Here is a 40766-nt window from a genome sequence, read left to right on the forward strand (position 1 = left end):
GGCCTGACGATAGGTGGGTGGGGGAGGAATGGTGCCGGCGTCCACCGGGTCCTCGGACGCTTGTGTGTGCCGCTCGGCCGGGTCAGATACTCGTCGGCGAACTCGGCGGCGTCGAAATCGCCTTCTTCGGTGCGGCAGCCGAAGTACCCGGTGCCGCTCTCCCAAACGAGGTCACCTCCGGACGGAGTGATACCAGGACAGCCCACCCTCACCCGGGTCCTGGGCGAAACCCCCGGCCGCCGCACCTCCGTCGAGCGCGAGGGCAGCGTTGGCCGACAGCGAGCCGAAGTTCATCGCCGACGCGTTCAGCAACTCCATGTCGTATGCACAGCTGCACTCGGCGCCGCCGATCCGCAGGCGCTGGGGGGGATTCACCCACATGTGTACACCACCTGCCGTCGGCGCATCCTTCTCCGGCAAGCGGACAGACTCCAGGCGCCGAAGCGCGGCAGCCGCCTCCTCCCGAGGAACGCCGCACGACTTGACTGATCCGCTCCCGTCTCGTGGCCGCCAGAAAGGAAAGCAGCCGTCCCCATGACCTTCGAAGATCTGCCTGAGGCCAACAGGGCCGGTGATCCGTCGGCGGGCGCCCCTGTGACCGAACTGCTCGACTCCGGCCGGATCCCTCACGTCAACGGCATCTTCCGCTCCATCGGTACGCTCGCCACGCTGCACCCCCAACTGCCGCCCCGGCTTGAGGAGTTCCTGCGCGAAGCTGCGGCAGCGCCGGACTGGGCGGCCGAGGACGTTTGCAGGGCGGACCCGCGCATCTCACACCACCACGGCACCGTCTCGATGATGCAGGCCACAGTCGGTCTGATGAGCTGCTGCCGCTACCCGGCCGAGGTCTTCACGTTGGGTTCCACCGGGAGCCTGGGCGGCAGGGGAGGCCCCGGGCGGCGCTTGTCGCAGTCCTCCCGGCTCTTCATGGGCATAGGCAGTAAGCACGCTCTTGACCGACTGCACCTTGGCGGCTACCGCGACCGAGGTGCGCCTCGTGCACGCCTGCGTCCGGGAACTGCACATGCCCTCCGGGCAGTGGGACCACGACACATAGGGCGAACCGGTCTCTAAGAAGTACATCGTCTCCGCCGCCTACTCATCGACGGACGGTGACGATGGTCGCGCGGGGATCTCGGCACTCAACCGTCCTTCGCCCTGAGAAGAATGACCGAGGAAAATGAAAATGACCGAAGAATTCCAGAAGAGGACGCTTATGCGTGGTACCGGGACCTTTCTGCTCGCTGTGACCTGTGCGCTCCTCGCGGGGACCGCAGCCCCCGGTACAGCCGCGGCGGCGGAACCCGGCGAGGTCGTGGTGTTCCGGACGGAGCTGGCGCCGCTGACCGTTTATCCGGAACCTCACGGCTGTCACAAGCTTCCGGCGGACGCGCACGTGCTGACGAATCGCACCGACCGGCCGGTCACGGTGTACGGCGACCCCTTCTGTCTGACGCCCGGCCTCACCGTGCAGCCGGGCTTCGGGGCGCACGTGGCGCCCGGCAGCGGCAGCTTCTCGGCCTGAACCACCGCTTCCCGCGCTCTGCCCCCCCACACCCAGGAGTACTCCTTCACATGACCGTCGACCTTGTCGTCATGGGGCTTGGCCATGTCGGGTTACCGCTCGCCCGAGCCGCGGTCTCGGCCGGCCTGGCCACCGCCGGGTACGACGTGTCCGGCACCGTGTTGTCCGGTCTCGCCGAGGGCCGCTCGCACGTCGGTGGTGTCTGCGACGCCGAGGTCACGGCCATGCTGGACGCAGGCTTCCGCGCCACGGCCGACCCCGCGGTCCTCGACAGCGCACAGACCGTGGTGATCTGTGTTCCGACCGGGCTCACACCGGAGGGCTTACCCGACTTGTCCGCGGTGGAGGACGCCTCCAAGGTCGTCGCTGCCCGGCTGCGCACCGGCATGCTCGTCATCCTCGAGTCCACCAGCTACCCGGGCACCACAGAGGATGTCGTGAGACCGCTGCTGGAGCGCGGCAGTGGACTGCGGGCGGGTGAGGACTTCCATCTCGCGTACTCTCCGCAGCGCATCGACCCCGGCAACGAGATCTGGGACGTCCGCAACACCCCGAAGGTCGTGAGCGGTTGCACCGCTCTGTGCGCGAAGTACGCCACCGCGTTCTACGGGCGGTTCGTGGACCGCCTCGTCCTCGCCCGAGGCACGCGGGAGGCGGAGATGGCCAAACTCCTCGAGAACACCTACCGCTACGTCAATATCGCCCTGGTCGACGAGGTGGCGCTGTTCTGCCACCAGGCCGGCATCGACGTCTGGGACGTTCTGCACTGCGCGGCGTCGAAGCCGTTCGGCTTCACCCCTTTCAGTCCCGGTCCCGGCGTCGGCGGGCACTGCATCCCCGTCGACCCCCGCTATCTGGCTGCGCGGGCCGAGTCCCAGGGGTTCCCCTTCCGCATGCTGGCAGCCGCACACGAGGTCCTCACCGACATGCCGAGGCATGTCGTGGACCGGGCCCTGTCGCTGCTCACCGAGACCCGCGGCCGGCCCGAGGGCGCACGTGCCCTCCTCCTGGGCGTCACCTACAAGGCCGACGTCACCGACATACGTGAGTCACCGGCGCGCCCCGTGGCCGCGGGGCTGCTTGACACCGGGGTCGACGTCTTTTACCACGACCCGTACGCAGTCGGCTTCAGCGTGGACGATCGGCCCCTGCCGCGCGCCACGGATCTGCGGGAAGCCCTGGCTGAGGCGGATGTGGCGATCCTGCTGCAGGACCACGCCTGCTACGCGAGAGAGACTCTGGGCAGGGCCCGTTGCGCCGTGCTGGACACCCGCGGCAAGGCCGTGGGCAGCAGGGTGACGCTTCTCTGACAGCCCCCGTCCCGTCTCCGGCACTGGCCGCGCCCCCTTCGCCGCGTCAGCCAACGCCTCCGTCACGCCGACTCCGGTCTGCGCCTTCCTGCCGGTGTCCCGCCGGCCCACAGACCCGCGCAGTGGCAGCGCCCTGCGCGGTTGCGGCCCGGACCAGGGGCCGCAGTCCGTCATCTCTACGAGACGAACCGAGAAGGAGAACACATGAGTACTGCTGTCGCCAACGACCGTCTGGTGAAGCGTTTCGAGAAGTGGGACACCGACGGCAACGGTGTGCTGGAACCCGGCGACTTCCAGGGCGAGGCAGCCCGGATCGCCCAGAACCTGGGGCGGAAGGCCGACTCTGCGGAGGTGCAGGGACTCCTGACCGCGTTCCAGGGACTCTACGAGAACCTGGCCCAGAAGGCCGGAGTCCCCGCCGGGAGCGGCATCAGCCGGGAGCAGTTCCTCAACGCCACGGGGGACATGCTGTTCAAGGAGGGCGAGGCGAGCTTCAACCGCGCCCTCTCCCCCATCGTAAAGGCGCTGATCCGCCTGTGCGACGACAACCACGACGGCGAGATCGACGAGCGCGAGTTCCAGTCCTGGCTGACCGCCGTCGGCGTGCCGGCCTCCCTGGCCGGTGACACGTTCGGGCAGATCGACGCGAACGGCGACGGCCGTCTGTCCGAGGAGGAACTGCTGCGGGCGCTCCGCGACTTCCACTTCGGCCAGCTGGACGTCGAGCTTCTCGGCTGACCTGCCGAACCGGCCCCGGTGCCCCCCCTGGGTATCCGCTCAGGGGGGGTCACCCCATGAGGGGTCTGCGGCGAAGGCGTCAGTCCTTCGGACCCAGGGCCCCTTCATCCGGGCCCTGGACGAAGGTGACACGGGCCTCGGGCCGCAGCCGCAGGTCCCGGCCACTGACCGGACGGAGGGTGTGGATCAGGATGTTGTAGTGGTTCGGAAGGTGGCAGGCGTCGAAGCCGAGGACCGTGCCGACCGGCACGTCCCCGATGCTCACCAGGTCACCGCGGTCGATCACGCCGCCACACACCAGTTCCGCGAAGCCGAGGAAGCCCACCCGGTCGATCCGGGCGCCGGGGCGCGGGTCCCATTGGTCGGTGCTGACGAGTTCGTGCACCTCGCCGCGGCGTACGCAGCGCGCCGCGTGTTCCTCAACCCGCATTCCGCGCTCCGTGCGGTGGTGCGTCAGCACCTTGACCAGGCTTGCGCGCACCACACGTTTCGGGCCGTCCTCCGCCGGGTTCACCGGTCGACCTCCGCTGTCGCCGCATCCGACGCGGGCCGGGCGCGGCGGTAGGCAGCCTCGACCAACTCCAGTGCGGGCAGGCCGCCGTGCGCTCCCGGGACGGCCGGGGCGCGCCGGCCGGCGAGGGCGGCGAACTCCGTGAGGATCGCCTCGTACTCGTGCCACAGCGACGCCTTGAAGCCGGGGTGGTCGGCCAGCATGTCGGCGTGCAGGACCTCCCCGTCGGCCAGTTCGGCCTCGATGTCCTTGAGTTCTCCCGGATACGACCAGTCCAGTTCCACCGACGCGGTGGCTCCGGTTGGGCTGTTGAGGCGGATCACGGCCTGCCGGTCGACGCCCGAGCCGTCGCGGTGGATCTCGCAGCCGGTGACCGTGACATCGCCCAGCAGCAGCCGCACCAGATCGAGGGCGTTCGGGCCGTTGTCGGCCACACAGCCGCCGCCGCAGCGGGCGGGGTCGAGGTACCAGTCCTCGCCTCCCAGATGTTCCTCGATGCGCTCCAAGTACCGCACGCGGACCGCGACGATCTTCCGGTCGGCCGCCCGGTGCGCCAGCGCGCGGACAGCCGCGTTGTAGCGGCGGTGGAACCCCGTCATCAGAGGGACACCGCAGCGTCGCGCGTGATCCACCAGCAGGCGCCCCTCGGCGGCGGTGAGGGCGAGGGGTTTCTCGACGCACACGGGAACACCGGCGGTCAGTGCCTCTCGGCAGACCGGGAGGTGCACGTGGTTCGGGACGGCCACGACCAGGGCGTCCGGCCGTGCCTGGGTCAGCAGTGTCCGGTGGTCGCGGAAGCGGGCCGCCCGGCCCCGGTACTGCTCCAGGGCCTGGTCGCGCGTGTCGCACACGGCCGACAGCTCCCAGCCGGGCAGTCGTTCGGCGGCGGCCAGGTAGTAAGGGGAGATGGCGCCGAGGCCGACGACGCCCAGCCGCAGGGACCGGGTCATCGCGGGTCCCCGGAGCCGGGACCGCCGAAGAGGCCCAGGTCGGCCAGTTCCCGGTACAGGTGCTCCGGCAGCGGGATGCCGTCGCGGCGGCGCTCGGCGGCGAGTTCGGCCTCCCGCCACCCCGGGTAACGCACCGGTTCGCCGCCGGGCACCGGCGGGCAGTCGGTGAGCGCGCCGAACAGGGACCGGGTCGTGCCGGCGACGTCCGTGCCCGGACGCAGCACGTCCGGGGCGATCGCGAGGAGGAAGAAGCCGATGCCGTCGTCCCGTCCGTGCGGCCGGCCGTCCCCTTCCAGGGCGGCGGGCGAGGGCCCCACGGCCGCCCCGGAGACCACCGCGGCCAGCAGTTCCACCGCGATACCGAGTCCGTAGCCCTTGTGGACGCCGGTCTCGGCCGTACCGCCCAGCCAGCGCAGGAACGCCTCGCCGCGGTCGAAGGCGGACGGGTCGGTCACCTGGTTGCCCGCCGCGTCCTCCAGCCAGCCGGCGGGCACCGGCGTGCCGCGGCGGGCGGCGACGCGTACCCGTCCGGTCGGCGCGACGGTGGTGCTCATGTCCAGCAGGAAGGGGTGGCCGTCGAGAGCGGGTGCGGCGACGCTCAGCGGGTTGGTGCCGAGCATGGCCACCGCGCCTCCCGGCGGGCGGGCGATGCGCTGGCTGCCGCAGTTGCTCGCGACGACGCCGATCATCCCGGCGTGCGCGGCGCGGACGGCGTGGAAGCCGGCGCACCCGAAGTGGGTGGCGCCGCGCACGGACAGCAGGCCGACGCCGTGCCGACGGGCCCGGGCGACGGCGTCGTCCATGGCTTCGGCCGCGGCCCACAGGCCCAGGGCGCGGCGGGCGTCGACGACCGCACAGGCGCCCAGGTCGGTGACGGTCCGCGGTTCGGCACGGGGGTCGCAGCGCCCCGACTCCAGCAGCGGCAGGTAGAGCCGGGTGAGGTTGAACACTCCGTGCGAGTCGAGGCCGGTGAGGTCGCCGTGGCACAGGGCGTCGGCGGCGAGCCGGGCCCGGGGCGCCGGAATTCCGTGCCCGGTGAACAGGCCAGTCAGCGCGGCATGCAACTCGGCGTGGCCGACAAGGACGGATGCGTGGTCGGAGGGTGCCGGGGAGGCGGTGGACACCGTCATACGGGGTTCCTTACGGGAGGGGCGGATCGGTGGTCTTCGGCGAAGAGGGTGACGAGGCGGTGGACGACGTTCGCGAAGTCCTCCAGGTCGGCGAGGTCGACGAACTCCCCCGGAGCGTGGGCGTGGTTGGAGGCCAGGTCACCGGGGCCGAGCACGGTGGTGAAGGCGTCGTCCAGGCCGGCGGCCCAGATGGCGTCGCAGGTGAAACCGGGGTCGCCGTCCGCCGTCCGGGCTCCCGCGTGGGCCAGGAGCGCCTCGGCCCAGGGGTCGCGGTTGTCCAGCGCGGGCAGTCCGTGCTTGTCCCAGCCGAGCCGTGTGATGTCTGCCGCGTCCCGTGCCGTGCGGGTGAACTCCCGGGTGGAGGCGAAGAGTTCGGTGAAGCGGAGCAGACCGTCGGTGACGTGTCGGGTCACCGCGGCCCTCAGGTGACGGCCGTCCGCGGTGGTGCGGTAGGACAAGTTCACCAGCAGGGTGCCGGTGCCGTGGACGCGGTTGTGCGTGCGGCCGGTGTGCAACCCGGCGAGGCACACCCGTGCGCCGGGTACGGCCCCGTCCAGGCGGGCGGCGAGGTGCTGGGCGAGGAAGCCGAGCAGCACGGTGGCGTTGTGTCCGGCGTCCGGATGGTCGTCCACGGCGTCCTCGCCGGTGACGGTGATCCGGGCGGTCATGGAGGCGGTCGCCCGGGGCAGCGCGCGCAGTCCGGTCGGCTCGCAGAACACGTTGAGGCGTCCGTGGTGGCCGGCTTCCAGCAGGGGGCGGGTGCCGTAGGTGCCCAGTGCGCCGCCCTCCTCCCCGGCGACGGCCTGGACCAGGACGGTGACGTCCCGTCCGACGGCGGGGTGGGACGCGGCGGCCCGCAGCCCCGCGAGCAGGGCGACGGCGGGCCCCTTGGCGTCGACCGCGCCCCGGCCGGTGAACCTGCGCCCGTCGAAGGCGGGCGGGACGTGTCCGGCGACGGTGTCCAGATGGACGTTGAACATCACCGTGTCCACGCGGGGACGCTCGGGTCCCAGCCGCAGCAGCAGGCTGGGCTGGTCCGCGAGAAAGCGCGGATCGCGCGCGGCGGCCCGGACGGTGGACGGAACCCCGGGCCGGTCCAGACATGCGGCGGGCGCGGCCGCGAGCCGTACGGTGGGCAGCCCCGCTTCGGTGGCGGCTGCCGCGTACCGGTCAAGGAGGTCGGGCAGTCGGGACGGCGGGTCGTCCGGCCCGGTCTCCAGAGGGTTGACGCTGGGCAGGCGCAGGAGGTCCAGCAGCAGCTTCCGGTACTGGTCGGTGAACAGTACGGTCACGCCGTACCGTCCGGGTGGGCGGGTGCCGCCTCCACGGCCCGCAGCAGCCGGGTGAGCGCCTGCCCGGCCCGTACGAACAGGTCACCGGCGTCTTCACCGGCCCGGACCAGGCCGTCGTGGGGGCGCACGGCGAGGTGCGGTTCGAGGGAGAGGGACCCGGTGTAGCCGTGGGCGGCCAGGATCCGCAGGCATGCGGCCACCTCGGCGCCGCCCTCACCGGGCAGGGTGTATGCGGTGGTGCCGTCCGGGGTGCGGACGGCGTCCTTGATGTGGACGTGGGCCACGTAGGGGGCAAGGTCCTGAAGCATGTCCGGCGCGCGGTAGCCGTAGGGAACGCCGTTGCCGGTGTCGAACAGCAGGCGCAGGGCCGGGCTGCCGACGGCACGCAGCAGGCGGAGCGCGCGGTCGGCCCGGTCCCCGGCCCAGCCCGCGCAGTTCTCGTGCACCAGCAGCAGGCCCGCCCGCTCGGCGCGGTCCGCCAGGACGGCGGTGCGGGCGAGGACGCGGTCGGCCCACTCGGTCTCCGTCAGGCCGTCGTTGGGGTACGACATGATCCGTACGAGACGGCAGCCCAGGGCGTCGCACCGCTCGGCCAGGACGTCCAGTTCGGCGAGGTCCACGCCGAGGTCACCGGTGATCGGACGGGACCAGTTGCCGATCCTGGAGGCCACGGCGATCACCGTGACGCCTGCGTCCTCCAGCCGCCGGGCCAGGGTGGCGAAGGCGACCGGGGAGAGATCGGCGAGTGCGGTGCCGTCGACCATGCGCAGTTCGATGGCGTTCCAGCCCAGGTGCCGCAGGGCGGCCAGCTGGCCGTCGGTACCGGGCGCCGCCTCGTCGCCGATCCCGGCCAGGGGCCCGAATCCCGCGGCGCGGTGCCCTGCCGTGCCATGTCGGGGCATGTCAGCGGCTCCCGGTGCGGGAAAATGGCGCGGCGGCGCAGTGTTCCCGGGCCGCGCACAGCAGACGGGCGGTCTGACAGGCGAGCGAGAACCCGGTGGCGTCCGGCGCTTCGGAGAGGAAGCCGCGATAGGCGCCTTCCAGGAAGTCGGTCAGGGCGTCGTCCCGGAAGACCTGGCGTCCAGGCCCGGGAACGCCGCCCCTGGCCGGGCCTCCGGTGGGCGCCGCGGGCGCGTAGCCGCCGGCAGGGGTGATGACGAGCTGGGCGTGGTCGTCGTCCTCGCTGAGGGGGAAGTGACCCGTGGCCGTCCCGCCGTCGAATTCGCAGACGACGCTGCGTTGTCGCACGGCTGCGCCCAGGTCGGAGCGCAACCGCGTGGACACCCCGGTGCTGTGCTCCAGTTCCAGGTGGGCCCCGCCCATACCGGGCAGCTCCCGGTCTTCGCAGCGCAGATCCCAGCAGTGCGCGGCGCGCAGTTCGGCGGGGCCGGCCAGGTCGAGGGCCAGAGCCAGGGAATGGGGGATCTCCACGTCGAGGGCGCTCTGGTGCCCGTCGGTGGTCAGGGACCGCAGGAAGCGCGGCTTGTGCTGGTCCACGGTGATGTGGCGCAGCCGGCCGAGATAGTCGCCACGGACGAGCCGGCGCAGTCGGGCCGCGAGCCGGGAGCCGGTCCAGTGGGCCACGGCCACGAGGGCGAGGCCCGTCTCGTCGCGGAGCCCGATCAGGGCGTCGAGCTCGTCGCGGGATGCAGCCAGGGGTTTCTCCACGATCATCCGGCGGAAACCGTGCCCGGCGAGTTCCGCGATCAGGGCGTGCCGCAACCGGGGCGGCGTGCACACGTGCACCACCGCGGTGGCAGGGTCCACGTGCTCCAGGGCCTGATCCAGCGTGGTGACGACGGTCACCTGACCAGGGGTGGCCGTCAGCCGCAGATCGCCGGCGCGCGGGTCGCAGCCGACCGCGGGCAGGGCGACGAGTGGATCACCCGTGCTTCCGGTCCGCCCGGCCAGCCGGGCCAGCGTCCTCAAGTGCAGTCCGGATCCGGACCGGCCGAGCCCGACCACGAGCGGCTGCAGCACAGGGCCTCCTAGTCCGTGCGCCAAACTCCGTTGTGACGCAGGACTATTGCCGTCCCGAGAGGAATGGGTCAAGACATCCGGAAGGCATTTACTCACAAAGTGTGAAGTTGCCCCTTCCCCATTCTCCGCAGCCCACGAGTCCTATTAGCGTCGACATTCTGCACGACTCAACGGGGCGGTGAAGAATTGAGCGAATTACCGGCCACAGAAGGAGCAGCACATGCTGTCCCCTTCTTTTTCCAGGCCAAAACATTCGAACTGCTGTGGCCTTCCATCGAAAAGTCATTGGAGGAGGTTTTTCACAGCGGAAAGTTCTCTCACGGAAAACAGGTCGCACAGCTTGAAACGGCGCTCGCGGAATACACCGGCGCGCGGTACGTGATCGGCGTCAACAGCGGCACCGATGCGCTCGTGCTGCTGCTGCGCGCCTGTGGGCTGCGTCCCGGCGACGGCGTCCTGGTGCCCGCGTACTCGTTTTTCGCCACCGCGTCGGCCGTCGTTCTGGCAGGCGGCCGACCCCAGTTCGTCGACATCGACCCGGAGACGTACGCGATGGACCCGGCGGCCCTGGAGGCAGCCGTCACTCCCCGCAGCCGGTTCGTGATGCCGGTGCACCTGTTCCACACGATGGCCGACCTGGAGGCCGTCACCGCGGTCGCACGGCGGCATGGTCTGACGGTGGTCGAGGACAGCGCCGAGGCGATCGGCATGCGCCGACGCGGTGTGCACGCGGGCCTGCACGGCGCCGGAGGGGTACTGTCCTTCTTCCCCTCCAAGACGCTCGGGGCGCTCGGGGACGCGGGAGCCGTGCTCACCGACGACGCGGAGGTGGCGGACACCGTCGCGGCTCTCCGCCACCACGGCAGGACCGGCCGTACGCTGAACGACTTCCCGGCGATCTCGACCGACAGCGCGTGGCCGGGCGTGAACAGCAAGATGGACGACATCCAGGCGGCCGTCCTGCTCGCCAAACTGCCTCTCCTGGAGGAGCAGATCGCGTACCGGGCCGAGCTGGCCGACGCCTACACCGCCCGTCTGCGGGACATGCCGGGCATCATCCGCCTGCCGCGCGTCACCACCGAGGGTCCGGGCGCCCGTGACGTGTACTACGTCTACCTCATCGAGGCCGAGGACCGGGACGCCCTCGTCGCCCATCTCGACCGGCACGGCATCGGCACCGAGGTCTACTACCCGGTGCCGCTGCCCCACCAGCCCGCCTTCGCCCACCTGAGCCACCGGACGGGCGAGTTCCCCCACGCCGAGGCGGCGGCCCGGCATGCCGTGGCCCTGCCGTTCCACCCCGATCTCAGCCCCGGCGACCTGGACCGCGTGTGCGACACCGTCCGCTCCTTCCTCGCCGGAGGGAGGACGACCGTATGACCGTATCGCTCCCTCCCGCCGTCCCGTTCTTCCCACCCGCCCTCTTCGAAGCCGACCGCGCCGCGCTCATCGGCCTGGTCCGGGAGGTCGGCCTTGATCCGGAGCAGCGGTTCATCCTGGGCCGACGCACCGCGGCCTTCGAGGATCTGCTGTGCGAGGACCTGGGGGCGGCCGACGTGGTCGCGTGTTCCAGCGGCACCTCGGCACTCTCACTGGTGCTGCGGGCTCTGGACGTCGGTCCCGGTGACGAGGTGATCGTGCCCGCGTTCGGGTGCGCGCCGCTGGCCGCGTCGGTGGCCGACACCGGAGCCAGCCCGGTCTTCGCCGACATCCGGCCGGACACCATGACCATGGACCCGGACCATGCCGAGCGACTCGTCACCGCGCGGACCAAGGCGGTGATGCCGGCCCACATGTTCTCCGTGATGGCCGACATGCCGAGGTTCGTCGAGCTGGCCCGTCGGCACGGACTGCGTCTGGTGGAGGACTCGGCGGTCGCCCAGGGCGGCGTCCTGCGCGGTGTTCCGGCCGGACTGTGGGGCGAGGCGGGCGTCTACTCCTTCGTCCAGGTCAAGACCTGCGGCATGCCCGGCGAAGGCGGCGTGGTGGTCACCCGGGACCCGGAGCTGGGAGAGAAGGTGCGGATGCTGCGCAACCACGGCCAGATGGCCGGGCGGCGCTTCGTGCACCACGCCATCGGGCTCAACAGCCGCTTCGACGAGATCCAGGCCGCGTTCCAGACGCACCGCTACCGCGGCTTCCCGGAGCGGCTGGCGCGGCGGGCGGAGATCGCCGCCTACTACACCGAGCGCTTCGCGCCGCTGGCCGGCCGCGGTGTGGTACCGCCCCCGCCCGACCGGGACGGCCGGTGCTTCTACGTCTACACGGTGCTCGCCTCCGACCGGGACTCCCTCGGCGCGCACCTGGCCGAGTCGGGGGTGGCCTCGCACGTCTACTACCCGCGTCCCCTGCCCGCGCACCGCGCCTTCGCCCCGTACGCGCCACCCGGCGCCCGCTGGCCGCGAGCAGAACAGGCCGCCCGCCGTCATCTGGCGCTCCCCGTACACCACTTGCTGAGCGACACGCAGGTCGAACACGTCGCCGACCTGGTGCGCGCGTTCGTCACAAAGCACCTCTGACGTACGACAGCACGTACGACAGCCGCCGGGGCCGTCCCCTCACCCGGACGGCGCGCGGCACCCCCGTCCGACGCAGAGAAACCCAAGAGGTCACCCATGACCGACAGCATCGCGGCCGGCCGTCCCGCGCCCGCCGCCCACGGCGCCGGCAGGCTGCGCGTCTACGCGCGGCTCGGCAAGCTGGACGTGTACGACTACTACCTCGGTATCTTTCTCGCCCTCTCCGCCGCCCTGTTCCCGGTCGGCGACTTCACGGCCCGGCAGGCGCTGGTGCTGGTGCTGTTCCTGGCCGGGGAGATCGCGGTCCTGATGGCGATGGTCGCCCTGGACGACGTCACCGGCTTCCAGGACGGCAGTGACCTCGCCAACTACGGTCCCGACAACCCTCTGCGCAGCAAGGCACGCAAACCCCTCGTCGCCGGGACGCTGACCGTGCCCCAGGCGCTCCGCTTCGCCTGGAGCTGTGCGGCGGCGGGCGCGGTGCTGTGGGCGGGCGCCGCCGCGCTGGCACCGCACCGCCCGCTGTGGGCGCTGGTGGCGGCGGGCGCGCTGTTCACCGTGTCGCTGCAGTACTCGTACGGCCTGAAGCTCAGTTACCACGGCTTCCAGGAGGTCTTCCTCGTCGCGCTCGGCGCGGTGCTCGTGATCGCGCCCTACGGCCTGGTGGCAGGGGGCTGGTCAGGCTTCCTGATGGTGCAGGCGGTGCTGTTCGGGTTCGGGCCGCTGATGTTCGGGGTCTACTCCAACACCAACGACGTCGCCGGCGACCGGGCGGTGGGCCGTCCGACGGTGGCGGCTCTGGTGTCCGAACGCGGCAACGCCGTCTTCATCGCGGCCCTGTCGGTCACCGAGTTCCTCATCGGCGCGGTCGCCTCGGTCACCGGGGCGGCCCCGTGGTGGTTCGTGCTGCTGATGCTGCCGGCGACCGCGCTGCGGGCCCGCCAGTACCTGACCGGGTTCGTCCGGGCAGATATCATGACGGCCCGCCGGACGGGCTTCGCGGTGCACCGGCTGAGTGTGGTGCTGATGACCGTGGCCAACGTCCTGGTCGCAGCGGGGGCCGCCCGATGACGCCCGAGGTCGACGTCGCGGTCGTCGGGGCCGGCATCGCCGGTCTGACCGCCGCCCACGAACTGCGGCGCGCCGGGCTGTCGGTGCGGGTCTACGAGCAACTGCCACAGGTGGGCGGCCGGATGCGCAGCCTGCGCCACGAGGGCTGGACGGTGGACACCGGAGCCGAGCAGGTCGCGTCGCGCGGCTACCGGGCCACCTGGGAGCTGCTGCGCCGACTGGGCGCAGGCCCGGCGGACGTCCCCCGGGTCGGCGGTGCGGTGGCCGTCTGGCGTGGTGGGCGCGCCCACCTCGGCGTCGGCGAGAGCACGGCGGTGTTCACCGGCGCCGGCCTGTCCGCCCGCGCCCGGCTCGACCTGGCCGTCTTCTCGGCGTGGACCGGACGCCGCCGTGCCCGGTTCGACGGCGACCGACCCGAGCACAGTCCGCTCGGTGCGGCCACCGTGCGACAGACGGCCGCCCGCTACCACCCCGACCTGCACGACTACCTCCTCCAGCCGGTCGCGGGGTGCTTCTTCGGCTGGGACACCGGCCGCTCCGCCGCCGCCCCCCTGGTGAGCCTGCTGCTGGAGGCCGGCTCCCCCGCCGCCTGGCGTACCTACCGGGACGGCATGGACTTCCTGGCCCGCCGGCTGGGCGCCGGTACCGACGTCGAGACCGGCCGCGCCGTGCGGGAGGTCATCGACGCGGGCGAGCACGCCGTCCTGCGGTTCGACGACGGTGAGGTCAGGGCGCGGGCCGCTGTACTGGCCGTACCGGCGCCCGTGGCGGTGGCGCTGCGCCCGGACGCCCCCGCCGACGAGCGACCGTTCGTCACGGCCTGCACCTTCACCCCGATGATGAAGGTCAGCTACCTGCTGGACCGCCCGCTCGCCCCGCCCGCCCGGCGTCCGGTGCACGTGCTGCTCACCCCGGCCGTCGAGGAGGACGTGCTCTCCGGTGTGGTCGTCGACCACGCCAAGGACCCCGGCCGAGCTCCCGCGGGCCGCGGGCTGATCACCCTCGTGGCCGGTCCGCGCCGGGTCCGCGAGCTGCTGGACGCCTCCCCCGACGAGGCCGCCGACGTGCTCGCCCACGCGGCGGAACGCTACGTACCGGGCCTCGCCGGTGCCCGCCGCCACCACCTCGTGCACGCCTTTCGCCACGGCCTTCCGGAAGCCACCCCGCGGGCGCTGCGGGAACGCCCCGGCTTCCTGGCCCGCCCGGTGCGCGCGGTGGAGTACGCCGGCGACTGGGTGATGCTGCGGCCCGCGTCCGAGGGTGCCGTCCGGGCGGGTGCGCTGGCCGCGTCCCGTGTCCTGAGCAGGCTGAGGCGGCGCCCGTCGTCCGGCCCCGACCGAGCCGAGGAGATCCGTGCGACCGCATGACATGGGCACCCTGTTCGACGACGCGGCGGCGGGCGGCGCCCGGACCGTGTTCCACCTGGACCGGCCCTTCGACATCGCCCCGCGGGCGGGCACCCGGTGGACCGTCGCGGAGCTCGCCGCCCTGGTCCGCGCCACGGCCGCCCGGCTCACCGACGCCGGGGTACGGCCCGGGGACCGCGTGGCCATCGTGAAGGACAACCACTGGGACTACGACCTGCTCGCCTGCGCCGCCGTCCGCGTCGGTGCCGTGCCCGCCCAGCTGTCCGCCCGACTGGACACCCCGGACCTCCTCACCCTGCTGCGGCGGCTGCGGCCGGCCGCGCTGGTCACCACCTCCGCGGTGCTGGCGCGCTGCCGGGACGCAGCCGCAGCGGCCCCCGTCTGCATCACCGTCGACACCGCTGTGCCCGGCGCGACCCACCTCGCCGCACTGGACGCCTCCGGCCCCGGTGCGCCGGTACGGCGCCATGAGGACGAGCCCTTGGTCATCCACCACACCTCGGGCACGACCGGCGTGCCCAAACTCGTGGTCCACTCCACGCGGACACTCGTGCACAAGCTGGCCCGCCTGGAGGCGGTGCGCCACCCGGGCATCGGGCTGCGCCGGGACGACGTCCTGTGCAACGCCAGCGCGTTCGCACACGGGCGCACCTTCTGCTGGACGGCGGTGGTGATGGCGCTCGCGCCCGCCAGGATCGTGGTCCTCACCGGCGACGACCCGGACACCGCCGACCCGTTACTGAGGGCGTACCCGCCCACCGTGGTGGAGGCGCTGCCCGCCACCTACGTCCGGCTGCGGCCGCTCACCGCACGGCTGGACAACCCGTTCCGGCGCGTCCGCCTGTACATCAGCACCTACGACGCGATGCACCCGCCCGCCCTGCGCACGTACCTGACCGCCAGCCGCCACGCCCACCCGCTGTGGATGCAGGGCTGGGGCCAGACCGAGACCGGGCCGCTGACGTTCCGCTTCCACACGCGGGGCTCCGCGCTCGCACCGGACGCCGCGTCCGCGACACGCCGGCTGGGCCGTCCGGTGCCGGTCCGGACCCGGCTGCGCGTGGTGGATCCGGACACACTGCGCCCGGTGCCGCGCGGCCGCCCGGGTCTGCTCCTGGTCCGCACACCGGCCCTCGCCCTGGGCTACGTCGGTGAACAGGAACGCTGGGAGGCCAAGCGCGTCGGCGACTGGTGGTCCACGGGTGATGTGGGGGTGCACCACCGCGACGGCAGCGTCAGCGTCCTGGACCGCGAGGCCGACACCCTGCCCGGAATGAGCTGCCTGCGGACCGAGGACCTGCTGGAGCAGCGGCTGCCCCAGGCCCTGGAATGCGTGATCGTCGGCGCGCCGGACGGCGATCCGCTGCCGGCCGTGGTCACCGCCGACGGCCGACTGGATCCGGATGCCTGGAAACAAGCCGCGCAGGGGCTGCCGGCGATGCGTCAGCCCGCGGTCCTGACCTGGGACGAGGTCCCTCGCACCGGCACCGGCAAGGTTCGCCGCGCCGCCCTGGCCCGGTACCTCACCGGTACCGCGGTCACCGGGACCGGCCGCTGGACCTGACAGGCCGCCACGTACGAGCCGGGCCTGACAGGCCACCACGCTGACGAGAGGAGTCCTGCCGTGTCCCAGCCGTCTCCCGAAACCGTGCCGCAATCGTCTCCCCCCTGGGAGCCGTCCCACGCCCGGGAAGCCGCGCGCGCGGTCTTCGCCAACGGCACCGCGAACAGCCGCGACCAGCACCGCTGCCTGGCCGCCGCGTACGACCCGGTGACCCTGCCCCGACTTGCCGCCGTCGGCGTCGGTCCGGGCTGGCGCTGTCTGGAGGTCGGTGCCGGCGGCGGCAGCATCTCGCGCTGGCTGGCAGACCGGGTCGCACCGGGCGGCTCCGTGCTCGCCACCGACCTCGACGCCCGCGACCTGACACCCGGCCCGTGCCTTGAGGTCGCTGCCCTCGACGTGACCCGCGACCCGCTCCCGGAGGGAGCCTACGACCTGGTGGTGGCCCGCCTGGTCCTGCAGCACGTGCCCTTCCGCGACACTGTCCTGCACAAGCTGGTGCGCGCCCTCAAACCCGGCGGCCTGCTGCAGGTCGACGAGATCGACGCCTCCTACGAACCGCCTCTGCTCACCCCGGACACACAGGCCGAGGCACTGTACGTCCGGTTCCTCGAGGCCAAGGCGGCGGCGCTGCGCGCCGCGGGCGGCGACCCGTGCTGGGCACGGAAAGCGCCGGCCGCCATGCGGGCGGCGGGGCTGACCGCCCTCGACGTCCACCTCCACATCGGCGTACGACACGCACAGGACCCCGGCCTGGGGCTCCAGCTGAACCACACCCGCAACCTCCGGGACCGGCTCAAGGAGCAGGGCATGACCGACGACGACCTGGACCGGGTGCGGGATCTGATGCGGGACCCGTCCTTCCGTGCCGCCTCCAGCGTCTTCTACTCCGTACAGGGCCGTCGGCCCGCCGAGGCGCGACCGTGACGCCGGGACTGCGGGCCGAGACCCGGCCGGCCGTCGCCACCACGATCGCGGAGCGTCTGCTGCGGCACACTGCGCAGGCCCTGCCGCAGGGGGCCGCCGCCGGCCCGGACCCGGTGCGGCTGCGCATCGAGTGGGCGGGCCCCGTCGCAACGGACCTGCCGGACGAGTGCGCGGTACAGGCCGCCTGCGGTCTGATGCACGTCCACGGCCGGGCCACGGGCGGGCCCGCCCCGCTGGCAGTCGACTACGCCTCGGTCGTGACAGGGGTGCTCGCCGCCCTGGGCGCCACCGCCCTGCGCGTCGGGCGGGCCCGCGGGTCGGACCTGTGCGAGGTGAGGACCTCGGTGGCTCAGGGAGCGCTGTTGTCGGTCGGGCAGTACCTCGCCGCCGCGACGGCCGGGGGGAGCGGCGGCCCGCCCGAACCCCGGCTCCCGCCGGACTCCGCGGGGCAGGCGGGCGGCCTGGCGACCCTGGTCACGTCCGACGGTGTCCGGGTGGAGGTCGAGACCCTCGCCCCAGACGCCTGGCGGGAGTTCTGGGTCCGGCTCGGTGTGGCTCCAGCTGTCGCGGGCCGCGGCTGGCTGCCCTTCCAGCAGCGGTTCGCCACCGCCGTCTGTCCCTTACCCGACGCGCTGCGGCAGGCCGCACGCCGACACACGCTGCCGGATCTGCGCGCCGCCGCACACCACAGCGGGGTCAGCCTCCTCGTCGTAAGGTCCGACCCGGCCCGCGCCGTCCGCCCGGAGCTCTGGGAACTGGACCCCTGGCCGGAACCGGCGCGGGGCCTGGGGCCGCATGCGGACAGCGCCGTCGGGGCCCCCTCCCCGCGCCCGGCCCGCGATGGCGCCCTGCCGCTGGCCGGGCTCCGGGTCGTGGAGTCCACCCGCAGAGTGCAGGGCCCGCTCGCAGGGCACATCCTGCGGATGCTGGGCGCCGACGTCGTACGGATCGAGCCGCCCGGCGGCGACCCGATGCGCTGGCTCCCCCCGCTGGCGGGAGAGTGCTCGGCCCGGTTCCTGGCGCTCAACGCGGGCAAGCCGGTGATTCAGGCCGACCTCACCACCGCACAGGGCCGCCGCACCATCCGCACCCTGGCCGCCGAAGCCGACGTGTTCCTGCACAACTGGGCCCCCGGGAAAGCCTCCCGTCTCGGTCTGGCCGCCTCCGACCTGCTGCCCGGGAGTCCCGCTCTGGTGTACGCCTGGGCGTCCGGCTTCGGCGACGCCTTCGGTGACCGGCCCCCCGTCGGCACCGACTACCTCGCCCAGGTGCACAGCGGACTCGCCGCCGCGGTACGACCGGCCGGCGAACCCCCGGCCCCGTCCCTGATGACCCTGACCGACGTGCTCGGCGGGCTGGTGTGCGCCCAGGGCGTGCTGACCGCGCTGGCGGTCCGTGAGGCGGCCCACCGGGGCAGCCAGGTCCACTCCTGTCTGCTCTCCGCGGGCGCCCTGGTCCCCCGTCCCGCCCACCGGGTCCGCTGGACGCCACTGGACCGGCCGCTGCGCACGGCGGACGGCCACCTGCACCTCGGCCCCCGCGCCCGGCAGCACCCCGAGGCGGTGCGCCGCCTCCTGGACGGCGCCGACACCGCGTCCACGCGGGACGTCGCGGCCCGCTTCGCCCGCCGTACGACCGAGGAGTGGCGGGTGCGGCTGGTCGAGGCAGGGCTGACGGCGACACCCGTGCTGACCGATCTGTCCGACCTGCCCCACGACGCCGCCTTCCGGACAGCCGTCGCACCGCCGGACCCAGCCGTCGGGTACGCCCGCCCTTACACACCGTGGGAGTTCGCATGACGGCCGCCCCCATAACGCCGCAGAGGACGGCTACGACGGATAACGGGCGACCGGCGTGGACCTCACGCGCCGGAGTTCCCTTCCCCGACCTCGTGCCCCGCGACCAGCGACGGGCCTGGGTGGCGGCCGGCGTGTGCCCGGACACCGACCTGTACAGCCTGTTCACCGCCCACGTCCGGGCACATCCGGACCGTGAGGCGCTGGTGGACGACGCCGGGGTGCTGTCCTACGCGGCCCTCGACACCGACGTGCGCCGCATCGCCGCCGTGTTCGAGCAGGCGGGCCTGGGGGCCGGGGACGTGGTCGCGCTGCGGCTGCCCAACGGACGCGACGCCGTCGCCGCGGAACTCGCCGTGTACGCGATCGGCGCGGTGGCTCTCCCTCTCCCTCCGGGCGGCGACGACCGTGACCTGCGGGCGCTGCTGACCCGCTCACGGGCCCGCGGCGCCGTCCTCACCGGGGCGCCTCAGGCACGGGGCGTGGTGGACCTTCCTCACCTGCACACCCTGTTCGTACCCGGCCCCGGCGAGGGACGGACCCAGGGGCTGCACGCCACACGCCCCACGGCTTCGCACCGCCGACGGCACCGGCCGGCCGATCCGTACGGTCCCGCCCGCATCCTGGTGTCCTCGGGTACCGAGGCCGAGCCGAAGATGGTCGCCTACAGCCATCACGCCCTGGCCGGCGGCAGGGCCCGCTACGTCCGGGCGCTGCACCCGGACTCCTCGGTGCCGCCCCGTCACCTCGTCCTCGTCCCGCTGGCTTCCTCCTTCGGCTCGCTCGGCACGCCCGTCACCCTCGCCGCCCTCGGCGGCACTCTGATCGTGCAGTCGGTGTTCGACGCTGAGGGTGCGCTGCGGCTGGTCGCAGCGCACCGGCCCACCCACCTCTTCGCGGTGCCCACGATGCTCCGCCGGCTCGCCGACCTCCCATCCCAAGCCGACGAGGACACCTCGTCGCTCCGTGTCGTCGTCTCCAGCGGCGCGGCGCTGCCCGCGGCGACCGCTGACGCGTGCCTCAGGCGGTTCGCCCGGCCGGTCGTGACCGTCTACGGCTCCTCGGACGGCGTGAACTGCCACACCGCGGGCGAGTGTCTCGCGCCGGGTGACAGCGTCGGCACCCCCGACCCCACGGTCGCCCGCATCCGGATCACCGGCCCCGACGGCACGCCCCTGACCACCGGGCACACCGGCCAGATCGAGGCCAGAGGCCCCATGACACCGATGTGCTACGTCAACGCGCCGGAACTGGACGCCCGTTACCGCACGTCGGAGGGCTGGGTGCGCACCGGCGACCTCGGCCGACTGGACGAGCACGGACGGCTGCACGTCCTGGGACGGCTCAAGCGCATCGTGATCCGCGGCGGCCTCAACATCAGCCTCGCCGAGGTCGAACGCGAACTCGGCAGCCATCCAGCGGTGGCCGAGGCGGTCTGTGTCCCGGTACCCGACCCGACCCTCGGCGAACGCCTGTGCGCCTGCGTCCGCCCGGCCCCCGGCACCCCCACGTCCACCCTGTCCGACCTCACCACCCACCTGCTGAACCGCGGCCTGGCCCGCCGCAAACTCCCCGAACTCCTCCTGGTGGTGGAGGAGATGCCCCTCGGCCCCACCGGCAAGATCTGCCATCGCACCCTGGCCGCCCGGGCGATTCGGCGCCCCGTCCCGGACCGGTCGGAAGGCGGGTGACGACCGGCCGCTCACGTCCCTCCGCCACTACCCCGGGGGGGTAGGCGTCGACCGGTCACCGCCAGGCGTGACCTTCAACGGCCTGCGACGCCAGGACCAACTCTGCGATCAAGCCAGTGATACCGCCCGTCCCGAGCGGTCGAGGACCTACTCGTCGCCGTGCTGCCCCTGATTCCGCGAGTGCGTGACGCCCACAGCACCTTGCCTCCACCACTCCTGACCGTCACAACGCCGCCAACCGCCCGCACGACCCACACAAGGCGGAAAGAGTGTCCGCCAGTACAAGAGTGCCCTGGGACTTTTCTGGGACTTCCGGCTGCATCAACGGGCACGAGGGTGAAACACCTAAAAGGCCATTCACGCAGGTCAGTGGTCTGCGACCGCCCATCACAGCAGGTCACAGCGTCTGCCGGTCTCTTCCGGGACATCTGAACGGCGCGGTGCTGTGCCCCTTGGAGGCAAGGGGCACGGCACCTCGGATTGCTGGGAGGTGGCCGGCGTGGACGGTCATACCGGTTCCTTGCTGTGGCGGGGGTCGGTTCTGCGGTTGCGCCGGAGCGCCCGGGCGGCCGGCACCAGCGCGACGGCGAGGAGGAGCGCGAACAGCGTTCCCGAGATCGGGCGGGTGAGGAAGCCGCCGGGGTTGCCTTCGAAGAGCAGCAGTGAGCGGCGCAGTGAGCTTTCCAGGAGTGATCCGAGGACGAAGGCGAGGACGAGTGGGCCCGGGTCGAATCCGAGTTTCTTCATGAGGTATCCGAGGACGCCGAAGAAGACCACGAGTCCGATGTCGAAGACGCTGTTGTTGACGGTGTAGGCGCCGATGAGGGTGATGAGGACGGTGAGGGGGGCCAGGATGGTCGGGCGTACGCGCAGGATGCGTACGAACAGTCCTACGAGCGGGATGCTCATGATGAGCAGAAGGATGTTCCCGATGTACATCGAGTTCACCACGCCCCAGAACAACTCGGGGTGCTCGGTGACGAGTTGAGGGCCGGGGGTGATGCCCTGGATCAGGAGGGCACCGAAGATGACCGCCATGGTGGCGTTGGCGGGTATGCCGAGGGACAGCAGCGGGATGAACGAGGAGGTGGCGGCCGCGTTGTTGGCGGTCTCGGGTGCGGCGACACCTTCGACGGCGCCGCGGCCGAAGCGCTCCGGGGTGCGTGAGCGGCGTTTTTCCAGGGCGTAGGCGGCGAGCGAGGCGAGGACCGCGCCGCCGCCGGGGAGGATGCCGAGGACGAAGCCGATGACGCCGCCTCTGCCGATCGCGCCGGAGGACTGGCGCAGGTCGGAGCGGCTGGGCCAGACGTTGGCGACCTTGGTGGGTGCGCGAGCTGCGCGGTGGCGTTCTTCCAGGGTGTGGAGGATCTCGCCCAGGCCGAAGAGGCCCATGGCGATGGGGACGAAGTCCAGGCCGTCCGCGAGTGACAGGCTGTCGAAGGTGAACCGTTCCGCGCTGGTGAAGCCGTCTCGGCCGACGGTGGCCAGCAGCAGGCCGAGGGCGGCGGCGATGAGGGCTTTGAGCATGCCGCCGCCCGAGACGGTGGCCACCAGCAGGATGCCGAGCAGCGTCAGCAACGTGTATTCGGGTGGTCCGAAGTCCAGGGCGAATTCGGCGACCAGGGGGGCGACCAGGCTGAGGGCGACGATGGCGAGGGTGCCGCCGACGAAGGAGCCGATTGCGGCGATGCCCAGGGCGGTGCCGGCCTTGCCCTGGCGGGCGAGGGCGTGGCCGTCGAAGACGGTGACGACGGAGGATGCCTCACCGGGTAGGCGCAGCAGTACGGAGGTGATGGTGCCGCCGTACTGGGCTCCGTAGAAGATGCCCGCCACCATGATGATCGCGGTGACGGGTTCGAGGCCCAGGGTGATCGGAAGCAGAATGGCTATGGTGGCGGCCGGTCCCAGACCGGGCAGGACACCGATCAGCATGCCGATGACGACACCGACAAGGCAGTACAACAGATTGGTCGGCTCGAGGACGACGCCAAAGCCGTCGAGCACGGGGGACACGTCCAACCATCCTCCCCAACGTGTGGTGGTGTGCGGTCACGCGGTCAGAACAGGTGCGGGATGGTGACCTTCAGCGCGCCGACGAACAGGGCGTAGAACGCGCAGGTGGCGCCGAGGCTGACGACGATGGAGGTCCGCAGGCTCTCCCGGCCCAGGATCCGAAGCCAGAAGAAGGCCAGAAGGGCTGTGGGGATCTCGAAGCCGATCACGCCGATGACCGCTACGTAGGCCACCATGGTCCCGATCGCCACGATCACCAGGAGGCTGGTGCGGGTGAACTGCTCGGCGTCGTCCGTGCGTCGGGCAGCGGCGGCCAGGAGCACGCCGAGAACGATCAGTGCCGCGCTCACCAGGGCCGGCCAGGTGCCGGGCCCGGGTTTCGAGGGGCTGCCTGTGCCCAGGCTCAGCGCCCCGGCGAGCGCTGCGGCACCGAGAACCACGACGACCGCGGCCGTGACGAGGTTGGTCACCGGGCCCGCTGTCGGCGGCCGGGTGTCGTCGGAGGGTTCGTCGACGGTCGGCGGGTTCTCGGTGGACATGGCCTCAGTTCCCGCTCATGTCGATCTGGTACTCGTCGACGAGGGCGCGGTACTTCTCCAGCGAACCCGTCCACTGCTCGATCAGCTCGGCGCCCTCGACCTCGCTGGGTGTGAGGAGCCGCTGCGTGTTGAAGTCCTGGTACTTCTTGTCCTCGAACGCCTTGCGGAACGCCGTCCGCAGCCGGTCGACGACCTCCTTGGGAGTGCCCTTCGGGGCGACGACGGCACGCGACTGCTGTACCGGGACGTCGTAGCCGGCCTCGACCGCGGTGGGGATGTCGGCCATGTACGTGGGCCGCTTCTCCGCGAAGGTGACGAGGGGGGTGATCTTGCCGGCCTTGATCTGGGGCTGGGCCTCACCGAGTTGGATCGAGGCGACGTCGACCTGACCGCCCAGGAGGGCGGTGAGTGTGGGTGCTCCGCCGTCGAACGGCACGGCGGTCGCCTTCACCTTCGCCTGGGAGAACAGCAGCGCCTGGCTGAGGTGGCTGCCCGTGCCGACGCCGGTCGTGCCGTAGGTGATCGAGCGGTCGGCGTCGACGATGTCCTTGACCGTCCTGAAACCGGACTTGGGGCTGGCGACCAGGACATAGTCGTCCTGGGAGAGGCCGGTGACGACTTGGTAGTCGTTGATGTCGACGGCTTCGTCGGCGGACACGGCCAAGGGCGTGATGTAGGCCAGCGAGCCCACGAAGAGCATGATGGTGTGGCCGTCGGCCTTGGCGCCGGCCAGTTCCTTGGCGGCGACAGCGCCGTTGGCGCCGGGCTTGTTGACGACCGTGATGTTCTCTTCGAGGTCGGCGCCGGCGGGCTCGGCGGCCGCGCGGGCGATGAGGTCGGTGCTGCCGCCGGGGTCCTGACCGACGAGCAGGGTGATGGCTCTGTCCGGGAACGAGCTGTCGTTCTTCGACCCGTCATCTCCGACGTTGCCACCGCAGCCGGGCAGCGCGATCACGGCGGCGAACACGGCGACCGCGGCTATGCGGCGGTGAAGCCGAAGCCTGGTGTGCATGAGCGTCTCCCTCAAGCGAGTTGGGCGGAGATGTGACATGGGTCTCGGTTCCACGGTGTCGCGCAGCCTATGACCGCCCGTCATGCCTGTCCAACTCCGTTAACGCATGGGGTGATACCTTTCTTGCATGACGTATACCTTGGGGCAATTACGGGGATTCGTCGCCGTTGCCGAGGAACTTCACTTCGGCCGGGCAGCGGTACGACTGCGCATGACCCAGCCGCCGCTGAGCCGTCAGATCCAGAAGCTCGAAGCGGCCGTCGACGTACAGCTCCTCGAGCGGGACAAGCAGCGTGTGGCTCTCACGCCGGCCGGTGCGGCGTTCCTGGTCGAGGCCAGGCGCATCCTGGCGATCGCCGAGGCCGCCCCGGACCTGGCCCGCCGCATCCACTCGGGTTCCCGTGGCGTGGTGCGGCTCGGCTTCACCGCCGCGTCGACCTTCGGCACGCTCGGCCGCATCCTCAACCGGCTGGAGCAGAGCCTGCCGGAGGTCCGCATCGAGCTGTTCGAGATGGTGACGCGCGAGCAGATCGACGCCCTCGCCGGCGAGGACATCGACCTCGGGCTCGCCCGTCCGCCGTTCGACTCCGAACTCTTCGACTCGCGCCTGATCCAGCAGGAGGCGCTGCTGCTCGCGGTGTTCGACGGGCACCGGCTGGCCGGCCTGGACCGGCCCGCTCGCGCCGACGACCTGGCCGGCGAACCGCTGATCTTCCACTCGCAGCGCAAGGCGCGGTACTTCTACGACCTGATGGTCAGCATGGTCCCGCTGACCCAGGAACGGGTGGTGCACAGCGTGAGCCAGATCCTCACGATGCTGTGGCTGGTCTCCGCCGGGCGGGGTGTCGCCTTCGTGCCCGCCTCCGCCGCCTTGCTCCGCATTCCCCATGTCGCGTTCGTCCCGCTGGCCACGCATGTGCCCCGACCGGTGGAGCTGCATCTGCTGTGGCCGCGGCAATCGCGCAATCCCGCCCTCGCGCAGGTGCTGGCCGCGCTTGAGGACCTGGAACCGCGGGAACACCCGAGCAGGCCGGTGGTTTCGCCCCGCGCCGGCGAGAGGACCGATACCGAAGCGGCATCACACAATGCGTGAACACTCGGTTTCAGTGGGCGATGGGGCGGAGCCTCTGTTCGAGGAAGGAGGTGACCGTCTTCCACGTCGGGGTCACGGGGTGGGGAGGCGTGGTGCGCCCGTGGTGTGCGGACTCCGCGTAGGCACCCTGACGGGTTTCGTCGTCGGTGAGCATGTCCTGCAAGGGGCCGTGTCCGGCTTGCGGGAAGGAGATCAGGCGAGCCTCGTCACCCGCGGAGGCCAGCTTGTCGTAGAGCGAGCGGCCCTGGTGATACGGCACGAAGGGGTCCTGTTCGCCGTGGAAGATCAGGAAGGGCGGGGTGCGCCGGTCGCCGATGTAGGTGAGGGGGTTCGCGGCGGCGACCTTGTCGGGACAGTCCGTGATGGTGCATCCGAGCATCAGCGACTCGGGTGAGCGCGGGTCGGAGTGGCATTCCGCCAGCCCGAACACCGAGTTGAACACCTTGCAGTCGTCCGGCATGTGGGCGTCCATCTGCAGGAAGTCCGTCGGCGGGTAGAACGGCACGGCTGCCTGGACCGCGCTGGAGGGTCCGCGTACGCCGACGTCGCCTTCGAGTGCCGGGATGTTCCCGGTGACGGCGGCCATCGCCGTGGTCCAGCCGCCGGAGGAGTCACCCATGATGGCGAATCGGTCGGGGTCGAGGTTGTAGGTCCTCGCGTTCGCGCGCAGCCAGCGGATGGCGCCCTTGATGTCGTGCAGCTGAGCTGGGAACTGCGCCTGCGAGCTGGAGCGGATTGCCACGCCCGCAACCGCGAAACCGCGCGGGTTGAGCTGCCGGGCGACCTCGTCGGCGCCCGTGCGGCCGCTGTCGGCCAGCCAGCCCGAGCCGCTGGAGAAGATCACCAGCGGGACCGGCCGCTGCGACCTGGGAACGTACAGGTCCAGTAGATGGCCCTGGGTTCCGGGTGGCTGGGCGGGGGCGTAGGCGACGTCCTTGGTGATCTCCACACTCGTATGCGCTCGCGCGGGGGCGGGGGCCCCGGCGGTCGTGCACAGAGCCACGGCCACGGCCGCGGCGGCGGCCGCCATCGCCCGCGGAACGCGCCCCGAGGTCGCTTGTCGTTCGTGCAGCCGTGTGCGCAGAAGCATGGTGCCGACTCCTCTTCGATGCGGGTGCGGGACTGTGGGGAGGCGAGCGGGGGGTGAGTTCGGGGAGAGGCAGAACGTCGGTTGCCCGGAGTCCCCACGCCGACCCGAGCGGCGAGCGGCACGAGGGCGATCGCGACAGCGCCCACGACTCCCCACAGAGCGCCCACGACTCCGCACAGAGCAAAGCTCTGTTCGCCTGGTGAAGCATGCTTCGCTGTAAGGTGGTCATGAGTCTCGGGTGGTGGTGGGTCGGTGTCAATGGGACCGACCCGCTTTCCGTTCGGTCGCCCGACTCGATCCCGCGCACGGGCGGACTGTCGGCGGCCGCCTGAGGAAACGGCCGCGAGCGGAGATTTCCGGGGCTCCTGCCCCTCGGTCGAGTTCGTTCGAGCCGGGCGGGACCGTCACTGAGACCGACCCGAGCGCAGGCCGCGTCTTGACGATTCGTCACACCGGCAGGTCAGCCGACACGGACGGCCACCAGCCCCGGCCGAGGAGGAGAGACAGGACCGCAGAGACGGGATCACGGCCGCGGAAACTGGCCGCGCGCTACCTATTGACCCCGCCAAGGACAGAGCCATAACGTCCGGCTTGCTTGTTCGGCACATGAAATTTTGTGCGCGTGACGCACATATCTCGTCAGGAGGGGCCCTTATGCGAAGGCGCATTCTTGGGCTTGTTGCGGCGGCGGTGACGGTCGCGACCGCTGCCGGATGTGGATCCTCTTCGACCGGGAGCGGCGGTTCGCCGGCCTCGGGTGGGAGCAAGACCACGAAGGTCACGGTGGGGATCATCCCCATCGTCGATGTGGCACCGCTGTATCTGGGGCAGAAAAAGGGATTCTTCGCCGAGCGTGGAATCGATCTGAAGATGGAACTCGCCCAGGGCGGCGCCGCGATCGTCCCCGGCGTCGTCAGCGGTCAGTTCCAGTTCGGCTTCAGCAACGTCACTTCACTGATGATCGCCCAGACGAAGGGTGTGCCGATCAAGTCCGTGGTCAACGGGGTGGCCACCAACGGCAAGGTCGGTGCCGACGTCACCGGCGTCGCCGTCAAGAAGGACAGCCCGATCAAGTCGGCCAAGGACCTCGCGGGCAGGACGGTGGCGGTGAACACCCTGCAGAACATCGGGGACACCACGGTCCGTGAGTCGGTACGCAAGGCCGGCGGCGACCCCTCCAAGGTCAAGTTCCTGGAGATGCCCTTCGACCAGATGCCCGCCGCACTCGACGGCGGGCAGGTGGACGCCGCCTGGATGGGTGAGCCCGCGCTGACCATCGCCAAGGGCCAGGGCGCCCGTGTGGTGGCCTCTCCGTTCGCCGATACCGACCCGAAGCTCACCGCCGCGACCTACTTCGCCGCCACGAAGCTGACGAAGGAGAACCCGGACCTGGTGAAGAAGTTCACCGAAGCGATGACCGAGTCGCTGAAGTACGCCTCCGAGCATCCTGACGAGGCACGCCAGATCCTCACCACCTACACCAAGATCGACGGTGAGGTGCTGAAGAAGCTGACGCTGCCCAGCTGGCCGGCAACGGTCGACATGGCCTCCCTGGAGAAGCTGGCCGCGCTCGGCGAGGAGGACGGCATCTTCGGCGACAAGAAGCCGGACCTGGACGCGCTGTTCTCATGACACCGTCGGGAATCGCCTCTGTGAAGACGACGCCCGCCGGGACCGACACCGATCCCGGCGGTGCCCGCGCCCCGCGCGGCCTGGGCGGCGCCACCGCTCCGCTGCGCGGGCTGGCCGGACTGGCCGGTCTGGTGGTGGTACTGGAAGTGCTGCCGCACACCGGACTGGTCTCCGCCGACTACCTCCCGCCCGCTTCGGACATGGCCGAGGCCCTGTGGCACCTGCTGGCCGAGGACACGTTCTGGACCGCGCTCGGTGACACCCTCACCGGTTGGAGTCTGGGCCTCGTCATCGCCGTCGTGGCGGGGGTGGCGGCCGGAATCGTCATCGGCTCCGTTCCCGTGCTGCGTGCGGTTACCGCCTCCACCATCGAGTTCCTGCGGCCGATCCCGTCCGTGGCCCTGATCCCGGTGGCGGTACTGCTCTACGGCACCGATCTTCGATCGACGCTGCTCCTGGTGGTGTACGCCTCGTTCTGGCAGGTGCTCGTCCAGGTGCTGGCCGGTACGCAGGACGTCGACCCGGTCGCGGACGACACCGCCCGCAGCTATCAACTGGGCAGGTGGGGGCGGGTGCGGTACGTCCTGTGGCCCACCGCGCTGCCGTACGTCATGACCGGCGTCCGCTTGGCGTCCACCGTGGCCCTGGTCCTCGCGATCACCGCGGAACTCGTCATCGGCTCACCCGGTCTGGGCCACGAGATCGCCGTCGCGCAGACCTCCGGAGCCGTGCCGCAGGTCTACGCGCTGGTGCTGGTCACCGGGCTGCTCGGCGTCGCCGTCAACCTGGTGGCGCGGGCGGTCGAGCGGCGAACGCTGCACTGGCATCAGTCTCTGCGCAGGGAGGGATAGCCCGATGACTCACACGACGGTCCTCACCGCGGCCCGCCGGGCCTCGCTGATCGCGGGTCTGCCCGCGGTCCTGTTCGCCGTGTGGTGGTTCGCCACCGCCGACAGCACCGACTTCTACCTCCCGCCGCTGTCCACCATCCTGCAGAAGTTCGGGGAGGTCTGGGCGGGCGAACGGCTGGTGTCCGACGTCCTGCCCAGTCTGGTCCGGCTCACCGCGGGCTACCTCCTCGCCGTCGTCATCGGCGTCGGGCTGGGCCTGCTGGTCGGTATGAGCCGTGTCGTACGGGACGTCCTGGAGCCGGTCCTGGAACTCTTCCGGGCCATTCCGCCGCCCGTGCTCGTCCCGGTGATCATGCTGTTCGCGGGCATCGGCGACACCATGAAGGTGCTCGTCATCGTCAGCGGCTGCATATGGCCGATCCTGCTCAACACGGTCGAGGGGGTCCGCGCGGTCGACGAGGTGCTGAGTGACACCTGCCGGTCCTACGGCATCACCGGCCCTTCCCGGCTGTGGCATCTGGTGCTCCGCTCGGCCAGCCCGCAGATCGTCACGGGCATGCGGCAGTCCCTGTCGATCGGGATCATCCTCATGGTCATCAGCGAGATGTTCGCCGCGAGCAACGGGCTCGGCTTCACCATCGTGCAGTTCCAGCGCTCGTTCGCGATCCCCGAGATGTGGAGCGGCGTACTGCTGCTCGGCCTGCTCGGACTCGCCATGTCGCTGCTCTTCCGATTCGCGGAGAGCCGGTTCCTGGCCTGGTACCACGGCCTGCGCCGCGCCCAGCGCAACCCCTGACAAGGAGACGTCGATGCTTGACGTACGCAACCTGCAAAAGATCTACACCGGACGAAACCGCAAGGTCGAAGCACTGCGCAACCTGACCTTCCATATCGGTGCCGGCGAACTGGTGTGCATGGTGGGCCCGTCGGGATGCGGCAAGACCACGCTGCTCAAATGCATGGCCGGGCTGCTCACCCCCACCGCCGGCGAGGTGAGCCTCGACGGCCGTCCGGTCGCCGGGCCCCCGCCCGGCATGGCGGTCGTCCTCCAGGAGTACGGCCGCTCGCTGTTCGCCTGGATGAACGTGCGCGACAACGTCGCCCTGCCCCTGCGCCGCAAGAAGCTCGGCAAGGCGCGCGAGCGGGAGTTGGTGGACCACGCCCTGGAGGTGGTCGGACTCGCCGACGCCCACGAGGCGTACCCCTGGCAGCTCTCCGGAGGCATGCAGCAGCGCGTCGCGATCGCCCGCGCGGTCGCGTACGAGCCGAAGGTGCTGCTCATGGACGAGCCCTTCGCGGCCGTCGACGCGCAGACCCGCGCCGAACTGGAGGACCTCATCCGCCGGTTGTGGCGCGAGCTCGGCGTCACCGTCCTGTTCGTCACCCACGACATCGACGAGGCGGTCTACCTCGGCCAGCGCACCCTCATCCTGTCCAAGTCCCCGACCGTCGTCCAGGAGGACCTCACCATCGACCTCCCCGACGAGCGCGACCAGTTGCACACCCGCTCCAGCACCCGCTTCGCCGAACTGCGCGCCCACGTCTACGAGCAGATCCAACGGGCCAAACACCACGACGGCGATACGGAGGCGCCGCCGGACGACAGCAGTCCCGGCCTCCTCCTGCAGCACACGGAGTCCTAGCACCCCGCCCGGTACGGAGGCCGGAGTCCCGCACCAACACCTCCAGAGCCGCGCTCACCACCGAGCACACGGAAGGCACCGATCCCGCAACGTTCCGGGTCTCGCCGTTGCCGCGACGGCGTGCCGGAACCCCTGCACCCGCCAGGCATCATTCACCCAAGTGACGAGACAGCCGCCGCGGAGAGCCCATGACATCGACCCACACCGTGCCGTCCGCCGACCCGGTTTCGGCGCTCGCGCCGCCGGAGGAGGCAGTGACCCCCCTCATGCGCGGTATCGCCGTGCTGCACGGGCTCACCGACCTCGGAGGGACGGTCGGCCTCAGCGACCTGGGACGGGTCACCGGACTGGCCCGCTCCACCATCGACCGGGTCACCGGAACACTCGCGCGCATGGGGTACGTGCGCCTGGACGGCAGCAACGCCGTCCTCGCCCCCCGCCTGATGGAGTTGGGCAACGCCTACCTGGCCGCCCTGCGCCTCCCCGACCTGCTGAGCGTGCACGCCGAACGCCTCGCCGACGAACTCGACGAGTCGGTGTCCCTCGCAGTGCCGGACGGTGACGGCATCCGCTTCATCCATCAGGCGATCCGCCGCCGCGTTCTGTCACTGAGCTTCCGCATCGGCGACCTGCTGCCCGCCGAACGCACCGCCCCCGGCCCGCTGCTGGCAACCGAATGGAGCGCGCAGGACTGGGCACGGTGGCGAGAACGTCAGATGACCGACCCCGAGGTCCTCGGCTTCCCGGCGATCCCCCCTCGAACGCACAGCCCCGCCGCCGAGGATTTCGAACGCAGAGTGGAAGAGGTGCGGGCGCAGGGCTGGGCACTGGACGACCAGTTGATCGAGCCGGGTCTCGTCGCGGCATCCGTTCCGGTTCGCGCCCCGGACGGCCGGATCGCCTGTGTGGCGAGTGTCGTGAGCCATACCAGCAGGCACAGTGCGGACTCCTTGCGCGCGTGCCTTCTGCCCAGACTCCGTACCGCGTCGGCCACCATGGAGCGAGAGCTGGCCGACGCCCCGCCTCCCGAACCGCCGAGCGCCCCCTCGGGCCTTGCCACATGGACGAGCGCCTCGAAACAAGAACTGGGCGGGGAGTTCATCGCGTCCCTGGCCCGCGGTCTGACCGTCGTCACCGCATTCGGTGAGGGCCGTGCGGAGCTGACACTCTCCGAGGTCGCCCAACGCACCGGCCTGCCTCGCGCGACGGCTCGCCGCGCCCTGATAACCCTGGAGCATCTCGGCCATGTCAGGGGGCGCGGCCGGGCCTTCCAGCTCACTTCACGGGTTCTCGCCCTGGGTTTCCCACCGCTGTCCAAGACGACGCTCGCCCGTATCGCGCACCCCCACCTCGCCGAACTCACCCGACGGGTGCAGGACTCGACGTCCTTGTCCGTACTCACCGGCAGCGACGTGCAGTGCGCGGTCTCGGTCGCCGCAGGCCGCATCATGGGCGTCGACATCTCCGTGGGCTCACGCGTGCCCGCCTACGCGACCTCCACGGGCCGGGTCCTGCTGGCCGATCTCCCGGCAGCCGAGCGTTCCGCTCGGCTGTCCAAGGCACGGATGGGGGCACTGACCCCCCGCACAGTCACCCGGCCCACCGACCTGACGGTGATCCTCGACCGGGTGCGCGAGGAGGGCTACGCCCTGGTCGACGAAGAACTGGAAGCAGGCCTTCGCTCGATCGCCGTTCCGGTACGTGACCGCAACGGCTGCCTCGTCGCGGCGATCAACGTCAATATGCACAGCAGCCGCCGCTCGGCTGCGGAGTGCGTCGAGAACGTCTTGCCGGAACTGCGCGCCACGGCCGCTCGCATAGAGGCCGACCTGCACGTGACGGGGCGCTTTGTTCAAGTCCCGGCAGCCTGAACGACCAGCGTGGACGACAGGGCCGTGCAACCCGGCGGGGAGAGGTCATACGCACAGGTCAGCTGGCGTTCACGACCGGGGCGGTGGCGCGGCTGCGCCCCGGCCACATCAGCGGCTCATCGCGGAACGGCACCGCGTTCACTGGTCTGTTCCGGGACATCCGAGGTGCGGGTGCCGCCGCACCCCGTCCGAGACGGGTGCGGCGGCACTTCGGGTGTGCTGGGATGTCGCTCAGTCCCTGCCGGTGAGCCTCCAGATCTGGTTCCTCTTGGTGGTCAGGGCGCTCGCCGCATCGCACGGCCACTGGTGGACGAGGGCGCCGGGTGCGGTCGAGATGGTGCTGACGTCTACGCACTTGCCGCTGTGGACCGCGACTAGCTGGTAGTCGTGGCTGTTGCCGAGCGCGGTCACCGCCGCCAGTCTGAACCGCTGGTTGGTGCCGCCGTGGCAGGTCCACTGCTGGACGGCGGCGCCGTTGGCCGTCGAGATGCCCGCGACGTCCAGGCACTTGCCGCTGGAGTGGTTGACGACGGTGTAGGTGTCGGTCGAGCCGGAGACACGGTGGAAGTCGAAGACCTGCTCCTGGCCGCTTCCACAGGTGTTCTGCCGGTACTGGGTGCCGTCCGCGGTGGACTTGGCGGGGTTCTCGAGGCAGAGCCCGCTGTGCTGGGCCACCGCCGTGGAGGAGAAGGCGGCCGGGGCGCCGATGTGCAGGCTCGCCGGTGCGAAGGAGACCTGGTCGAGGTGCGGGGCGGAGCTGGAGCGCATCGGTTGTCCGATGTCGCTGCCGCCGCCCGAGTACACCTTGCCGATGGTGGTGCCGTCCCAGTTGAAGAGCTGTGAGGACGTGAACCTGACCGTGTTCGCACCCTTCTTGAGGGTGACGTGGGCGGTGTGGTCGGCGAACTGGTTCCAGTGCAGGGTGCTGGCGAAGTTGACGCGGGTGGCGTCGCCGCCGTTGACGCTGACGTCGGCGTGCTCGGCGTACAGGTCGGGGTTGTAGTGGTTCGAGGGCAGTTCCTCGGCGTTGGCGTAGCGCATCGTCATGGCGTAGGTGCCGGCCGAGGGCGCGTCGACGTCGAGGGTGAGGGAGTTGGCGGTGCCGTCGGAGATGCCGGTGACGACCTCACCGCTGGCCTGGTTGTAGGCGGTGGAGACCTCGGCGGTGCCGGTGAGGGTGCCGTCCTCGGCCTGGTAGGTGACGACGTTGCCGGTGGTGACGGCGGAGGTGGCGCTGAAGGGGGTGACCGCCAGGTTGTCCAGGGCGAGGGTGCCTGCGGCGCCGGTCGCCTTGACCTTGTTGATGCCGGCCTTCAGGTACACCCGGTTGGTGGAGGTGGACCAGGCGTCGGGCGTCGCGCCGGAGAGGGTCTGGTCGTCGGCGGTCCTGCCGTTGACGGTGAGGTCGGCCCGGCCGGTGTTGCGGAAGCGGGCCGTGAGGTCCGCGTAGCCGTCACGCGCCGAGTAGACCCAGAACGTCGCCGACTTGCCGGAGGTGAGGTTCACCGCGCCCGCGCCGGACTGGCCCTGGGAGGTGTAGGTGGTGCTGCCGTTGTCGGAGAGGGTGGCCTGCTCGGCCTCGTGGAGCGTGGTGCCCTGGACGTCGGCGTCCCGGTACCGGAGGTCGATCTTGTCGATGATGGCGTCACCGTCGGTCTTCGCGCCGTTGTCACCGGTGGTGGCCAGGGTGAGGGTGTGGCTGCCGGCGGTGAGGTGCACGGTGGTGTCGCTGTGGCCCCACACCACCCACTGGAAGCCCACCGGGATGTCGACCCTCTTCGAGGCACCGCCGTCGACGCGCAGGTACACGTCGGTCGGGCCCTTGACCTCGGCGTCCTTGGCGTAGCTGCTGCCGAACACCGACACGTCGTAGTCGCCGGTCGTGGGCACGGAGACGGGGAAGGAGATCACCGTGGTGGAGCCGGTGCGCAGACCGCCGACGTCCTTCGTACCCGAGGCGGGGAACTTGCTGACGTTGCCGGTGGTGCCCTCGGTGTTGATGTTGTAGCCGCTGCCGCTGAGTGTGGCGTTCTCGGCCTCGTACGTGCCCGTCCAGGTGCTGTCGGAGGGGGTGGCGCTGCCGGTGCCGCCCGGGGAGACGATCACCTGGTACGCGGACATCGCGTCGAGGGTGAGGGGGACGGTGATCGAACCGTCGGAGCCCACGGCCACGTCGGCGTCGGAGAGCCGGGTCGGGGTGGCCGCCGCGCCGAGGTAGCCGCTGTAGCGGTCCTGGAAGACGCTGACGTGCACGGTGGTGCCGAAGACCGCGGGATCGATGTTCTTGATGACCGTGTCGGAGGCGCCGCTGGTGCCTCCCCCGGCGAGGATGACGCGGGCCTGCTTCCTGCCCGTGTCCAGGCTCGCCAGGCCCTGCAGGGTGTACGCGGCGTTGTTCCCGGAGCTGGTGACCTTGACGGTGTCGCCGCTCATGGAGCTGTACCAGTTGTAGAGCCACCACTGGGCGTTGGGGGTGTTCTGGGCGGCGGCGGAGTCACCGAGGTTGCCGTTGATGTTCCAGTACGGCAGGTTGCCGTCGATCTTCTTGTCCTCGATGGCCGCGATCCACTGCACCATCTGACCGGGGTCGGTCAGGTGGTAGCGGTGGGCGTACTCGTTGAGGTTGACGGTGATCGGCGACGTGATGCCGGCGGCGGTCTCCACCGCGCGGTAGGAGTCGACGGTGCTGCGGACGTCCGCCGGGCTGCCCAGGGTGTGCCAGGTGACCACGTCGGGCAGGCAGTTGTTGGTCTTGCAGTAGGTCAGGAAGCCGCTGAGGGAGGAGGAGGTGTAGCTGGAGGTGTTGGGCCCCGCCAGCCGCGCCTCGGGCCAGATGCCCTTGATGAAGTTGTACGTCTGGCGCCACTCCGCGTTGAAGTTGTTCAGCGCGGTGGAGTTGGTGCGCATGCCGCCGAACCAGTTCAGGTCGGGCTCGTTGTAGGGGACGAAGACGATGTGGCTCGCGTGGGGGCTGGCCTTCGCCTGCTCCACCTGGGTGCGCATCGTCTCCTGGTAGGCCGCGTAGCTCGTGCGCTCGTAGTTGGCCCGGTAGACGTCCGTCATGTAGATGAAGACGTCCCCACCGCCGCTGTCCACGAACGGCTCGGCGATCTCCAGGGCGTCAGAGCCGGGGTGCTGCTGTCCGTCCTGGTACTTGGTGTTGGTGGTCTGCACCCCCATCCCCTCGATGAGATTGTCGGTGGGCACATCCGGGCCGTACAGGCCGTACAGCACCCCGGAGGCGCCACCGCGGAAGGCTCCGGTGGTGGTGCCCAGGTCGACGGTGAGGGTGGGGTCCGCGGCGGCGGCCGGCGCCGCGACCGCGGTGGTGAGGCCGGCCAGGACGGTCAGCGGAAGCAGTGTCCGGGTGATGCCGTGGAGAAGGCGTCTTGACGCCGAGCGTCTCTGCCCGAGTCTTCGCATGTGCTCACGTTCCTTCAGGGATGGGGCTTGTTGTTGCTGCGCCGGCCCCCGTGCCGGACGTGTGGGTGGGTTCTGGCTCGCGGGTCAGACGACGGCTTCGCCGGTCCGGGCCTCCTCGCGCAGGTGGTGGGCGCGGGCGAGGAGGAGGTAGCTGCTCGCGGTCCAGGTGTAGGCGCGGTCGCGCAGGCCGGTGCCGGTGAGGGCGTCGAAGTTCTCGGCGAACCCGTGGGTCTCGCACAGGGCGCGGAAGCGGGCGCTGATGTCGTCCGCGAGGCGTTCGTGGCCGGCGCGGCGCAGGCCGTCCTCGACGAGGACGGTGGCGGGGGCCCAGATCGGGCCGCGCCAGTAGCCGTCGGCGAGGTAGTGCGGGGACGTGGGCAGTTCGGTGGCGAGGCCGTACGGGGTCAGGTGGGCCTTGATGTGGTCGGCGAGGGTGCCGGCGACGTCGCCGGGCAGGTGCTCGCCGAGCGCGATGGGCATCAGGTCGAGGAGGCCGGCGCTGCTCCAGGTGTCCCCGGTGCGGGCCGAGCGGGCGACGAACCTGTCTCCGGTCCAGAGCTGGTCGAGCAGTGCGGTCTGGATCTCCTCGGCCGTCCGTGTCCACCGCTCGGCCGCGTCCTGGTCATCCAACTCCCTTGCTAGGGAGACGAGTTCGTGGAGCTGGAGAACGAGGAAGGCGGCGAGGTCGGCGGTGACGACCACCCGCTCGGCGTCGAAGGTGGTGGCGTTGTCCCAGCCGCTGTCGTTGCCGTGCTGGTAGTGGGGCAGGTCGGCGCCGGGGGCGCGCCGGGCGGTGAGCCAGAAGCCGGTCCAGCGCTCCAGGCGCTCGTACACCTGGGTCAGTTCGGTGCGGTCGGGAGGGGTGGGCAGGGTGCGGCGCAGATGGCCGAAGGCCCAGCCGTGGATGGGCGGCTTGACGAAGTTGTAGAGGACCTCGGAGTGGGTGACCGAGTCCGGCAGGGCGCCGCTCTCGTCCTGGTGGTCGAAGGGCAGGTGGAACTGGTCCCGGGCCAGCTCCGGCGAACCCTCGGCCAGGGCGAGGGCGTTGAAGCAGTGGTCCCAGCTCCAGACCTTGTCCATCCAGTGCTTGGACATCAGCACGCCCGGCCGGGTGACCAGGCCCTTCGCGGCCACGGTCGCCGACCAGACGACGTACGCGGCCAGTTCGGCGGCCGGGGTGGCGTCCGAACGCCAGGGGGCGACGGCGTCGACGAAGTCCGCGAAGGCGGCCCGTGCGGAGGCCACCACGGCGTCGAAGGGTGCCGAGGGCGCGTAGGGCGGGCGGGCGGCGTCGAGTTCCTCGATCGCGATCTCCCAGCAGCCGTCCGCCGGCGCGGTCACGGTGACACCCCGGTCGGCGCTGCCCAGGGCCTGAGACCCGGTCGGCTCCGCGAGGGCGCCGGACAGGAGGGTGACGCGGTAGCGGCGGCCGGTCTCGTAGGAGGTGAACACGTGCGCGTTCGCCACCGGGTCGTCGTAGAAGTACGTGCCGCTGAACGGGGTCAGCGTCGGCGCGGCGGCGAGGACGCCGAAGTCCAGGCCGCTGCCCCGCAGGCGTACGGTGTCGGGGGCCTCGTAGGCGAGCTCGACGTGTCCCTGCCCGTCGGTCCAGGTGAGCAGGCCCGGTGTCGCCTCGACGCGGGTCTCGGCCCGCTCCCCTCCCGTCGGGGCCAGGGGGACCAGGCGCAGGACGCCGTGCATGCCGTTCTGGTGCGAGACGAGGTGGAGGTCCTCGGCGTAGGTCTTCTCCGCGACCACGGGGGAGATGTCGAACCAGGATCCGTACGCGCTGAACGGGATGTCGTGGACGGAGAAGGCGGGGCCGGATCGGGCGGCGGTCATGTGGCGGGACTCGTTTCTGGAGCAGGGGGTGCCGACCGGCCGGCGCGGGAGGGCGCCGGTCGTGGTGGCGGGGCGGGGGGGCTCAGTCCTTGACTGCGCCGGTGGTGACACCGGCCGCCACATAACGTTGGGCGAGGACGAGGATGACCGCGGCGGGCAGGGAGGCCACGACGGCGGTGGCCATGATGGCGTTCCACTCCTGGTTGTTGTTGCCGATGTAGTGGTAGATGCCGAGGGTGATCGGCTCGTGGGTGCCGCCGTTGACCAGGGTGTTGGCGAAGACGAAGTCGGACCAGGACCACAGGAAGGCGAACAGCGAGACCGTGACGACGGCGTTGCGGCTCATCGGCAGGACGATCGACCAGAAGGTCCGCAGGGCCCTGGCTCCGTCCATCTGCGCGGCCTGGAGCAGTTCGCCGGGGATGCCGGACATGAACGCGGTGAAGATGAGCACCGCGAAGGGGACGGCGAGGGTGGAGTCGGCGACGATCAGGCCGGGGACGGACTGGAGCAGGCCGAGCTGGAGGTAGATGGCGTAGAAGCCCATCGCCATGATGATGCCGGGGATCATCTGGGCGGCCAGCAGGACGAAGCTCAGCAGGCCGCCGCCGCGGGGGCGCAGCTTGGCCAGGGCGTAGCCGGCGGGCGCGGCCAGGGCGACGGTCAGGACGACGGTGCCGAGGGCGACGACGAGGCTGGTCGCGAGGTAGGGCAGTTGCTCGGCGAGGACGGTGCGGTAGCCGGCCAGGGTGGCGTGGGCCGGGAAGAGGTCCGGTGGGCTCTTGCGCATGTCCTGGTCGCGGGTGAGGGAGACGTTGACCATCCAGTAGACCGGGAACAGCATGACCCCGGTGAACAGCAGGCCGAGGGCCGTCTTCCACCACGCGCGTGAGGCACTTCGGTTCATGACAGCGCCTGCTTTCGCTGGACTCGGAGGTAGACGAGGCCGAAGACCAGGGCGGCGACCACGAGCAGGTTGCCGACAGCCGCGCCGGGGCCGAAGGCGGGCAGGAGGTTGCCGAAGCCGAGTTGGTAGGACCAGGTGGCGAAGGTGGTGGACGAGTCCGCCGGGCCGCCTTTGGTCATGATCCAGATGATGTCGAAGACCTTGAGGGTGTAGACGAGGCCCAGCAGCAGGGTGATGGCGGAGACCGGGCGCAGCAGGGGGAAGGTGATGCGCCAGAAGCGCTGCCAGGCGTTGGCCCCGTCGAGGGCCGCGGCCTCGTACAGCGATCCGGGGACGGACTGCAGACCGCTGTGGAGGACGACCAGGTTGAAGGGGACGCCGATCCAGATGTTGGCGATGATCACCGAGGTCAGCGACCAGTCGGGGGAGGTCAGCCAGTTCACCGGGCCGACGCCGACGGCGTGCAGGGCGGCGTTGACGATGCCGGAGTCGCTGTTGAACATCCACGACCAAGTGGAGGCGGACACGATCAGCGGCAGCAGCCAGGGCACGAGGAACAGGGCCCGCAGGGTGGTGGAGAGCCGGAAGTGCTGGTGGAAGAAGACCGCGAGCGCCAGGCCGATGGCGTACTGGAAGACCAGGCACACGGCGGTGAAGACGACGGTGTGCAGCAGGGCGGGGGCGAAGGTCGGGTCGTCGAAGACCTTCTGGTAGTTGGCCAGGCCCGTGAAGGGGGCGTCGCCCTGGACGAAGGAGCGGACGGTGTAGTCACGCAGGCTCAGGTCGAGGTTGCGGTACAGGGGATAGGCGTAGAAGAGGGCGAGGTAGAGGGTGACCGGGGCGAGGAAGGCCCAGGCCGCCCACTGCGGGGAGGTCGGACGGCGCCGTTCCCGCGCGGGGGCCCGGGGCGGGGCGGCGGTGGCCGCCCCGCCCGGGTCGTACGCGGACCGGCGGTCCGGGACGTGTTTCGTGTCGTTCATCGACGGACCGCGCATCCCTGGTTACTTGACGGCCGACTGGGCCTTGGTCAGCGCGTCCTTCGGCGACTCGGCGCCGCTGAGCGCGGACTGGACGGCCTTCCACAACTGCTCGGAGATCTTGGGGTACTTGGTGCCCAGGTCGTCGCTGGTACGGCCCTTGGCTGCCTTGACCGCCTCGACCCACGGCTTCAGCTCGGCGTTGGCCGCCACCTGCTTGTCCTGGACCTCGGTGGTGGGCGCGACGTAGGACAGGGTGGTGTCGGTGTCGTACAGGTTGTCGGTGCTGGTGAGACAGGTGACGAGCTTCTGCGAGGTGGCGTAACGGGCGGCGTCCTTCTGGACCGGGACGGTCACGAACTCACCACCGGTCGGGGCCGCCGCGTTGCCGCCCTTGGCGGCCGGGACCGGTATCACGCCGTAGTCGAAGCCGGCCTTCTCCGCGTTGGCGAGCTGCCAGGTGCCGTTCTCGCTGAAGGCGTAGTCACCGGTGGCGAACTCCTGCCAGCTGGTGGTCTGGGTGTTGTTGATGACCGAGTTGGGGGCGTAGCCCTTGTCGAGCCAGCCCTTCCACAGCGACAGCGCGGAGACGCTCTCGGCGGAGTCGAGTGCGGTGAGCTGCGCGCCCGAGCCCCAGAACCAGGGCAGGAACTGGAAGCTGCCCTCCTCCGTGCCGATCGCCGAGAAGGTGATCCCCTTCTTGCCGGCCTTCTCGACCTTCGCCAGCGCCGCCGTCAGCGACTTCCAGTCCTTGACCGAGCCGATGTCCACGCCGGCCTCCTTCAGCACCTCCTTGTTGTAGTAGAGGGCGAGGGTGTTGGCGCCGATCGGCATGCCGTAGGTCTTGCCGCCGGACTGGCCGGCCGCGAGCAGGTTGGGGTCCACCGCCGAGGTGTCGAGCTTGTTGTCGTCGGTCGTGGTGAGCACGCCCGCCTCGGCGAGCGTCGAGACGACCGGGTTGTCGACGATGAGCACGTCCGGGGAGTTGCCCTGCTGGGCCGCCAGCAGCGTCTTGTTGGGCAGGTCGCTGGTGTCGAAGCCGGTCCGCTTGATCTTCACGCCCGCGTCGGTGCCGCACTTGTCCAGCAGCTTCGTCCAGGCCGAGCCCTTGGCGAACTGCGGGTACGGGTCCCAGATGGTGTACGTGCCGCTGTCCGCGTCCTTGGCGCCGGTGCTGCCCGAGCCGGAGGAGCATGCGGTGGCGCTGACGGCCACGGCCAGGGCCGTCAGGGCCGCGGCGGTCAGACGGCGCTGTCTGGAGGTGGGGTGCATGGCGGGTTCCTTAGCTTCTGGCACGGGTGTGCCGTGAGAGGGAGGGTGACGGGGGGAGCCGGGCACGCCGAACGGCGGCGGTGAGGGATCCGGGTGCTCGGTGCGACGGGGCGGGACGCCCGGGGGTGATGACGGGGCGAGGACGCCCGGAGGTGGTGACGGGGTCGGGAGAGCCGTAGGTGGTGACGGAGTCGGGAGAGCCGTGGGTGGTGTCGGGGCGAGAGGGGCCTAGG

Annotated in this window: 32 protein-coding genes and 1 pseudogene; 17 read left to right on the forward strand and 16 right to left on the reverse strand. The window is 71.0% G+C overall.

Features of this window, described 5'->3' with window-relative positions; translation table 11 throughout:
- Positions 1-89: 89 nt before the first annotated feature.
- A pseudogene (locus P1P70_RS06325) lies at positions 90-366 on the reverse strand (glutamate synthase-related protein); the annotation flags it as partial.
- 820 nt (positions 367-1186) lie between these two features.
- On the opposite strand from P1P70_RS06325, the gene P1P70_RS06330 reads away from it, so the two are divergent.
- From P1P70_RS06330 to P1P70_RS06340, 3 genes are all read left to right on the forward strand, one after another.
- The gene (locus P1P70_RS06330; protein ID WP_319235280.1) at positions 1187-1525 is read left to right on the forward strand and encodes a hypothetical protein; all 339 of its coding nucleotides are present in this window, start codon (positions 1187-1189) and stop codon (positions 1523-1525) included.
- A 50-nt stretch (positions 1526-1575) separates the two neighbouring features.
- A complete protein-coding gene (locus tag P1P70_RS06335; protein WP_319235283.1) occupies positions 1576-2835 on the forward strand; it encodes a nucleotide sugar dehydrogenase in 1260 nt (419 codons plus the stop codon).
- Between the two features lie 204 nt (positions 2836-3039).
- Positions 3040-3573, forward strand: coding sequence for an EF-hand domain-containing protein (locus P1P70_RS06340; protein WP_319235285.1), 534 nt, complete (start codon positions 3040-3042; stop codon positions 3571-3573).
- Positions 3574-3652: 79 nt separating this feature from the next.
- Here the strand turns inward: P1P70_RS06340 and P1P70_RS06345 are convergent, their stop codons facing one another.
- The 6 genes from P1P70_RS06345 to P1P70_RS06370 are packed head-to-tail and all read right to left on the reverse strand — an operon-like array spanning position 3653 to position 9436.
- A complete protein-coding gene (locus P1P70_RS06345) occupies positions 3653-4057 on the reverse strand; it encodes a DUF6917 domain-containing protein (protein ID WP_319235286.1) in 405 nt (134 codons plus the stop codon).
- A gap of 26 nt (positions 4058-4083) precedes the next feature.
- On the reverse strand, positions 4084-5034 hold the full coding sequence (locus tag P1P70_RS06350; RefSeq protein ID WP_319235288.1) for a Gfo/Idh/MocA family oxidoreductase: 951 nt from the start codon (positions 5032-5034) through the stop codon (positions 4084-4086).
- A complete protein-coding gene (locus P1P70_RS06355; protein WP_319235290.1) occupies positions 5031-6164 on the reverse strand; it encodes an Ldh family oxidoreductase in 1134 nt (377 codons plus the stop codon). Before P1P70_RS06355 ends, P1P70_RS06350 begins: the two co-directional genes overlap by 4 nt.
- Positions 6161-7456, reverse strand: a complete 1296-nt coding sequence (locus P1P70_RS06360; RefSeq protein WP_319235292.1) for a M20/M25/M40 family metallo-hydrolase — start codon at positions 7454-7456, stop codon at positions 6161-6163. Before P1P70_RS06360 ends, P1P70_RS06355 begins: the two co-directional genes overlap by 4 nt.
- A complete protein-coding gene (locus P1P70_RS06365) occupies positions 7453-8358 on the reverse strand; it encodes a sugar phosphate isomerase/epimerase family protein (RefSeq protein WP_319235294.1) in 906 nt (301 codons plus the stop codon). Before P1P70_RS06365 ends, P1P70_RS06360 begins: the two co-directional genes overlap by 4 nt.
- Before the next feature lies 1 nt (position 8359).
- A complete protein-coding gene (locus P1P70_RS06370) occupies positions 8360-9436 on the reverse strand; it encodes a Gfo/Idh/MocA family protein (protein WP_319235295.1) in 1077 nt (358 codons plus the stop codon).
- A gap of 285 nt (positions 9437-9721) precedes the next feature.
- Between P1P70_RS06370 and P1P70_RS06375 the strand changes: the two genes are divergently transcribed.
- From P1P70_RS06375 to P1P70_RS06410, 8 genes are all read left to right on the forward strand, one after another.
- Positions 9722-10816, forward strand: coding sequence for a DegT/DnrJ/EryC1/StrS family aminotransferase (locus P1P70_RS06375; protein ID WP_319235296.1), 1095 nt, complete (start codon positions 9722-9724; stop codon positions 10814-10816).
- Complete coding sequence (locus tag P1P70_RS06380; protein WP_319235297.1) at positions 10813-11955, forward strand: DegT/DnrJ/EryC1/StrS family aminotransferase; 1143 nt, start codon at positions 10813-10815, stop codon at positions 11953-11955. Before P1P70_RS06375 ends, P1P70_RS06380 begins: the two co-directional genes overlap by 4 nt.
- Positions 11956-12051: 96 nt before the next feature.
- Positions 12052-13026: a UbiA family prenyltransferase gene (locus P1P70_RS06385; RefSeq protein WP_319235299.1), complete on the forward strand. Its 975-nt coding sequence runs from the start codon at positions 12052-12054 to the stop codon at positions 13024-13026.
- Positions 13023-14393 (forward strand): protoporphyrinogen/coproporphyrinogen oxidase, encoded by a 1371-nt coding sequence (locus tag P1P70_RS06390; protein WP_319235300.1) that lies wholly within the window; start codon positions 13023-13025, stop codon positions 14391-14393. The genes P1P70_RS06385 and P1P70_RS06390 overlap by 4 nt, the downstream gene beginning before the upstream one ends.
- Position 14394: 1 nt before the next feature.
- Positions 14395-15957 (forward strand): class I adenylate-forming enzyme family protein, encoded by a 1563-nt coding sequence (locus P1P70_RS06395; RefSeq protein ID WP_413471424.1) that lies wholly within the window; start codon positions 14395-14397, stop codon positions 15955-15957.
- A 60-nt stretch (positions 15958-16017) separates the two neighbouring features.
- Positions 16018-16881 (forward strand): methyltransferase domain-containing protein, encoded by an 864-nt coding sequence (locus P1P70_RS06400; RefSeq protein WP_319235303.1) that lies wholly within the window; start codon positions 16018-16020, stop codon positions 16879-16881.
- On the forward strand, positions 16878-18680 hold the full coding sequence (locus tag P1P70_RS06405) for a CoA transferase (RefSeq protein WP_319235305.1): 1803 nt from the start codon (positions 16878-16880) through the stop codon (positions 18678-18680). The genes P1P70_RS06400 and P1P70_RS06405 overlap by 4 nt, the downstream gene beginning before the upstream one ends.
- A 92-nt stretch (positions 18681-18772) precedes the next feature.
- The gene (locus tag P1P70_RS06410; RefSeq protein WP_319235307.1) at positions 18773-20368 is read left to right on the forward strand and encodes a class I adenylate-forming enzyme family protein; all 1596 of its coding nucleotides are present in this window, start codon (positions 18773-18775) and stop codon (positions 20366-20368) included.
- Between the two features lie 507 nt (positions 20369-20875).
- Here the strand turns inward: P1P70_RS06410 and P1P70_RS06415 are convergent.
- The 3 genes from P1P70_RS06415 to P1P70_RS06425 are packed head-to-tail and all read right to left on the reverse strand — an operon-like array spanning position 20876 to position 23932.
- Positions 20876-22381, reverse strand: coding sequence for a tripartite tricarboxylate transporter permease (locus P1P70_RS06415; protein ID WP_319235308.1), 1506 nt, complete (start codon positions 22379-22381; stop codon positions 20876-20878).
- A 44-nt stretch (positions 22382-22425) separates the two neighbouring features.
- Positions 22426-22920, reverse strand: coding sequence for a tripartite tricarboxylate transporter TctB family protein (locus P1P70_RS06420; RefSeq protein ID WP_319235309.1), 495 nt, complete (start codon positions 22918-22920; stop codon positions 22426-22428).
- A 4-nt stretch (positions 22921-22924) separates the two neighbouring features.
- Positions 22925-23932: a tripartite tricarboxylate transporter substrate binding protein gene (locus P1P70_RS06425; protein WP_319235311.1), complete on the reverse strand. Its 1008-nt coding sequence runs from the start codon at positions 23930-23932 to the stop codon at positions 22925-22927.
- A gap of 127 nt (positions 23933-24059) precedes the next feature.
- Between P1P70_RS06425 and P1P70_RS06430 the strand changes: the two genes are divergently transcribed.
- Positions 24060-25025 (forward strand): LysR family transcriptional regulator, encoded by a 966-nt coding sequence (locus tag P1P70_RS06430; RefSeq protein WP_319235312.1) that lies wholly within the window; start codon positions 24060-24062, stop codon positions 25023-25025.
- 10 nt (positions 25026-25035) lie between these two features.
- On the opposite strand, the gene P1P70_RS06435 is transcribed toward P1P70_RS06430, so the two are convergent.
- Entirely contained in the window at positions 25036-26115 is a 1080-nt protein-coding gene (locus P1P70_RS06435) for an alpha/beta hydrolase (protein ID WP_319235314.1), read from the reverse strand.
- A gap of 654 nt (positions 26116-26769) precedes the next feature.
- Between P1P70_RS06435 and P1P70_RS06440 the strand changes: the two genes are divergently transcribed.
- From P1P70_RS06440 to P1P70_RS06460, 5 genes are all read left to right on the forward strand, one after another.
- The gene (locus P1P70_RS06440) at positions 26770-27747 is read left to right on the forward strand and encodes an ABC transporter substrate-binding protein (protein WP_319235316.1); all 978 of its coding nucleotides are present in this window, start codon (positions 26770-26772) and stop codon (positions 27745-27747) included.
- Positions 27748-27827: 80 nt separating this feature from the next.
- Complete coding sequence (locus P1P70_RS06445) at positions 27828-28598, forward strand: ABC transporter permease (RefSeq protein ID WP_319235332.1); 771 nt, start codon at positions 27828-27830, stop codon at positions 28596-28598.
- Positions 28599-28602: 4 nt separating this feature from the next.
- Positions 28603-29394, forward strand: coding sequence for an ABC transporter permease (locus tag P1P70_RS06450; RefSeq protein WP_319235318.1), 792 nt, complete (start codon positions 28603-28605; stop codon positions 29392-29394).
- A gap of 13 nt (positions 29395-29407) precedes the next feature.
- Positions 29408-30241 carry an ABC transporter ATP-binding protein gene (locus tag P1P70_RS06455; protein ID WP_319235320.1) on the forward strand — a complete coding sequence of 278 codons (834 nt, stop codon included), beginning with the start codon at positions 29408-29410 and terminating at the stop codon, positions 30239-30241.
- Between the two features lie 188 nt (positions 30242-30429).
- On the forward strand, positions 30430-32112 hold the full coding sequence (locus tag P1P70_RS06460) for an IclR family transcriptional regulator C-terminal domain-containing protein (protein ID WP_319235321.1): 1683 nt from the start codon (positions 30430-30432) through the stop codon (positions 32110-32112).
- A 231-nt stretch (positions 32113-32343) separates the two neighbouring features.
- Here P1P70_RS06460 and P1P70_RS06465 read toward each other — a convergent pair whose 3' ends face one another.
- From P1P70_RS06465 to P1P70_RS06485, 5 genes are all read right to left on the reverse strand, one after another.
- On the reverse strand, positions 32344-35535 hold the full coding sequence (locus P1P70_RS06465; RefSeq protein WP_319235323.1) for an RICIN domain-containing protein: 3192 nt from the start codon (positions 35533-35535) through the stop codon (positions 32344-32346).
- Positions 35536-35619: 84 nt separating this feature from the next.
- Positions 35620-37377, reverse strand: coding sequence for an amylo-alpha-1,6-glucosidase (locus P1P70_RS06470; protein ID WP_319235324.1), 1758 nt, complete (start codon positions 37375-37377; stop codon positions 35620-35622).
- Between the two features lie 82 nt (positions 37378-37459).
- Positions 37460-38284 (reverse strand): carbohydrate ABC transporter permease, encoded by an 825-nt coding sequence (locus tag P1P70_RS06475; RefSeq protein ID WP_319235326.1) that lies wholly within the window; start codon positions 38282-38284, stop codon positions 37460-37462.
- Positions 38281-39264 carry a sugar ABC transporter permease gene (locus tag P1P70_RS06480; protein WP_319235328.1) on the reverse strand — a complete coding sequence of 328 codons (984 nt, stop codon included), beginning with the start codon at positions 39262-39264 and terminating at the stop codon, positions 38281-38283. Before P1P70_RS06480 ends, P1P70_RS06475 begins: the two co-directional genes overlap by 4 nt.
- 21 nt (positions 39265-39285) lie before the next feature.
- Entirely contained in the window at positions 39286-40533 is a 1248-nt protein-coding gene (locus P1P70_RS06485) for a sugar ABC transporter substrate-binding protein (protein WP_319235330.1), read from the reverse strand.
- Positions 40534-40766 lie beyond the last annotated feature (233 nt).

It is taken from the genome of Streptomyces sp. MB09-02B (assembly GCF_033794485.1).
GTDB lineage: Bacteria > Actinomycetota > Actinomycetes > Streptomycetales > Streptomycetaceae > Streptomyces.

Excerpts from the sequence above, each read along its gene's own strand:
- P1P70_RS06330 (WP_319235280.1), top strand. The coding sequence starts at position 1,187 with ATGACCGAAGAATTCCAGAAGAGGACGCTTATGCGTGGTACCGGGACC.
- P1P70_RS06335 (WP_319235283.1), top strand. The coding sequence starts at position 1,576 with ATGACCGTCGACCTTGTCGTCATGGGGCTTGGCCATGTCGGGTTACCG.
- P1P70_RS06340 (WP_319235285.1), top strand. The coding sequence starts at position 3,040 with ATGAGTACTGCTGTCGCCAACGACCGTCTGGTGAAGCGTTTCGAGAAG.
- P1P70_RS06350 (WP_319235288.1), bottom strand. The coding sequence starts at position 5,034 with ATGACCCGGTCCCTGCGGCTGGGCGTCGTCGGCCTCGGCGCCATCTCC.
- P1P70_RS06355 (WP_319235290.1), bottom strand. The coding sequence starts at position 6,164 with ATGACGGTGTCCACCGCCTCCCCGGCACCCTCCGACCACGCATCCGTC.
- P1P70_RS06365 (WP_319235294.1), bottom strand. The coding sequence starts at position 8,358 with ATGCCCCGACATGGCACGGCAGGGCACCGCGCCGCGGGATTCGGGCCC.
- P1P70_RS06380 (WP_319235297.1), top strand. The coding sequence starts at position 10,813 with ATGACCGTATCGCTCCCTCCCGCCGTCCCGTTCTTCCCACCCGCCCTC.
- P1P70_RS06385 (WP_319235299.1), top strand. The coding sequence starts at position 12,052 with ATGACCGACAGCATCGCGGCCGGCCGTCCCGCGCCCGCCGCCCACGGC.
- P1P70_RS06390 (WP_319235300.1), top strand. The coding sequence starts at position 13,023 with ATGACGCCCGAGGTCGACGTCGCGGTCGTCGGGGCCGGCATCGCCGGT.
- P1P70_RS06395 (WP_413471424.1), top strand. The coding sequence starts at position 14,395 with ATGGGCACCCTGTTCGACGACGCGGCGGCGGGCGGCGCCCGGACCGTG.
- P1P70_RS06420 (WP_319235309.1), bottom strand. The coding sequence starts at position 22,920 with ATGTCCACCGAGAACCCGCCGACCGTCGACGAACCCTCCGACGACACC.
- P1P70_RS06425 (WP_319235311.1), bottom strand. The coding sequence starts at position 23,932 with ATGCACACCAGGCTTCGGCTTCACCGCCGCATAGCCGCGGTCGCCGTG.
- P1P70_RS06430 (WP_319235312.1), top strand. The coding sequence starts at position 24,060 with ATGACGTATACCTTGGGGCAATTACGGGGATTCGTCGCCGTTGCCGAG.
- P1P70_RS06435 (WP_319235314.1), bottom strand. The coding sequence starts at position 26,115 with ATGCTTCTGCGCACACGGCTGCACGAACGACAAGCGACCTCGGGGCGC.
- P1P70_RS06440 (WP_319235316.1), top strand. The coding sequence starts at position 26,770 with ATGCGAAGGCGCATTCTTGGGCTTGTTGCGGCGGCGGTGACGGTCGCG.
- P1P70_RS06450 (WP_319235318.1), top strand. The coding sequence starts at position 28,603 with ATGACTCACACGACGGTCCTCACCGCGGCCCGCCGGGCCTCGCTGATC.
- P1P70_RS06455 (WP_319235320.1), top strand. The coding sequence starts at position 29,408 with ATGCTTGACGTACGCAACCTGCAAAAGATCTACACCGGACGAAACCGC.
- P1P70_RS06460 (WP_319235321.1), top strand. The coding sequence starts at position 30,430 with ATGACATCGACCCACACCGTGCCGTCCGCCGACCCGGTTTCGGCGCTC.
- P1P70_RS06465 (WP_319235323.1), bottom strand. The coding sequence starts at position 35,535 with ATGCGAAGACTCGGGCAGAGACGCTCGGCGTCAAGACGCCTTCTCCAC.
- P1P70_RS06470 (WP_319235324.1), bottom strand. The coding sequence starts at position 37,377 with ATGACCGCCGCCCGATCCGGCCCCGCCTTCTCCGTCCACGACATCCCG.
- P1P70_RS06475 (WP_319235326.1), bottom strand. The coding sequence starts at position 38,284 with ATGAACCGAAGTGCCTCACGCGCGTGGTGGAAGACGGCCCTCGGCCTG.
- P1P70_RS06480 (WP_319235328.1), bottom strand. The coding sequence starts at position 39,264 with ATGAACGACACGAAACACGTCCCGGACCGCCGGTCCGCGTACGACCCG.
- P1P70_RS06485 (WP_319235330.1), bottom strand. The coding sequence starts at position 40,533 with ATGCACCCCACCTCCAGACAGCGCCGTCTGACCGCCGCGGCCCTGACG.